We start from the raw sequence: 57,671 nt of genomic DNA, 5'->3' as shown, positions 1-57,671 counted from the left end.
GCGGCATGTTGCCGGCGTCCGGGTCGCCGTTGGGATTGCCCCGCGTCACCTCGAACAGGAGCACGAAGTCATAGCGATTGGCGAGAGCGGTCATTGGGCGGTCTCCTCGGAATGGGTGTCCTTGGTGGACTTGAAGAATTCACTGCGCTGATGGTGATAGCCGAGGCCGAACAGGGCCTGATCCTCGGCGGAAAAGGCGGTCGGAAAGGGATCCTCTCCAGGGTCCATTCGACCGAGGATGTCGCCGACAAGCTTCTCGTGGTTCACCTTCAGCCCCGGCTTCTGTTTGCCGAGTTTGGACAGGTGGTTGGCCGAGTTCTTTTCCAGAAGTCCGAACACCTTGCGTGGCTGGGCAGATGCCGAGCCGTAGAACTTGTCCTTGATGGTGGCGTTGACCTTGCCGCCGAGGGCGTCGGACTGGATGCGCTCATAGACGGCGAAAAGCCGTCCGAGCTGATAGCCTTTGCTGGGATAATCTGGCTTGAGGGCCACGGGCGTATCCTCCCTGTTCAGATTTCGAATGAGCAGCGCCTTCAGAATCCCCACACGCAGCCCGTTCACGTCCTTGTCGGCACGAAGGCGCATCAGCACTGTGGCGAGCAGGGTTTGTGGGTAGCGGCTACCGGTGAGGATGGCGCGCATCCACTCTCCGGCCAGATTGGGCGGCACATTCTCGCGTTTGCCGAGCACCGCCGTCTCGGCAAGATATTTCCACAGTGCCGGTCGGCCGCCGCGTGGTGGCGGCTCAATCCGCATGTCGGCCAGATAACGCTGGTAGTTCTCTGTGATCGCCCCGAAGTCATCCTCGAAATAGAAGCGTATGGAGAGCCGGGCCGCGTTGGGGGCCAGGCCGAGCACGAAGAAGCGCACCCCCTCTGCAAGCTCGGGCTCCACGTGTTTCAGGGGCACGCCCTCCCGGATCTGTTCGAGCTTGCCGCGGATCGCAGTTGTGTGGATACCATCGGAGGCGCCCGGTGCCGGCTCCGCCCCGCCCTCCTCGTCATCGTCCCAAAAGCCTGCGAACAGGCCTTCGGCGGCAGCAACTTTCTCCGCCTCGCTCGCATCCGCCCAGAACACCGTGGAGGCATCGCCGATCTGGATGCTGTGGCCGCTGTCGCGGCGCAGGAAGGTGTTCAGCGCGGTGGTGTAGGCCGCCGCCGCCATCTCCGACACGGGCGCATTGTCGCCCTGCTCGTGGCCGTAGGAGGTGAAGGCGTCGAGATTGAACGAGACGATGGAGGCGCCGGAGGATTGCGCGCCCCAGACGCCCTTGATCGCCGGATGCAATCGGGCCACCGGTCCCCGTTCGCCCGACACCAGACAGATGGCTTCCGTCTTGTCGCCGGCCGCCGAAAGCCGGGCCCAGAGCGCCTTGGCTGCGGGGCGGTCGTGCAGGCGGACGTTGCTTTTCCGCTCCGCTTCAAGACAGAAGACCACATTCTGGTCCTTCATCTCCTCCGGCCACTCCAACTCGGCAAATCGCTCCGGCGTCCATGCTGAAAGGAACTGAATGAGGACCTTGAGGCCGGAGTCGTCGACGGCGGCCAGATCTTCCATATGTCGCTTCACGAACGCGGCATGCTCATCGGCAGTACGCTTGCCCTCGCCTGCCGTAATCCCAAGGACATAGGACGTCTTGTCCCACAGGAAGTTGGGCGCGATACCCACCGTGCGCTTGATGGCCGCCGGCACGAACATCTGCACCGGCGTCCGTTTCTTATCCTCGGCGCGGAGGTCTGTCGGCTTGCCCGCCGGTGTCCCGTCCTCGTTGAGCGAGATCACAAAGCCGATTTTTTCCGACGAAAACCCGAACGGCGGTGCGTCGGGCAGCCGATCGTAGGCGCGCACGAGGGACGCGAGAATGCTCATCGCAGCACCTCCTTTGCCTCGGGATGCGGCACCGTCATCACCCCGTCCTTCAGCGCGGCGCGGAAGAACAGCGACGGGCGGCCGGGTGCGGCGTGATCGATGTCGAACAGCATGAAGCCGAGATCGCGCGGCTGGCCGAAGCCCAGACCGGGTGTCCGATCGCTCGGGGTCGCCATGGGCAGGGGCGCTTCGGGGGCGAGAAGCTCAAACCGCGCGTCGAACTCCCGTGTCCCCAGGCAAGGTTGGTGGAAGCACTGGCCGCGTTCGGCTCGCCGGTTGAATGTGTCGAGGTGCTTGCCCTCGTTATCCTCCGGCCCCGCCTTCGCGGTCATCTCGAAATGGGCGACGATGACATAGGCAACGTCCACCAGCACGGTGGCGGCGCGCTGCTGGCGGTCCTCATCGACCAGTATCTGAAGATCGCCGAGGTCGCCCCGGTTCATGGCCTGCTTGATCTTGCCGGCCGGCGCCTTATGGCCCACCTCGTTGCGGCGGATCGACTGGAAGCGGATCGGCTTCAACACATGGATCTCGTCGACGATCCAGCGGATCGCCGGCTTCCAGTGGATCGCCTCCAGAATGCCGCGTGCGGCCGACGGCGTCATCACGTCATAGGAGACGCGCTCCACCTTCATCTCGGGCCGGGTGAAACAGGCCCGCGCACCTGAAACCTGCAATCGGATGCCATAGGGCATGAAACGCCTCCATCCCAATCAAATAAAAGTCTGGTCCGCCGAGAGGCTCGGCCCGTCTTCCCAGATGAGCCCGGTTTCCGAGTGGTAAAGATCCCCGTTGACCAACACGGCAAACTGATCGCCGCGCTCCTTCTCGGCCTTCAGCACCACATGGCCGGCTGCCATCAGTTCGGCGCGCGCCTTGGGCGGCACCTGCACCACATAGGTCTGCAGCCGGCGGGCAAGAACACCCGAGGGAATGTCGGAATTGAACAGATCCTCCACAGCCTTCCGCGCCGTGTCGTCGCCTTGCACGATCACCGGCAGGAGGCCGCTTTCGATCATGCGAAAGGCTTCGCCCACCGTGCGATAGGCAAAGTCGCTCCGCCCCGTCGCCAGATCGAACTGCAGCTTGGGCAGAATTTTCTGGGCATCCAGCCCCTGCGTTCCTAGCCGCCAGAACACCTCGCTGAAATACTCCTCGATGGCCGCCGGCTGAAACAGATCGCTGTGCTTGCCGCGGATGCGCTCGAAATCGCCGATCAGTCCGGCGATTTCCCGCGGGGTCGTGTAGCCCTCCGGCTTGAACACGGTGACGAAACTGGTCTCAGCATCGCGCCGCCCCTCGCGGTTGCAGCGCCCCGCCGCCTGGGAGATCTGGTCCAGCCCGGCCTCGGCCCGGAATACGCGCGGAAAATCGACGTCGACCCCGGCCTCGACCAAGGATGTGGCCACAAGCCGGCAGGGTCGTCCGTCCTTCAGGCGCGCCCGAACGTCGTCCAGAATGCGCTTGCGGTCCGCCGCATATTGCCGCGTCGTCAGATGGATGACACCTTGAAGGTCCGCCTCGCGCGCGGCCTTGTAGAGATCCAGCGCATGGGCGCGGCTGTTGACGATCACGAGCGCCTGCTCCAGGGGCCGCAAGCTGTCGACCAGCGCTCCGTTGTCCATCGTGCCGGCGAAGTCGAGGCGGGTGCGCTTGAGCTCCGTCGCCAATCCGGCCGGGTCGGGCGCTAGTTCGCGGATCGGCCCTGGCAAGCCAGGGAAATTCTCGCGGGCCGCCACTGCCGGCTGTGTGGCAGTGCACAAAACCACCGTGCAGCAATAGTTGGCCGCCAGTTCCTCGATCGCCCGCAGAATCGGAATGAGCAGGCTGCGCGGCAGGGTCTGTGCTTCGTCGAGTATGATGACCGAGTTCGCGATATTGTGCAGCTTGCGGCAGCGCGACGGCCGTGCCGAGAACAGGCTCTCGAAGAGCTGCACCGTCGTCGTCACCACGATGGGCGCCGCCCAGTCCTCCATGGCCAGCTTCAGCTTGTCGCGGCTCGACCTGTTCCGGATTTTCTCATCGTCGATGGCCGAATGGTGTTCCAGCGCCACCTCTTCCCCGAAGAGATCCTTGAAGATGCCCGCCGTCTGGTCGATCACCGAGGTAAAGGGAATGGCGTAGATGATGCGCGTCTTGCCATGGGCGCGCGCGTGGTCGAGCGCGAAGGCGAGCGAGGTCAGTGTCTTGCCGCCACCGGTCGGTACCGTCAGGGTGAAGAGCCCGGACGCCTCGCCGGCTTGTCTGCGGACATGATCCAGCACGCGCTGACGCAGCCGGTTGACCGGGCCGTCGCCGCCCTCGGCCGCCTTGGCCGCAAGATCGCGATCGAGCACCGCGGTAAGCGCCGGGAGCAAATCGGTGAGCGACTTCCAGGCGCGATCGGCCACCTTGCCCTCGATCTTGTTGTAATAGGCTTCGGTGTCCTTGTAGTCCGCGTCGACGAGGCAGGAGAAGATCATGCGGCCGAGAAAGGCGAGCCGGAAGCCGAGATGCGCCTTGGCGCCCTTCATGGGGCCGGACTGGCCAATGTCGGCAAACTCGGGTCGCAGATCCTCCAGCCATTGGGGATCCAGCTTCGCAAGATCGCAGTTGACGACGCGTTCATCAAGCGAAGATGGATCGCCGGACCTGTCCGGCAATCCCGCATGATGCCCGGCGATGGCGTGCGCGATCAGCTCGGCAATCACCCTGTCGCGCGGCGCCAAGACCTTGAGCAGCACCAGCGTAGCGCCGGCAATCGAGTGCTCCACCTGCTCCTTCGAACCTTCCAAGCGCTTCTGAAACGCAGGATCGTATTTGCCGATATCGTGCAGCAGACCGGCCAGCCAACCGGCTGGCGACAGCCCCATCACCGAACCAAATCGCATCGCCAGCGACGCCACAGCAAGGCTATGGTCCTGCAGACTCTGCCAGTCCGATTTGTCGGGGTTCGATGAAGAATGAGCGTGGAGCATGTTTGCCTCCACAAGACATTCAATACGAGCGATAGGTCTCTGTCATTAACTTTAACGTGTTTTCCACATCTCAGGTTGCAAGTTTTAGATCCTTCTTTCCTGTGAAAATTGGATCCCAACGCGCCTGTTTTCAACAACTGTACCTGAGCAGCCGGGGGGGGCAGGTCAGGTGCTGCGCTCTTTCACCAGAGCGTCAGACGTCATGCTTTTCAAGAATGTCGCCAAGCCGATTACACGTGGTCCGTCTTCGCTCGAATCCTATCATGGGCCGAGGGGCGTGGACTGGTGACGGTCAACCCGTGTTCGAAGGCTGGACGCCTCTACAGGGCGGATCCAACGACCGTGTTTGGACGGACAACGATGAGGCCGCCTTCCTGAAGTCAGCGCGCCCCATTTGCACCTTCCGCTCATGCTGGCGCTTTGGACCGGACAGCGACAGGGCGACCTGCTCAAGCTCTCGCGGCTTGCCTACGACGGCGAGAAAATCCGCCTCAGGCAGAGCAAGACAGGTGTGCGCGTGGTCATCCCCGTTGCTGCAGCGCTCAAGGCGATGCTGGACCCGATCCGCGTACGCGCGCCCTCGCCTATCCTTGTGAACTCGTATGGCTAGCCATGGACCGAGGCCGGCTTCCGCGCCTCTTGGGCCAAGGCTTGCGACAAGGCGGGTATTGTCGGACTGACGTTTCACGATCTCAGAGGAACGGCAGTGACACAGCTCGCCAAAGCAGAATGCACCGAAGCGGAGATTGCAACACTAACCGGTCATTCGCTTCGCGATGTGCGCTCGATCCTCGATGCGCACTACCTCAGCCGTGATCCCGCTCTTGCTGAATCGGCCATCCGGAAGCTCGAAGCGAGAACAAAGTTTCCCGACCGATCCGCCCGACCGGCCCGAAATGTTCCACCACGAAAACGGAAAAAGCGTAGAGAAATGAAGTGGCTGGGGGACCTGGATTCGAACCAAGACGAACGGAGTCAGAGTCCGCTATTCTACCGTTAAATTATCCCCCAGCAGGATCCCGTCGGTATCGGGTGCTGCCGGTGAAGCGTTGCTTCGTCGGCTGCGGGTGTCTGGTACCCGATCGGGATTGGCCTGTCAACGCCCTTGCGTCATCGATCCCATTTTTTTGACCGTCCGGACATTTTCCACAGCGGGGTCCACGGGAGGTGACCGGCCAAGGCCTTGCGATCATTGTCGAGCCTCGCCATTTCTGACAGGTCGGTTAACGTATGCTTCACCGGTGCACGGCAGAAATCGCAAGCCGCCGCTGCAACTTACCAACCAGCGTGCCAATATGGCCGTCGATCGATCGCGCCAATAACCGGTTCCGAGCCTGCTCGACCGGCCCAAAACATCATTCGGCGATCCTGCACCGCAAAGCCAAAAAGCCAGAGCACGAAATGTCCGCGAAAGCCGCGGCGGAGGCCCTTCCGCCGCTCAGTCTGACTTGGTCCGCCACTGTGGATGGGCAGGTGATCCTGCGCCTCGTCCGGCTGCTGCTTGCCTCGGTTCAGGCGGCCGGACCGGACGGATTGCTGGTGACGCGCGATTCGGCGCTCATATCCCTGGCCGAACGGCTGGTGGGCGAAGCTGGCGATCCGTCGGGCTTCACCCGGTCCACCGCCATGGTGCTGCGCGACCTCGTCTGGCGAGTCGACATGGCCAAGGATGTCCTGGCCACGCGCCTCACACCGGAGGTCGTGCGCGAACTCAATGAACTGCTCGATACGCGCGACGTGCACGACTTCATCGGCGCGGACAGGCCGGCTGCGGCAGAATCCTGAAGAATTGCCCTCTTCCCGTCCGGCTGGAGGTTGACAAACGGCGGCGTTGTTGGTGGTTTGGCGCACTTTTTCGGGCGGCCCATCGAGACAGCAGCAAAATGAACGACGTGACCCTTCAGCCTTCAACTCCGGAAGCCCGGCTTGCCCATGAAATCGAGCGGCGGCGTACCTTCGCCATCATCTCCCACCCGGACGCCGGCAAGACCACGCTGACGGAAAAGCTGCTGCTGTTCGGCGGAGCCATCCAGCTTGCCGGTCAGGTACGTGCCCGCGGCGAAAACCGCCGCACCCGATCGGACTGGATGAAGATCGAACGCGATCGCGGCATTTCCGTCGTCACCTCGGTGATGACCTTCGAATATGGCGGCAATGTCTTCAACCTCCTGGACACGCCAGGCCACGAGGACTTCTCCGAAGACACCTATCGCACGCTGACCGCCGTCGACAGCGCCATCATGGTGATCGACGCGGCCAAGGGCATCGAGGACCGCACGCGCAAACTCTTCGAAGTCTGCCGCATGCGCGACATTCCCATCGTCACCTTCATCAACAAGCTGGACCGCGAATCGCGTGATCCCTTCGAGGTGCTCGACGAGATCGAGAAGACGCTGGCGCTCGACACCGCACCGATGACCTGGCCGGTCGGCTCCGGCAAGGACTTCATCGGCACCTATGATCTCAAGACGCGCATGACGCGGCTGATGAACGAGAAGTCGGACGACCATTCCGACGAGATCGACGACAGCGCGCTCGATGCCATGCTGGAGACCCGCTATCTCACCGACCTGCGCGAAGGCATCGAGCTGGCGGTCGATGGCACCAATCCCTTCGACCTTGCGTCCTTCCGCGAAGGCCATCTCACGCCGGTCTACTGGGGCTCGGCGCTACGCAACTTTGGCATCAAGGATCTGCTGGACGGCCTGGCAAAGTATGCCCCGCCGCCGCGCGACCAAGCTGCCAACGGCCGCGTGGTCAAGGCCGACGAATCGAAGATGAGCGCCTTCGTGTTCAAGATCCAGGCGAACATGGATCCCAACCACCGCGACCGCATCGCCTTCATCCGCCTGTGCTCGGGCAAGCTCACGCGCGGCATGAAGGTGCGCCATGTGCGCACCGCCAAGACCATGGGCCTGCATGCGCCGCAGTTCTTCTTTGCGCAGGAACGGCAGATCGCCGACGAAGCCTGGGCGGGCGACGTGGTGGGCATTCCCAACCACGGCACGCTGCGCATCGGCGACACGCTCACAGAGGGTGAGGATATCACCTTCGTCGGCGTACCGAGCTTCGCGCCGGAAATCCTGCGCCGCGTTCGCCTTGAAGATGCCATGAAGGCGAAGAAACTGAAGCAGGCCCTGCAGGAGCTGGCGGAAGAAGGCGTCGTTCAGGTGTTCCGCCCGGTCGATGGTTCGCCGGCGCTGGTGGGGTTTGTCGGCGCGCTGCAGCTCGACGTGCTGCAGAACCGGCTGGAACAGGAATACGGGCTCGACGTCGGCTTCGAGGCGAGCCAATACAACATGGCGCGCTGGCTCGGCGGCGAGAAGACCGATGTTGCCGAGTTCATCAACGGCAACCGAAGCTCACTCGCAGAAGATGTGGATGGCGATCCGGTCCTGCTTGCAACTTCGGGCTACGCCTTCAACTACATTCGCGACAAATGGACGAAGGTCCGCTTCACCGACGTCAAGGAAGTGCAGGCAAGTGCGGCGAATTCGGACCGTAAATAAGTTGATGCCGAACTTGCGGTTTTAATGCACCGACAACCGGTGACGGTACAGGCAGAGTTGCAGCGACATATTGCCCGATTGGGAAATCCGTGCGAGATGTCATGGCGATGCCCAGTTGGCATCATTGTGTATTGCTGATCAAAAGTGCCAGGATTTGCAGTGTTCGGTCGGTTCGTCTTTCGGGGGGCAGCGAACTAGAGATGTAGGCTCATCTCCGCCGAACAATCGATGAAGAGATAGAGGTTCGGATTTAATGTCGAGTGCGAAAGAAGCCATTGCGATTGTCGGATATTCCTGCCGATTGCCTCAGGCTGAAAACCCGGAGACGTTCTGGTCTGTTCTCGACGCGAGTCGTTGTGTGGTGTCCGAGGTTCAGGATAACCGCTGGGCCAAGAACCGGCTTGGCCATCCGGACCGCAAGATGGTTGGCAAGAGCTATACGTGGCGCGCCGGCCAGATCGACGATCCCTGGGGGTTCGACCCCATGTTCTTCGGCATTTCGCCGCGCGAAGCGCTGCAGATCGATCCGCAGCAGCGCATTCTGTTGCAGGTGGTCTGGGAAGCCTTTGAGCACGCCGGCATTCCTGCCTCGTCTCTCGCGGGTTCCGAAACCGGCGTCTACGTGGGTGCCGCCAGCGTCGACTATTCCAACCGCTTCATCACCGACCCCGCTTCGACCGACATCCAGTTGATGACCGGCAACACGCTGTCGATCGTCTCCAACCGCATTTCCTATGTCTTCGACCTGAAGGGCCCGAGCTTCACCGTCGACACCGCCTGTTCGTCGTCCATCGTCGCCCTGCATGAAGCGCTGGAGGCCATGCGCTCCGGCCGCATCGACACGGCCGTGGTCGGTGGCGTCAACATGCTGCTGTCGCCCTTTGCCTTTGTCGGTTTCTCGCGCGCTTCGATGCTGTCGCCGACCGGCCTCTGCCGTGCCTTTGACGCCGATGGTGACGGTTATGTGCGATCGGAAGGTGCCGTCGCCTTCGTGCTGAAGCGCCTCGATGCCGCCATTGCCGCCGGAGACCCCATCCGCGGCGTGATCGTCGGCTCCGGCATCAATTCCGACGGTCGCACCGTCGGCCTGTCGCTGCCCTCCAGTGAGCAGCAGGCTGCCCTGCTCCGTCATGTCTACGATCGCTTCGAGATCGATCCGCGCGCCCTCGCCTATGTGGAAGCGCATGGCACCGGCACGCGCGTCGGCGATCCGGCGGAAGCGCAGGCGCTGGGTACCATCCTTGGCCGCCAGCGTGCCGAGCGTCTGCCGATCGGCTCGGTCAAGACCAACATCGGCCATCTCGAGGCGGCCTCCGGCCTCGCCGGCATGCTCAAGGCGCAGCTGACGCTCGAAAAGCGCCGCATTCCCGCCTCGCTGCATTTCAACACGCCCAACCCGGACATCGACTTCGACGGCCTCAACATCGAAGTGGTCACCGAAGCCCGTGCGCTGCACGACATCGGTCGTCCGTTGCACGTGGGCATCAACTCCTTCGGCTTCGGCGGCGCCAATGCGCATGCGGTGATCCGCGAGCCGGCTCCGCACGAAGTGCCGCGCCCCAAGGCGCCGCAGAAGGTCGTGCCGCTCATCGTTTCGGCCCAGAGCCCGGAAGCGCTGCAGGTTGTGGCGCAGGACTTCAAGGGCAAGCTTGCCGCGGCCGATGTCGCCGAAGCTGCACGGCTGACCAACGCCGCCGCCCATCGCCGCGATCGCCTCGACCATCGCCTTGTGGCCCTCGGTTCGACGCCGGAAGAGCTGTCCGCTTCGCTGGAAGCCTTCCTGTCGAAGGCCAAGGCCGACAGTTTCGTCGCCGGTCGTGCCGCCGGGCGCAATGCCCAGGTGGCCTTCGTCTATTCGGGCAACGGCTCGCAGTGGGCCGGCATGGGCCAGGTCGCCTACAAGAGCGACGCCACCTTCCGCAGCAGCTTCGACAATGTCTCGCGGCTGTTCATGCGCATTTCCGGCTGGTCGCTGGCGACGCAGCTGTTCTCGCAGGATCTGCCGTCCGAGATCGACCGCACCGAGATCGCCCAGCCGCTCCTGTTCGCCATCCAGGTGGCGATCACCGACAGCCTGAAGGCGCGCGGTCTGTCGCCGGACATGGTCGCCGGTCACTCCGTTGGCGAAGTTGCAGCCGCCTGGGCCAGTGGCGCCCTGTCGCTGGAAGCGGCCGTCTTCCTCATCCACGTGCGTTCGACGCAGCAGGAGGTCACGCGCGACCTTGGCGGCATGGCCGCGCTGCAGGTGTCGGCGGCCGAGGTTGCCAAGGTCATCGACGAGCCGGACTTCAAGGGACTGGTGCTTGCGGCCGACAACAGCCCGCGCTCGGTCACCATGTCGGGCACCAACGAGGCGGTTGCCGACTTCGCGCGCGCCATGAAGAAGCGCCGCTGGGCGGCGCGCAAGCTCAATCTCGCCTACCCCTTCCATAGCGACCTGATCGAGCCGATCCACAAGAACCTGATCGACGCGCTGGCCACCTTGCGCCCGCGGACCACCGATCTTCCGTTCTACTCCACGGTCACGGGCCTTCGGGCCACCGGTGTGGATCTCAACGCCGAATACTGGTGGCTGAACGTTCGCAACCCTGTGCTGTTCCGTCAGGCTGTCGAAGCCATGGCCGACGCCGGTGCGCGCGTGTTCATCGAGATCGGCCCGAATGCCGTTCTCAAGAACTATGTGGTCGACAGCATCGCAGGCGTGAACCGCACCGGAGCCTGCCTCACCTCGCTCGAACAGAGCGACAGCGAGGGATCCGACCTGTTCGGCATGATCACCGCCCGCGCCATCGCCCATGGCGCGCATGTGGACGACGAGCGCTTCTTCGGCCAGCGGCTCAGCCTGCCCGACGGGCTGCCGCTCTACCCCTGGCAGAACCAGCCCTTCCGCATTGAGGAATCGCCCGAGTCGACCGACGTCTACGGTCTCGGCCCTGATCATCAGCTGCTCGGCTACCAGCGTTTGCACGGCACCGGCCCGTGGTTCTCCCATGTGGACGCGGTGATCGTGCCCTGGCTGGCCGATCACAAGGTCGAGCTGTCCACCGTGTTCCCGGCCGCCGGCTTCGTCGAGCTGCTGCTGAGCGCGGCGCGCAAGCGCCATACGCGTGGCCCGCTCGAACTGCGCGACCTCGACATCCTGCGCCCGCTGGTGCTCGAAGACGGCGAGATGGCCGAGATCCGTACGGAGCTCGACGCTGCCAGCGACATCATTGATGTGTCGAGCCGCACGCGCCTTGCCGCGGCGGCGTTCAATCTGCACGTCCGCGCCCGCGTCGGTGTTCCGCCGAGCCAGGACGTTCCGGTTGTCACCCTCCCCGCCCCCACCGGCGAGCCCATGGCGGCGAGCGCTCTCTACGAGCTGACCCGCAGCTTCGGCCTGCATTATGGCCCGGCCTTCCAGCGCGCGACCTCCGTTGTGCCGACCGGCGAGCGTTCGCTCCTCGTCCAGTTGTCGGCGGACCAGGCCGATGTGGTCGGCGACGCCAGGATGGTGCTGCATCCGACGTTGCTGGACGCCAGCTTCCACGGGCTGTTCCTGCTGATCACGCGCACGATGAATGCCGAACCGGGCACCGCCTTCCTGCCGATCCGCATCGACGAGTTGCGCGTCTTCGCCGACGGCGAGACCGCGGCCTTTGCGCTGGTCGATATCACCAAGGCGTCGCCGCGATCGGTGGAGGCCAGCTTCACGCTGACCGCCGCCGATGGCCGGGTCATCGCCCGGGCCGAGGGCGTCCGCTTCAAGGCGGTGCATCTCAGCCGCGCCGCCGATCCCGACGAGCTCACCTTCACCACCCGCACCATCCGTCTCGCCGAAGCCGGCGACGTGGTGGAGTTCCCGGCCGTCTGGTCGAAGGCCGTTGCGCATCTCACCGATCTGGGCGTTGGTGCCAGCGAGGCGCCCGATGCCGACGAAGCCAGCCTGCTGATCGACGCCGGCGCCCGCGCGGTGATCTTCGAGACCTTGCGCCGCATCGCCGACCCCGATGGTCGCCTGACCTTCGAAGCGGCCGTCAATGGCAAGCGTGTCGATCTGTCGGCCCTGCCGCTGTTCTATCGCGCAGTCGAAGCGCTTGAGGAAGACGGCGCCCTGACGCGTGACGACGAGGGGATCACCCTCGCCGAGGACGCGCCCTACCCGGCCGCCGATACCGTGATCGCCACGTTGGTGGCGACCCAGCCCGATCGCATCGCCGAAGCCATGTCGCTGGTGCGCCTCACCTCCGCGCTCGGCAAGCGCTTTGCCGAGGGGCTGCTGTCCGACAGCGACCATGTGCTGCCGGCCGCGCTTCAGGCCCATCTCGAAGGTGCCGCACCCTCTGCCGCGCCGCTGCATGACGCCGTTTCGCGCCTGGCCACCGATCTTGCGGAGCAATGGAGCTGCGACCGGCCGCTGCGCATGCTGATCGTTGGGGCCGAGGCCGTTGCCATCGCCCGCAAGGCGATCAAGCTGCCCACCGTCACCTCCGTCGTCATCGCCGACAGCGATCACAGCCGTCTTGATCTTGCCCGCATGGCGATCGCCGATCAGAACGGCCTCACCGTGTCGAGTTTCGACGAACTGGCGACGTCCGGCGACCGCAGCTTCGATGTGGCGCTGACCGTCGCGCTCGGCTCGCAGCCACGGGCCTCCGAGACGCTCGGGCGCCTCCGCCAGTTGCTGGCCGACGGTGGCCTGATGGTCGGTGTCGAGCCCGACGCCACGCTGCTCGCCGATCTGGTCTACGGCCAGTCCGTGTCCTGGTGGACCGGCAGCATCGCGCCTGAATACCCGGTCGGAACCCGCAAGGGTACCGAGGGGCATGTTGCCGCCCTCACCGCGGCCGGCTTTGAGGCTGTCGAGGCCACCTCGCTCAACTCCGACGCCGCGCGTGCCGCCATCCTCATCGCCAAGGCGCCGCAGCGTGCCGCCGCGCTGCCGGCCACTGCCGCCGATCCGGTGCTGATCCTCATCGACGGGGACCGTGGCAACCGCCGCACCGCCGACGCGCTTGCCGCCGTGCTCGCCCGCCGCAATCGCGCCGTGCGCGTTGCCAGTGTTCACCGCAACACCGCCGGCCGCATGCTGGTGGAGGCCATCGACGCCGGAACGGACGCCGATCTGGCCGCCCTCCTCAAGAGCGGCGACATCAAGGACGTGGTCTTCCAGCCGGCCGTCACCGCCCCCGAAGGCGGGAGCCCGCTGGAAGCCCTGCATGACCGCGTCATGGCCCTGCATGCCGTGTTCAACGGCGCCATGACGCCCCCGGCTCGCCTCTGGATCGTGGCGCCCGGCGGCTCCGGCGCCGACGGCTCCCGCACCATCCGTCCGGTCGAGACCGGCGTCTGGGGCCTTGGCCGCGTGGTGATCAACGAATATCCCGGCATTGAAACCCGCATGGTCGACCTCGCCGTCGCCTTCGAGCCCTCGGAAGGCGCGGAGCGCCTGGCCGATCTCCTCGACGCGCCGCCGGCCGAGCGGGAAATCATCGTCGACGCCCGTGGTCGCGCCGCGCTGCGTCACATGGTCGGCCCGTCGCTCATCGATCGCGCCATCGAATGTGGCACCGACGGTCCCACCTATCGCACGCTCCGCATCGAGCGGCAGGGGTCGCTCGACGGTCTGCGCTGGCACACGGTCGAAAGCCCGGCGCTCACCGGCGATCAGGTGGAGATCGAAGTGGCCGCCGCCGGCCTCAATTTCCGCGACGTCATGTGGGCGCTCGGCCTGCTGCCGGAAGAAGCGCTGGAAGACGGCTTCGCCGGCGCCACGCTCGGCATGGAATGCTCGGGCGTGATCACCCGCGTCGGCCCGGATGCCAAGCGCTTCGGCCCCGGCGACCGTGTCATCGCCTTCGCGCCCGCCTGCTTTGCCACCCATGTGACAGTGGCTGAAAAGGCGCTGGCGCCGCTGCCGGCCAATGTGGACATCGAGGCCGCTGCCACCATTCCGGTGACCTTCCTCACCGCCTATTACGCTCTCGTGGAGCTGGCGCGCCTCGATGAAGGCGAGACCATCCTGATCCACGGCGGTGCCGGCGGCGTCGGTCTTGCTGCCTTGCAGATCGCCCTGTCGCGCGGTGCGCGTGTCATCGCCACGGCCGGTTCGCCGGACAAGCGGGCTCTGCTCCGCATGCTCGGCGCCCATGACGTGCTCGACTCCCGTTCGCTGGTCTTCGCCGACAAGGTGATGGAGCTGACCGGCGGCCAGGGCGTCGATGTGGTGCTCAACTCGCTGTTCGGCGAGGCCATGGAGCGCTCGATCGAGTGCCTCAAGCCCTTCGGCCGCTTCGTCGAGCTGGGCAAGCGCGACTATTACGCCAACTCGCGCATCGCGCTCAGGCCCTTCCGCCAGAACCTCTCCTATTTCGGCGTCGACGCCGACCAGCTGCTGACCCACCGTCCGAAGCTGACCGAGCGCCTGTTCCGCGATCTGGTGGACGGTTTCGAGGGCGGCGTCTTCACGCCACTGCCCTTCCGCATGTTCGAGGCCGACCAGATCACCGACGCCTTCCGCCTGATGCAGGCGTCGGGCCACACCGGCAAGATCCTGGTCCGCCCGCCGTCCGTCGAGAACCGGGCCGGCGGCAAGCCGGTCACCGTCCACGCCGATGCCACCTATCTGGTGGCCGGCGGTCTGGGCGGCTTCGGCGCCGAGACGGCGCGCTTCCTCGTCGAGCGCGGCGCGCGTCATCTGGTGCTGGCCAGCCGCTCGGGCGCTGCCACGGAAGCCTCCGCGCCGGTCATCGAGGCCATGCGCGCGGCGGGTGCCGAGGTGGTGCTGTCGGCCACCGATCTCACCGACGAGAAGGCCGTCGCCGGCCTGTTGTCGACCATCCGTTCGACCATGCCGCCGCTCAAGGGCGTGCTGCATACGGCCATGGTGATCGACGACGCGCTGTTCATGAACCTCGACGACGAGCGCATCCGCAAGGTCATGGCACCCAAGGTCACGGGTGCCGAGATCCTCGACCGCCTGACCCGCGGCTTCGATCTCGACCTGTTCGTGCTCTATTCGTCGGCCACCACGCTGATCGGCAACCCCGGCCAGGCGTCCTATGTGGCGGCCAACGCCTATCTGGAAGGCCTTGCCCGCGCCCGTCGCGCGGCCGGTCTGCCGGCTGTCGCCGTTGCCTGGGGCGCGATCGCCGACGCCGGCTATCTTGCCCGCAACATGGCGGTCAACGCCGTGCTGTCGACGCGCATGGGCAAGCAGTCGCTCACTGCCAAGGCCGCGCTCGAGGGCCTCGGCCTGGTGCTCGACAGCGGGGCCGAACAGCCGGTCGTCGCCTATGCCCGCATCGACTGGGCGACGGCGCGCCGCGAATTGACGCTGCTCAACACGCCGCTCGCCTCCGAGGTGATCGGTCGCGCCGGCGACCATGGCAGCGAAGCCATGGAAGACGGTGAGCTTCTGCAGAAGATCAAGGAGCTGGAGCACGGCCCCGCAGTCAAGGTGGTCAGCGACCTCCTGGCCGGCGAAATCGCCCGCATCCTGCGCCTGCCGGCCGACGAGATCGATCCGGCGCGTCCGCTGGTCGATATCGGCATGGACTCGCTGATGGCGGTCGAACTCCGGATGGCGGCCGAACAGAAGCTGGGCGTCGAGATCCCGATCCTGTCGCTGGCCAACGGCGGCTCGCTCGCCGACATCGCCCGCCGCATCGTCGAAAAGGCGCATGGCAACGACAGCAGCTCGGCTTCGGAAGCCGGAGAGCTCGTCGCCGCCCGCCATCTTGACGGCGAGATGGACGAGGACGTGGCTGCGTTTGTAGGCACCATTGAAGAAAACGCCGACAATCTGAAAAGACTGCTCTGATGACCGATCAAAAGCGTGGCTATGGTGGTGTTTCCGGCGCGGCAAAGGATGCCCTGATCGCCGGTCTGCGGGAAGCGAGCAAGAACCGCAAGGCGCGGCCCGACGCGCCGCCGCCAGTGGCGGCGACGCGCGCCAAGGCTGTGACGTCTTTCGACTTCTCGCAGCTTGAGGAGTACAAGCAGCTGCGCATGCAGCGCGCTGCCGCGCAGATGATGGGGATCGACAACCCCTTCTTCCGCGCCCACGACGGTCTGGCCGGCGCCACCACATCCATCGACGGCCAGAGCTATCTCAACTTCGCGTCCTACAACTATCTCGGCCTCAACGGTGATCCGCGCGTGCAGCAGGCTGCCAAGGATGCTGTCGATCGCTACGGCACCTCCGTCTCAGCCAGTCGCCTTGTGGCCGGCGAGCGCGACATCCATCGCGCCTTCGAGCAGGCGCTCGCGGAAACCTATGGCACCGAGAGCGCGGTGGTCTTCGTCAGTGGCCACGCCACCAATGTCTCCACCATCGGCACGCTGCTCGGTCCCAAGGACCTTATCCTCATCGATGCCCTGATCCACAACTCCATCGCCGAAGGCGCGCGCCTGTCCGGTGCGGCACGTCTCACGTTCCCGCACAATGACTGGCAGGCGGTCGACGATCTCCTCACCAAGGTGCGCGGCCAGTATCGCCAGGTGCTGATCGCCGTCGAGGGCCTCTATTCGATGGATGGCGATTTCCCCGATCTGCCGCGCTTCATCGAGGTGAAGTCCAAGCATGACGCCTGGCTGATGGTCGACGAGGCCCATTCCCTCGGCGTGCTCGGCGACAGGGGCACCGGCATCGGCGAGCATTTCGCCGTCGATCCCAGCCATGTGGAAATCTGGATGGGCACGCTGTCCAAGACCCTGTCGGGCTGCGGTGGCTATATCTGCGGCAGCGCCGCACTGGTCGACTATCTCAAGGTCAAGGCTGGCGGCTTCGTCTATTCCGTCGGCCTGTCGGCGCCGCTCGCCGCCGCCGGTCTCGCCTCGCTGAAGATCCTGAAGGACGAGCCCTGGCGCGTCGCCAAGCTGCGCGAGAACGGCCAGCATTTCGTCGACACCGCGCGCGCCGCCGGGCTCGATACCGGCTTCTCACGCGGCTATGCCGTGGTGCCCGTGATCGTCGGCGACAGCCCGCAAGCCGCCGTCCTCGCCGATCGCGTCTTCAAGCGCGGCCTCAACGCCCTGCCGATCATCTACCCCGCCGTCCCCGAAAAAGCCGCCCGCCTGCGCTTCTTCATCACCTCGGACCACAGCTTCGCCCAGATCGACGAAGCCATCCGCATCACCAAGGAAGAGCTCGATAAGATCCGCGAGGCGGGGTCCGTGCTGAAGCAGCTGGTGACGCGGTGAGGTGACGGCACACCCCTTCTCCCCTTGGGGGAGAAGGTGTCCGGTGGTGCGGACAAGAGGCGTCGGCAATAGCGCTCCAAAGAGCGGGGTTGTCACCCTCGCCCCAAATACCACTTCGCCGATTGCGCGATCGACTCCGTGAGCCCCACCCTGTCCGCCATCCCGCTATCGGCCAGGATTCGCTCCGGGCTATGGCCGCAGGTCTTGCCGAACATGCGGACGATCAGCCGGTGCAGCAGCGGTTCGTGCCGCGGCGCGATCACCCGGTGCACCGCCTCGAAGCCGCGCGCTGCGGTCTCGGCGAGGCCGTAGGAGAGCGGCAGCACCATCCCCCTGCCCTTGATGGCGGCCTTGAACTGTCTCAGGAACTCGGCCCAGGTCATGTCCTCGGCATTGCGCACGTTGTAGGTCCTGCCGACGGCGACCGGCGCTTCCGCCGCCCAGAGCATCCGGTCTATGAGATTGCCCACGTGCAGCAGCCCGGCATGCGCGCGGCCGCCGCCGATGGTGATCATCAGGCCCGATTGCAGTTCCTTGCCGATCCGCTCGATGAATTGCGAGCCGGGGCCGATGATGTTGCAGGGCCTGAGGATCACCGTCGGAATGCCCGACGTCTCAGCCCACTGCCGCACCGCCGCCTCGCCGAGCCGCTTGCTCTCGCCATAGCCGAAGCCGGCGTTCGATAGCTCGCGGGTCTCGTCGGCCGGCGAGTCCGGATAGCCGTAGACGTCCACGGTCGACAGATGGACCAGACGCAGCAGATGTGGGGTCTCGGCGCTGATGGCTGCCAGCAGCTTTTCGGTTCCGGTGATGTTGACGTCGGCATAATCGGCCCAGACGCCCCAGGTCGCCACATTGGCGGCGCAGTGGAACACCACGTCGACACCTGCCACCGCGCGATTGAGGCTGCCGCGATCCATGAGATCGCCCGGCACCACCTGCGTCCGAAAGGCCAGGTCTTCGTCGAGACGACGGGCATCGCGCACCAGCAGCCGCACCGACCAGCCGTCGTCCAGAAGGCGGCGGGCCAGATGCCCTCCGACAAAGCCGGTGGCTCCCGTCACCAGCGCCCAGCGTCGCACGCTCATTTTTCTGCCTCGGCCTTGGCCACCGGAGCCTGAGGCGGGGCCTTCGGCTTGGGCGGCTTCTGCGGCGCGTTGGGGTCAACCGGCTTCTTCGGCGCGCCATTTTTCTTCGGGTTGGGATCGGCAACGCGGAACACGTCGCGCGGCTTCAGCTTCGGCGGTCGGTTCATCCACGGATAGACCTTGCCGACGAAACGGTTGATGGACGGCGACGGAGCCCGGAGCGCCAGCTTGATCGGGGTGATCTCGGCGCCCATGTCCAGCTTCACCTGATAGGTGGTCAGGCCCATTTCCAGCTTCTTGACGCCGAGCTTGATGGCCGTCTCGATCACCGCCTGGCCGACATAGATGTAGAGGCTGTCGTTGACCGCTTCCTCGCGCCCGAAATACAGCCAGCGCAGCATGTCGCCGTCGACCAGCAGCAGGGCGTGGCCCACCAGCCATTCGTCGCGATAGAACAGGATCACCTTGGACTTGTCGCCGAGCTTTTCGGAGAACTCGCGATAGAACTTCGGCGACAGCACCTCGCGCTGGAACTCGTCGGCCTGGTTGTGCACCACCATCCACTGGGCGCAGAGCGTATCGGCCAATACGGCGAAGTCGTCGACGACTTCGTGGCGCACCTTGGCCTCCTCGTTGCGCTTCATGTGCTTGACGACCTTGCTACGATAGTAGCTCTTCATCGCCTTCACATAGCCCTCGCGCGTCTTCCAGCGGATCGGCATGCACATGTTGGGCAGGCTGTCGACCAGATGGAAGCGGTTGCGCGCGAAATGCGGCTCGTAGTCAACGGCATTGGGCTCGAAGTCGCGCACCACGATGATGAAGTGCTTCTCCTTCTTGCCGATCTGCATCAGCAGGTTCACCACATTGTCGACCGCCGTGCCGATCTCAACGCCCTCGGCCGTCATCAGGGCCGGGCTGGTGAGCGTGATGGGCGTGCCGCATTCCAGCATCTTGGCCTTGAGGAACTCCGGCCAGAACTTGCGGATGCCGCTCAGCAACAGGCGCAGCGGCGCCGGCGCGAAGATCGCAATGTCCGTGGTGATGGAATAGAAGGCGACGGCCATCTGCGGCTCGTCGTGCGCATCGTAGAAGATGGCGTAGCGGTGGTCGAAGTCGTTGAGCTCCGCCAGTTCCACGATGGTCCAGAAATCATAGGTCTGGGTGATCGAAAGGCGGGACGCCAGCTTGTCCCACGCCTCCTTCGGCACCTCGGCAATCGAATTGTAAACGACGGACTTCATCCAACCTCACAATGTGCTTCGCAAACGTCCCAGCCCCCGTGTCTGGCCGTCGCCGCAACAGAATCAGTCAATATGTAGTATTCCCACCGCCCGGCGGTGGAGACGATCGGTGGCGGCTTGAACGGCCGCAGTCAACCCCGGCTCGCTGAAATATACGCCACGAATCTGTATCATTGCGGCGACAGCCCGCATGAAGGCGGCCACATCGCCCGCGGCGGCAGGTTCAGCCTCGGTCCAGAAGCGATCAAGATCTCCCTGATAGGTCAGGCCGTCGATGTCGAACAGCGCCCGGCCCAGCACCTTCAGCGGTTTGCCGAGCTCGAGCGCCCGCAGGCCGGAGGTGCTGTTCACCGTCACCATGCCGCGGCTGCCGCCGACCATGTCGTCGAGGCTGCCGCCGTCGATGTAGTGCACGCGCTCTCCGATGCCGAGCTCTGTCGCAATGCGGGCCGTCACGCGCCGCCAGTTGTTCAGCCCGGGGTCCCAGGGATGCGGCTTGACGATCAGATGCGTATCGACAGGCGCGTCCTGGGCGAAGGAGGTCAGCACTTCACGAATGGCGGGCTCGAGGCCGTCGAAATCGGAATAGGCGACGATCTGGAAGTCATGCTGCAGTTGCAGCGGAAACAGGTAATAGGGCACGCCCCGCGCCGCAAACCGGGCGAAATCGGCCGCCGCCTGTTGATTGCGGCGCCCTTCCCCCAGAAGCCGCAGCCCCATGGCGGGGAAATAGATGAAGGGATTGGCCCGCTTGTCCGGCCGGCGATAGCCCGGATAGAGCCAAGCCGCTGCCACATTGCCGAAGCTGTAGATCATGTCGCCGCGCGCCATGGTCCAGAAACTGTCGGTGTAGCGCCGCACGGCGTCCACCGGCCCGGCCATCGCGCCGAAGGCACGAATGGCGGCGATATCCCTTGGAAACAGCGAGTTGCCGCCCATGCCGTCGCGTTCGAGCGTGATCCAGTCGGGCCTCAAATAGCCGAAATCGGTCACGGTCACGCGCACGCCGCGCGCCTTGGCCTCGGTGATGGCCGCCTTGTGATAGGAGCGCTGCTCGCCCAGCAGAACGAGATCGGTCACCCCTTCCCGCGCGAACAGATTGCCGATGAACTCAGGCCAGCCGGCCTCCGAACCCCGGTAATTCACTGCCGGCCCGCCGCGCCAGAACCACCAGTCGCCGAAACAGAGATTGACGCCGGTCACGCGGCAGCCGCGCGCCGCCAACTCGCGGGCGATCCGGCTGAAAAAGGGCGACGGCATGCCCTGCAGGAACACGAAATGTTTGTCGGTCATCACCGGTCCAGAACGGCATGTTCACGCCTCACCTACGTGCCATGCCCTTCTCTTGAACCGCCTCAAGCCGGCAATTTCAAGTGCTATCTCTGCTTTATTCCCACAATGTCCAGATGCAGGCCCGCCCGTGTCCGGACGGGCCTGTTTTGCCTGATCAATGGCCGAAGGCAGCTGCCATCAGCTCGCGCGTATAGTCCATGGCCGGGGCGTCGAAGATCTGCTCCGTCGAGCCCTCTTCCACGATCTTTCCGCTCTTCATCACGATGATGTAGTCCGACAGGGCGCGGACCACGGACAGGTCGTGGCTGATGAACAGATAGCTCAGGCCATGGGCTCGCTGCAGGCTGCGCAGCAGTTCCACGATCTGCTTCTGCACGGAGCGATCGAGCGCCGACGTCGGCTCGTCCAGCACCACCACCTTGGGCTTGAGGATGATGGCGCGGGCAATGGCGATGCGCTGACGCTGGCCGCCCGAGAACTCGTGCGGATAGCGGTTGCGCATGTTGGGATCGAGGCCCACCTCTTCGAAGGCCTGCACGGCGCGCGCGTCGCGGTCAGCCTTGGTCAGCTGCGGCTCGTGCACCAGAAGACCTTCGGTGACGATCTCGCCAGCGGTCATGCGCGGGCTCAGCGAACCGAACGGGTCCTGGAACACCAGCTGCAAGTGCCGGCGGTGTTCGCGCATGGCCTCGCGGCTTGCCTGGGAGATGTCGGCATCCTCGAAGCGGATGCGTCCCGTGCCATGGTTGAGGCGCAGCAGCGCGCGGCCGAGGGTCGACTTGCCGGATCCCGACTCGCCCACGATGCCGATCGTCTGTCCCTCGCGCAGACGGATCTGCACCTGGTTGACGGCGTGGATTTCCGACGGCTTGCTGCCGAGGAAGCCGCCGCCCATGCGGAAGACGACGTTGACGTTCGAGCCCTCGAGCAGGATCGGCGCCGTGTCCGGCACCGGAGCCTTGCGGCCGGTGGGCTCGGAGGCCAGCAGCATCTGGGTATAGGGGTGCTGCGGGTTGTCGAACACCTCGCCCACCTTGCCCGTCTCCACCACTTCGCCGAGCCGCATCACTGCCACGCGGTCGGAGAAGCGGCGGACGATGTTGAGGTCGTGACTGATGAAGATGATGGCGAGGCCGATGCGCTTCTTGAGATCGGCGAGCAGTTCCAGGATCTGCGCCTGGATCGTCACGTCGAGCGCGGTGGTCGGTTCGTCGGCGATCAGCAGTTCCGGATCGTTGGCGAGCGCCATGGCGATCATCACGCGCTGGCGCTGGCCGCCCGACAGTTCGTAAGGGTAGGAATCCACCCGCCGCGTCGGATCGGGGATCTGCACCAGTTCCAGAAGCTCGATCGCCTTCTTGCGCGCTTCGGCCGCCGACAGGCCGCGATGATACATCATCGGTTCTGCCAGCTGCTTGCCGATCTTGTAGAGCGGATCGAGCGAGGTCATCGGCTCCTGGAAGATCATGGCGATCTTGTTGCCGCGCACCTGGTTCAGCGCCTTGAGCGGCAGGCCGACGAGTTCCTGCCCCTGGAAGCGGGCCGAACCCTCGACGCGACCATTGGACGCCAACAGGCCCATCATCGCCATCATGGTCTGGCTCTTGCCGGAACCGGACTCGCCGACGATCGCCAGGGTCTCGCCCTTGGCGACACTGAGCTCGATGCCCTTGACCGCGTGCACGTCGCCGATCGGGGTGCCGAAGCGGACGTGCAGGCCTTTGATTTCGAGAAGATTGTCCGTCATGTCAGCGATCCTTCGGGTCCAGGGCGTCACGCAAGCCGTCGCCGACGAAGTTGAGCGCGAACAGGGTCACCACAAAGAAGATGGACGGATAGATCAGCAGCCAGGGCACGAATTGCATGCCCGTGGTGCCCTCCGCGATCAGCGTACCCCAGGAGGTCATGGGCTCCTGCACGCCAAGGCCGAGGAAGGAGAGGAAGCTCTCCAGCAGGATCACCTGCGGCACCAGCACCGTCACGAACACCACAACGGGGCCGATCGTGTTGGGGATCACGTGGCGCTTGATGATCTGCCAGTTGGAGAGGCCCATGGCGTGGGCCGCCTCGACGAACTCGCGCCGCTTCAGCGACAGCGTCTGTCCGCGGACGATACGCGCCATGTCCAGCCACTGGATCGCGCCGATCGCCACGAAGATCAGCACGAAATGGCGTCCGAAGAACACTACCAGCATGATCACGAAGAACATGAAGGGCAGCGAGTAGAGGATCTCGACGAAGCGCATCATCACATTGTCGGTGCGTCCGCCGATATAGCCGGACACCGCGCCGTAGACCACGCCGATCACCAGTGACACCAGAGTCGCCAGGATGCCCACGGTGATCGACACCTGCCCGCCGACCATGATGCGAGGCATCAGATCGCGGCCGTTGCGGTCGGTTCCAAAGGGGAAATACTGGCGATTGACCGTGCCGGTGACGATGGCCGAGTTGCCGCCGTCCAGCGTCTCCTTGATGGCGGCGCCATCGAACTCGTCGGGCCGGTCGAGATAGCGCGTCACGCGCGGATCGATCGCCTTGTCCGAGGTCACCTTGGCCGTGTAGGTGCTGCCCGTCACCGAGAAATCTGCCAAGGACACGTGTCCGTGCTCGGCAGCGTCCTGCATCACCTGGTGCAGGGTGTCTTCCTTGGGATAGGGCTCCAGGGACGGCGGAATGGCCACGTAAGAGTCGAAGATCTGGTCATAGGCGTGCGGGTAAACCCAGGTACCGCCAAAGCTGAAGACCGCGACAGCGATCAGCACGAACAGGCTGAACATGGCGGCCTTGTTGCGCAGGAAACGCCTGCGGGCCATCATCCAGAGGCTGAGCCCCTGAACCGGCGCTTGCGTCACGGGGGACGACTTCTGCTCACTCATAACGAACCCTCGGATCAAGCACCGCGTAAAGAAGGTCGACGATGAGATTGAAAACAATGATGAAGATCGAGATCAGCACCACGGTGCCCATCACCAGCGTATAGTCGCGGTTGAGCGCGCCGAGCACGAAGTAGCGGCCGACGCCAGGCAGGCTGAACACGGTTTCCACCACCACCGAACCGGTGAGAACACCGGCGGCCGTCGGGCCGAGATAGCTGATCACCGGCATCAGTGCGGCGCGCAGGGCGTGGACGATCACGATGGTGCGCGACGGCAGGCCATAGGCACGGGCGGTGCGGATATGGTCGGCGCGCAACGTTTCGATCATCGAACCGCGGGTGATGCGGGCGAAGACGGCGAACTGCGGCAGCGCCAGCGAGATCACCGGCAGGACGAGATTGCGGAAGCCGCCGTCATCCCAGCCACCGGCCGGCAGCCAGCCGAGAACAACCGCGAAGACCAGCGACATCAGGGGCGCAAACACGAAGTTCGGCACGGTGATGCCGATGTTGGCAACACTCATCACCATGTAGTCGATCAGGCTGTTCTGCTTCAGCGCGGCGAGCGAACCGACGAACACGCCGCCGCCCACGCCGATCAGCAGCGCCCAGAACCCGAGGGTCATGGAGTAAGGCAGGCTGTTACCGATCAGTTCGGCGACCGTGAAGTCGCGATAGATGAAGCTCGGGCCGAAGTCGCCGTGCATCAGGTTCCACAGATAGTGGCCATATTGCACGATCAGCGGCTGATCGAGGAAGAAGGCGCGGTTGAGGTTTTCGAACACCTGCGGCGGCAGCGGGCGTTCCAGATGGAACGGGCCGCCGGGGGCGATCCGCATCATGAAGAAGGATAGCGTCACGACGATGAAAAGCGTCGGGACGGCGCTGAGAAAGCGCCTGAAGGCAAATCGGAACATCAGTGATCTCCGGGGCGACCGTCAATCGCGAGCAAGTTGCTTGCCACGAAGAGTCTCCTTGGCGCGCTGCATGTGCAGCAAGGCAACCCGCGTTGCGGTCTTGCCTCATCTTTCATCGATCCGGGGGAGAACTCTCTGATCAAGCTCAAGTTATCTCGAAAAAATGCAGGAATTTTTCGAAAATTGCAGAGCTCGAAGGCCCCTCGACCCCATGCGTCTATAAGCACACTCCCCGTGCCGCAGGGCACGAGGAGTGGCATTTTCGCAGGTGGTCGTCAGGACCTTGGGTCAGCCAGGATCAGTCCTTGCTGAGGAAGCGGGTCAGGTGCTGGTTGACCGCGTTGTCCGTCCAGCCCTTCACCTTGCTGGAGACCAGCCACAGGTTGGCGCTGCCCATGAACGGGGCAACCGGCTGCTCGGCGGACACGAAGGCCTCGGCGTCCGAGAGGATCTTCTGGCGCTTGGCAGCGTCGAATTCCTTGTAGGAAGCAGCCATCAGCTCGTCGAACTTCTCGTTCTTCCAGTGACCATAGTTGAACGAGGTGTTGGTGGAGACGAGCAGGTTCAGGAAGTTCTCGGCGTCGGCATAGTCGGCAACCCAGCCGGCGCGGGCGACGTCGAAGGAACCGCCTTCAGTCAGGTAGGCGTAGTGCGACTTCACGTCGAGGTTCTGGATGGTGACCTCGGCGCCCAGCGACTTCCACATGTCGGCCACAGCGGTGGCGACCTTCTTGTGGTTTTCGTTGGTGTTGAAGCGGATGTCGATCTTGAGCGGCTTGCCGCCTTCACCGTAACCGGCTTCCTTCAGCAGGGCCTTGGCTTCGTCCTCACGGTCGAGCTGGTCCTTGCCGGCGAAGTCCGGGAGCGAGGCGGTGTAGCCGACGATGCCCGGCGGCACCAGGCTGTAGGCCGGAAGCTGGGCCTTGGCGTAGATCTTGTCGGCGAGGAAGTCGCGATCGACGGCCATCGACAGGGCCTTGCGGACGCGCACGTCATCGAAGGGCGCATGGCGGGTGTCGAAGACGTAGTAATAGGTGGCCAGCGCCTGGTTGATGTGCACCTGGTCGGAGAACTTGCCCTTCAGGAAGTCCGTCTGGTCGGCCGGGAAGTTGTAGACCGTGTCGAGTTCACCGGCTTCGAACATGCGGATCGTGGTGGCCGCATCTTCGGACGGGTTGTAGACGACCTTGTCGATCTTAACGTTGGAGGCGTCCCAGTAGTACTTGTTCTTCTCGGACGTCAGGTGATCGTTGGCGACGTTCTCGGTGACCACATAGGCACCGTTGCCGACGATGTTGCCCGGCTTGACCCAGTCGGCGCCGAACTTGGTGACGGCGGCCTTGGAGACCGGCAGGGCGGTCTGGTGGGCCAGCAGCTGCAGGAAATAGGGGGTCGGACGTTCGAGGGTGATTTCCAGCGTCTTGGCATCGACGGCCTTGATGCCGAGCGTCGACGGGTCGGCCTTGCCGCCGTTGATGGCTTCGGCATTCTTGATCGGATAGAGGATCGTGGCGTATTCGGCCGCTTCCTTCGGGCTCTCGACGCGCTGGAACGAGAAGACGAAGTCGTCGGCAGTCACCGGCGAGCCGTCGGACCACTTGGCGGTTTCGCGGATCTTGAAGGTGTAGACGGTGCCGTCGGGCGAAATGGTCCAGCTCTCGGCGGCGCCGGGGATCAGCTTGCCGGTCGGATCATAGACGGTCAGACCTTCCAGGTAGTCCTTGAGGATGAACTCCTCGATGTCGATCGACGTGTGGGCAGGATCGAGCGACTTCGGCTCACCGCCGTTGCCACGATAGATCACGCTTTCGGCCATGGACGGCATGGCTGCCGCGGCCAGCATCGTTCCCGCCAGCATGGCGGCTGCCGAAGCACGAAGAACGAAATGGAAGGACATACTTTGTTTCTCCTTGTTATCGACCGGCGCCCAATGCGTTTCGCATCCCCTGGAACACCGCTCGTATTTCGATGGCTCAAGCTAGCGCGGAAATTATTCTTCGCAAGCTCAAAGTTTGTGATCTATCCGTTCAAGCAGGCTACATCCCCGGTTGCCTGCAGAACTATGCAATATTTTCAACTGTCATCTATACTTTGACTGGCTCAGTCTTCGGGGCGATGCTGCGACATCCAGTGCCAGGCAATGTCGATACGCCGGGGCGTCCACACCTTTTCATGCGACAGGACGTAATCCACAAAGCGCTGAAGCGCTGCCACGCGCCCCGGGCGCCCCACCAGGCGGCAATGCAGACCGACGTTCAGCATCTTGGGACTGCCGTTTCGGCCCTCTTCATAGAGAACATCGAAAGCGTCTTTCAGATAGGAAAAGAACTGATCGCCGGAATTGAACCCCTGCGGCGTGGCAAAGCGCATGTCATTGCTGTCGAGGGTATAGGGGATGATCAGATGCGGGCCGTTCGGCCCCTTGATCCAGTAGGGCAGATCGTCGGCATAGGAGTCCGAGGAATAGAGGAAGCCGCCCTCCTCCACCGCCAGTTCGGTCGAATACATGGAGGCGCGGCCGGTATACCAGCCGAGCGGACGCGAGCCGGTCACCTCTTCATGGATGCGGATCGCCTCCATCATGTGCGCCCGCTCGTCTTCCTTGGAATAGTCCTTGTACTCGATCCACTTGAGACCGTGACTGGCGATTTCCCAGTCGGCTTCCTTCATGGCCGCGACGACGTCCGGGTTCCGCGCCAGCGCGGTCGCCACGCCATAGACGGTCACCGGCACGTTGCGGCTGGTGAACAGGCGCCACAGACGCCAGAAGCCGGCGCGCGAGCCGTATTCGTAGATGCTTTCCATGTTCCAGTGGCGCTGCCCCGGCCAGGGCTGGGCACCGACGATTTCCGACAGGAAGGCTTCCGAAGCGGCGTCGCCGTGCAATATGTTGTTCTCGCCGCCCTCTTCATAATTCACCACGAACTGCACCGCGATGTTGGCCCCCTCGGGCCACACGGCGTCCGGCGGCGTCCGGCCATAGCCAATCATGTCGCGCGGATAGTTCTGATCTGCCATGTCGCTTCACCTCGAAAATGCATACCAGCCAGTGCCATGTTGAGCGCATTCGCGCCGCCAAGGCAAATGCAATCTGGCGGACGCCTGCGCGACCGCCACCCATTCCGTCGAGAACGACAATTGCAGTTAATACGAGGGGTATCAGGACTTGTCGGCCGGACCCGTTTCATCCTCGTCGGGCACCGTCACGTCGAGCGACAGCTCCTGTCCCAGATCGCCATGGGCGCGTGCCAGGCGATTCCAGGCCCGCCAACCGAAGGGGATGTAGGCGAGATAGGCCACGCTGATTGCCGCCAGCATCTCGAAGGGGAAGCTCGCCAGCAGCGCGAAGAACAGCACCACGGCCAGCATCAGCGGCAGCACATATTCGCGGCGGATGCGGCCGAGCTTCTTGCCGGAGAAGGTCGGCACCCTGCTGACCATCAGCGCGGCGATGACGATGACATAGACCACCACGAGCGGCGCCAGCTGCGGCGGCACGGTGATGCCGATCTGGTCCAGATAGATCGGCAGCAGCACCACCAGCGCGCCGGCGGGGATGGGCATGCCGACGAAGAAATTCGCCTGCCAGGACGGCTTTTCCTCGTTCAGCATCACGTTGAAGCGCGCCAGGCGCAGGGCACCGGCGATGGCGAAGACGATGACCGCCAGCCAGCCGAAGGACTTGATGGAGTGGAGGTTCCAGCCATAGAGCAGGATCGGCGGCGCGCAGCCGAAGCTCAGGAAGTCGCTGAGCGAATCCAGCTCGGCACCGAATTTCGAGGTGGAGCGCAGATAGCGCGCGATGCGTCCATCGAGGCTGTCGAGGATGGCCGCCGCGAAGATCGCGTAGATGGCGATCTCATAGCGCTCTTCGAAGGTCATGCGGATGGCGGTCAGGCCCGCGCATAGCGACAAGAGCGTCACCATGTTCGGGATGATCATCCGGAGCGGGATCGGGCGACGCTTGCCCTTGCGGTTGGGGTTTAGTCCTTGCTCCGGATCAACAGGAGGAAACAGGCTGGCCATGACCGTTCCGCCCTCACGACACGCGCACGAAGGGCGTCTTGGTCTCGCCGTCGATGTCGGCCAGCACGGTTTCGCCGGCGATCGCACGGGCACCCTCGGCGATCAGCGCCGTAGCGCCCTGCGGCAGGTAGACGTCGACGCGCGAACCGAAGCGGATCAGGCCGAAGCGGTCGCCGACCGTCAGGCTCTCGCCTTCGCGGGTGAAGGACAAGATGCGGCGGGCGATCAGGCCGGCGATCTGCACGACGCCGACGGTACGACCGTCCTGCCGCTCGATGACGATGCCGTTGCGCTCGTTGTCCTCACTGGCCTTGTCGAGTTCGGCATTGAGGAACTTGCCGGGCTTGTAGGCGATGCGGGTGATCTTGCCCGTCACCGGCACGCGGTTCACGTGCACGTCAAACACGTTCATGAAGACGCAGATCCTGAGGCGCGGTTCGTCGCCGAGGCCGAGTTCCTTGGGCGGCACGGCCTGCCCCACCGAGGAAATGCGACCGTCGGCCGGCGAGATCACCAGATTGGGCGTCACCGCCGTCACGCGCACCGGGTCGCGGAAGAACAGCGCGCACCACACGGTCAGGATCAGGCCGATCCAGAACAGAGGCGCGAACAGCCAGCCGAGGATCAGCGTTGCCGCGGCAAAAATCGCGATGAACTTGTGTCCCTCCGGATGAATCGGGGGGATGGCGTTCTGGATGGATTTGACGACCGACATGATCCTGAACCTATGCGCACTGCTGCCCGTTTAGGGCTTCTCGTGCGACATTTGGCACGATTGCCGTGTCATTGGAAGGGTCCGCCCCCAAATCGCACCACTCCGGACGTGGATATCCGGGGTGGAGACGAGAGCCTCAGTCGATCATGTTGAAACAACATGACCGAAAGGCAGCTGTTCAGGCTATCGAAGCTGGAGCGCTTTCCAGTCGACCTGATGATTCCGTCAGGTCGGAAAGCGCTCCAGCATTGGCGTTCACTCGGCGGCGGCAAGGCCGCTGTTGGCACTGCCGGTTTCCGCCTTCAGGAGGTAGAGCGAAGCACCGATGATCAGCGCAGCGCCCACCCACAGGAAACCGCCCGGCGCGTAGCCGAACACCAGGTAGCCGGCGACCACGCCCAGCGGCAGGCGCACGTGATCGAAGGGCTGCAGGTAGGACGCGTCGGCGCGCGAATAGGCCAGCGTCAGGAAATACTGCGCCGCCGCCGTCAGGGCCGCCAGCACCAGGATGCCATAGAGCGCCGGACCGGTCGGGATCACGAAGGCCGCGGTCGGCGAGAAGCCGGTGTCGGCCAGCAGGAACACGGCGTTGATCGGCGTCAGCAGCGCCAGCAGGTAGACCGTCACCGATTCCGGCCGCTCGATGGTGGCGAGCTGGCGGGTCTGGATCGACGATCCCGCCCACATCAGCGCGGCGCCGAGCGGCAGCAGGCTGTAGACCGAGAAGGCGTCGGACCAGGGGGCCAGGATCAGCATGCCGCCGACGAAGCCAACGGCGGTAGCAACCGCACGGTTGAAGCCGATGTGCTCACCCAGGAACAGACGCGCGCCCAGGATCACCATGAAGGGCGAGGTCATGTCGATGGCGATCACCTGCCAGATGGGCACGCCATGGGTCAGGGCCGCCACGAAGAACTGTACGCCGAGCGTGGCCAGCACCACGCGGACCACATGCAGGATCGGATGCGACGTCTTGAAGGCGCCGGCACCGAGCTTGATCAGGGAGGGAACGAAGAAGACCAGCGACAGGCCATATTGCCAGAAGGCAAGCGCAGTCGAGGAGACGCTGTAGCTCTGCGCGACCCACTGGGTCAGCACATTGATCACGGCAAAGGCAAGACCGGCCGATACCATGAAACCCGCTCCAACCAAGGGAGACATGCGGGTGTTCGGGCTCTGATTCATGTTTCTGTTCCTTGCAAAAAGGAGCCAAACGGAATCAGGGCGATCGGGAAAAAGACGACAACCGTCTCCACAAGGTCATCCCTCGCGTCGACGGCCAAAAGCCTCAAAACCCGTTCTCTTCCATCCGGACTATACCGTCGGCTTCGGATTGTCACCGAATCTGCTGACCCTTCAGGACAGTGCCCTGAAGGCGCTCGCGGGCTCATGCGGACGAACCGCCATCACCGCCGGTGGGGAATTGCACCCCGCCCCGAGAACTTGTGTTCCGGCGTCATTGCCGAAACACTGGATACCCTACCGGTTTGATGGACAAATGGCAATGATACTGTCGTTTCATTTCGCCAAGTGGTGAACAGTCATGCGTGCCACGCAATCTTGAACTTCGCTCACGAAAACACGATCGCGCGGCACAGCCTTGCCACAGTCAAAACCAAGTTTGGCCGCAACTGCCGGGCATTCGAGATTTCACAGAGCATTCAATACCTTCGAGCTATCGTTCGAAGTCAGCTCGCCTCCACCTTGCCTTCAGGAAGTATCCCCTATGTCAGGTTTGATCGGTTCATCTTGCACCACCGCCGCCCTCGCGCTTTCCGCTGGCCTGGTCTGTTTCGCGACAAGTTCACCTGCCGCCGCCCAGACAGCGCCGACCTGCTCGGCGGAACAAACGGCAGAACTCCTGGCTCAAGCCACCGCTGACAGTCCGAGTGTGCAGGTTACATGCTCTCCGGTCTTGAAGCGTGACGACGTAATCACCAAGCAACTTCGCTTCGAGGGAGCTGCTGCCAGCGGCATAGATTTTAAGTGCAATGGAGCGACAATCGACGGCACTGCGACCGACGTAAACAAGAACAAGACAATGATCACCATCCAGGCAATCGGCAAGGATTGGATGGAGATGTCGCAGAATCGCCCATCCAAGATCACCATCCGGGATTGCCGTCTTTTGGGTTCGGCGCGCGTATCCGGCTTGGGAGCGAACGGCCAGGGCGAGTTGCTCAAAGCGTCCTCGCGGGAGCCTGGACACACAGAACGCACCCAAGCCGCGGCGCCTTCACAAATTCAGTTCGTCCACATTGATTTTCAGGCGACCGGGCACATTCCACTTTATCTATCGCCTGGCGCCACGCAGGTCAGCGTAACCCAGTCCCGATTTGGCGGCATGTCAAACAGCACGATGATCTACCTTGATGCGGAGACAGCTCACAACCGCATCCTCGACAACGAGTTCAATGGCCGTACCACTCGCGAGTATATCGCCGTCGATGCCTCGGCCAAGAACGAGATCAGCGACAACAGCTTTGTCGACCCGAAGAAGGGGGGCATCTTCGTCTACCGCAATTGTGGAGAAGGTGGCGTCATTCGCCAGCAAGCTCCGCAGAACAACGCGTTCAATGGCAATACCTTCCTCTATAAGTCGCCTATGACCCCCGACAAGCCCGGTATCTGGCTCGGCTCGCGTACGGGCTACAACTTTGGCTTCCGCAGCTATTGTATATCGACCGGTTCCGTCCTCACAGCCGCCCTCCCCCCCGACGACGACGCTCATAAAAACTCCGTGACCGGTAATGTTTTCGTTGGCGCTTCGCCGACGGAGGCAATACGCGATTACGGGGCCGACAACACCGTCGCCGACAATGTCGGACGGCAGTAGCTCGCTCTGCCTCGCTTGCCTCTCAGAACCCCATTCCCGCCATCATGCTCATTCCCCTCATCGTCGCCTGCGCCCTGTTCATGGAGAACCTCGACAGTTCGGTCGTCTCGACCTCGCTGCCGGAAATCGCCCGTGATCTGGCGGTGGATCCGATCTCGCTGAAGCTGGCCTTCACCAGCTATCTCATCTCGATCGCGGTGTTCACGCCGATCTCCGGCTGGGTGGCCGATCGCTTCGGCTCGCGCACGGTGTTCCGGCTGGCCATTGTGGTATTCGTCGGCGGGTCCATCCTGTGCGGTCTGTCGTCGACGCTCGAGGGGTTCGTCGCCGCCCGCATCATCCAGGGCGCGGGCGGCGCCATGATGGTGCCGGTCGGCCGGCTGGTCCTCCTGCGCTCCATCGTCAAGTCGGACTATCTGCGCGCCCTCTCCTGGCTCACGGTGCCCGGCCTGATCGGCCCGGTGCTGGGGCCGCCGGTGGGCGGCTTCATCACCACCTATTTCCAGTGGCGCTGGATCTTCTGGATCAACGTTCCCATCAGCATCCTCGGGTTGGTGCTGGTCAGCATCTTCATCACCAACTATCGCGAAGAGAATCTGCGCCCGCTCGATACGGTCGGCTTCATGCTGTCCAGCGTCGGCCTCGCCGGCTTCGTCTTCGGCATCGCGGCCAGCGGCATCGGCCTGTTGCCGCACTGGCTGATCCTCACCATGATCTTCGGCGGCTTTGCCTCGCTGATCGGCTATGTGGTGCATGCCCGCAAGGTCGAGGGGCCGCTCATCGACCTGCGCCTGTTCGAGATCGACACCTTCCGCATCTCGGTCTTTGCCGGCATCCTGTTCCGCATCGGCGTCGGCGCCATTCCCTTCCTGCTGCCGCTGCTGCTGCAGATCGGCTTCGGCATGACGCCGTTCCAGAGCGGCATGCTGACCTTCTCGGCCGCTGCAGGCGCCATGACCATGAAGTTCACCGCACCGCGCATCCTCAAGGCCTTCGGCTTCCGCAGCGTACTGATCTTCAACACGATCATCACCACCACCTTCATGCTGATGATCCTGACCTTCACCAAGGAGACCCTGCCACTGGTGATGTTCGGCATCCTGCTGGTCGGCGGCTTCTTCCGCTCGCTGCAGTTCACCGCGCTCAACGGTCTCGCCTATGCCGATCTGGACCAGAAGCGCATGAGCCAGGGCACCAGCCTCACCTCGGTGATCCAGCAGATCTCGGTCGCCCTTGGCGTGGCGGTCGCGGCCGGCGCTCTCGAATGGACCCGCAGCCAACGCGCCGACCCGACCCTGGTCGCCTCCGACTTCCTGCCGGCTTTCGCCGTGCTCGCCGTCATCGGCCTGATGTCGATCCCGCTCTACACCCGGCTCGACCGGAATGCGGGCGCCGAAGTGTCCGGGCGTCATGTGGAAGAGGAAGCGTCAGCCGCCTAACCGGTTGCGGCTCGTCATGTGCCGACCAGTCCACCTGGCTCCCCTCCAGGGGCGCCACCAGCGATAGGCCGGATCGAGCTGGTCGCGCACGGGATCGAAGCCCGAGCTGCCCCAGGGATTGCATCGCAAGATTCGGGCGAGCCCCATCCAGCCGCCGGCCCAGAAGCCGAAGCGCTGGATGGCCGTGTCGGTATACTCCGAGCAGGTCGGCAGATAGCGGCATTGGCGGCCGATGAACGGGGATAATGTGAGTTGATAACCGCGGATCAGCAGGTGTGCGACATATCGCACCGACAGGCGACGTAACCGCGACATTGGCGCCGCCCTGAACGAGGGCTTGGGCGACATTTTCGTGACATTCAAGCCAAGGCCGCAGTGGATGCACATGGCGCGTTTTATCCCCTGCCCTCTGGCCTGCCCTTGCCCGGTTTCAGCCGGCCTGGCGGGCTTCGATCTGGTTGAGACAGTCGACAACGGCGTCAAACGTCAGCATGGTCGAGGCGTGACGCGCCTTGTAATCCTTGACGGGCTGAAGATATTTCATGTCTTCGAAGCGTCCAGTCGGCGGCTCTCCGCCTTCCTTCAGCATCTTCAGCATGATCTCGCGAACTTCTCGAAGTTCTTCTGCCGTCGCGCCCACGACACATCTTGCCATGACTGAGGCTGACGCCTGCCCGAGCGCGCAAGCCTTCACGTCATGAGCAAAATCAACGACACGATTACCTTCCACCTTGAGGTCGACGATGATCGTCGATCCGCACAGGCGGGAATGGGCCTTGGCCGTGGCATCGGGTTCGGCAAGTCGCCCGATCCGCGAAATGTTGCCGGCGAACTCGAGAATTTTGGCGTTGTAGATTTCGTCGATCATGACTTCGCCGCGCATATGTGAAGCTGTTGTCGCAACTGGCGGATTTCCCTGCTGTCAGCTTTGACCTCCGCCGGAAGCGAGTATATAGGCGAGGTTCCAAACAATCGCCATAGGCGTTGCGTCGGACTGCAAGACCGACCGAATTGCTGGGAAGGACACCAAATGACCGACGTTCCGGCCTCTTCCGCCCCGACAGGTGTCGACCAGCCGCTCACCACAGTCCACCGCCCCAGCCGCGAGGAAGCGGAAGCAGCGGTGCGGACCCTGATCGCCTATGCCGGCGACGACCCGTCCCGCGAGGGTTTGCTGGACACCCCAAAGCGCGTCGCCAAGGCTTATGGCGAGCTGTTCTCCGGCTATAAAGACACGGCAGAACAAGTGCTTGAGCGCATCTTCACCGATGTCGCCGGCTATGAAGAGTTCATCCTCGTGCGGGAAATTCCATTTTACTCCCACTGCGAGCACCACATGGTACCTTTCATCGGCAATGCGCATATCGCGTATTATCCGACGGAGGGTGTGGTTGGACTTTCGAAGCTGGCGCGGATCGTCGAAATGTATGCTCGACGTCTGCAGACGCAGGAAGCAATGACGGCACAGATCTCGAATGCGATCGAGAAAGTGCTGAAGCCGCGCGGTGTGGCGGTGCTGATCGAGGCGGAGCACATGTGCATGACCATGCGCGGCGTGCAGAAGCCGGGTGTCTCCACGGTCACCGCGCGCTTCACCGGTTGCTTCCAGGAAGATCCTTCGGAACAGGCGCGGTTCATGATGCTGATCCGCGGTCAGAAGTGAGCAAGAGTGATGTGTGAGTCCAAGGTGTTGTTCCCTAAGGCAGGTGGAAAGTCGGAACTTGAGGCCGGCGCCGTGTTGACGCCGCGTTTTGGCGCCGACGGCAACATCACTTGTGTCACTCTGGACGCCGACACCGGCGAAGTGCTGATGGTCGGCCACATGAATGCGGAGAGCCTCGCGCTCACCATCAAGACTGGCGAAGGCTGGTATTGGAGCCGGTCGCGATCCGAGCTGTGGCACAAGGGGGCGACCTCGGGGAACGTGCAGAAGGTCGTCGAGCTCCTGACCGATTGCGATCAGGACGCGGTCGTCATGCGCGTGCGTGTCGAAGGTCACGGCGCCACCTGCCACACCGGCCGCCTATCCTGCTTCTACCGGCGCATTCCGTTGGGACAGGATGCAGCGTCCGGGGACGTTCGCGTTGAGGATGTCGGTGGAGACAGGCTGTTTGACCCGAAGGACGTCTACGGAAAATAGCATTATTTTACAATAACTTAAAAGGAAACCACTTCTCAGGTCAACAGTTCGCGTAAAGGAAGCTGACGCCAGCCTCGTGCTGACGGAGCCAGACGATCATGCCCGTCAGAACCATCTGCTGGTCGGGAATGTTCACCTGGACACGATCGCCGACCCCGAGACCATTTGTGCCGATGCGGATCTTGCAGCCGCCGACACTGATGTTCTCGACGCAGCATTTGATGGCGGTGGTCTGACGATTGAGCGTTGCCGGCCAACGGCAATCCGCTCTCTGGTGCTTCCGCCCGTCTTCAACCCGCAAATGCGGATGTTTGAGTTGGCGGATGATATCATTCATGTCTGCGCAGTTGCTGGAATTGGGCATTCAAGACCCTCCATGCAGTTTGCGCTATGTTATCCTTGCATTATTAACATCGTGTTGTAACAAAGATGAAACACGACAGTTTTTGCAAATTTTGCAAAATCGTCCTTTTCCTCATCTTTTCAAATAGCTTGCTTCGCTATAGCCGAACTGGATTCCGGCTTCCCCGTGCCGCTTCCAGACAATCATCCCGTCCAGCACCATCTGCTGCGATGGAATGTCAACGGTCACCGATTCCCCAACATCCACCCGGTTTGATGACACCCGGATGCGGCAGCCACCAACGCTGATGTCTTCCACCACACAGGCAAGATTCTGCGCCATCCTGTGCAGGATGGCCGGCCATTTGCACGGCCTGCGAACATTGGCGCGACCATCTCCAACTGTAAGAGTCGGGTTTCGAAGCTGCGCAAGCAGTTGCCGCATCTCTTCGTCACCTTGGGTGCTCCGCCTTACCAAGCCTGCCTCCGATCCCAACTCCCGGATGAAAAAACATTAGTGAAATTCCGTTAAAAATGAATGTGTTGGTTGTTGTCGCAATTGAAGCCAACCAAATATCACAATGCCATGATTGTCTTGCATGCCAAGCAAACTCACTTAGGCTGGGACAGGGCTTCATGGGAGTCTCCCGCGCGATGACAGAATCCTACAGGCTACAGACGGTCGATGGCATCGGTCGGGTGCCCAAACACATTTGGGACAGCCTCGCAAATCCCGGTTGGCAAGTGGCTGACCACGGGCGGATTTCGCCCAAGGAAGGCACGGACGTCGCGGCCTTCAATCCCTTCACAAGCCACGATTTTCTCCGGGTCTGCGAGAGCTCGGGCTGCGTCTCGTCCAAGGCCGGCTGGCTGCCGCATCATCTCGTGCTTGAGGACGGAACGGGCGCGACCGCCGGTGTCGTCCCGGCCTATCTCAAGGGGCACAGCTTCGGTGAATATGTTTTCGACCACAGCTGGGCGGACGCCTATGAGCGCATGGGCGGCAGCTACTATCCCAAGCTCCAGGTCTCGGTTCCCTTCACGCCGGCGACAGGCCCTCGCCTCCTGACCGCGGACGGCGAGGCGCGCGCTGCGCTTGGTCGCGGGATCGCCATGGTCGCCGACCACCTGTCGCTGTCTTCGGCGCATGTCACCTTCGCCAATGAGACCGACGTCGACACCTTGCAAACGGAAGGCTTCCTGCTGCGGCTGGACCAGCAATTCCATTTCGAAAACAAGGGCTACGACAGTTACGACCAATTTCTCGGCGAGCTGGCATCGCGCAAGCGCAAGGCCCTGAAACGGGAGCGGCGCGATGCCCTTGCCCCCGGCATCGAGATCGAGTGGGTCACCGGCTCGGATCTCACCGAGGCCCACTGGGACGCCTTCTTTGCCTTCTACATGGACACCGGCAGCCGCAAATGGGGGCGCCCCTATCTCAATCGCACCTTCTTCTCGCAAGTCTCGGACGCGATGTCGGAGCGCATCCTTCTGGTGATGGCCAAGCGCGAGGGACGCTACATCGCCGGCGCTCTCAACTTCATCGGCTCGGATCGCCTCTATGGCCGCAACTGGGGCTGCATCGAGGACCATCCCTTCCTGCATTTCGAGGTCTGCTACCACCAGGCCATCGATTTCGCCATTCACCGCAAGCTGGCCATCGTCGAGGCCGGCGCGCAGGGCGAACACAAGCTGGCGCGCGGCTATCTGCCGGTCACCACTCGGTCGGCGCACTACCTGCCCGACGCCAAGTTCCGCCGCGCGGTGGCCCATTATCTCGAGCAGGAGCGACTGGCCGTCCTTGAGACAGCGGATGCCTTTGCGGCCCAGGGGCCGTTCCGGCGCGGCGATCTCCTTCAGGACGATTGACCTCTATGGTCGGCTTGCGGCAGTTTGCGCGCAGTTCCTTTCGTCTGGAGTCGCGCCATGACCGCCGCCTATGATCCCAACAACATCTTCGCCAAGATCCTGCGCGGCGAGATTCCGAGTCACAAGGTCTACGAGGACGACAAGATCCTGGCGTTCATGGATGTGATGCCGCAATCAAACGGGCATTGCCTTGTTGTCCCCAAGACGCCGGCACGCAATCTGCTCGACGCCAGCGTCGAGCAACTCACCGACCTTATGCCCGTCGTCCAGAAGATCGCCAAGGCGGCGGTGAAAGCCTTCGAGGCCGATGGTGCCGTCATCATGCAGTTCAACGAAGCGCCGGCGGGGCAGACGGTGTTCCATCTGCATTTCCATGTGGTGCCGCGCTACGAGGGCGTGCCCATGCGGCCGCATGAGGGCGGCATGGCGGACGGCGCGATCCTTGCGGCCAATGCCGCCAAGCTCCGCGTCGCCCTCGCCTGATCGTCGTGTCCGTCAGGCTTCGGGGTCGAAGCCTTCGAAAATCATCTGGTCCGCGTGTTCCGCCACGCGGGCCCGATCTTCCGGGGTCCGGACAGTCCAGCTGATCAGCGGCAGCTTCCAGTCCTCACGCACCCGGCGACTGATCTCGTTGGGAAGCAGTTTCACCCAATAGCTGACAAACTGCAGCTTGCTGTGATGGATCCCGCTCAGGCCAGCCAGGCTCGCCTGATCCAGATGGCTGAAGCCGTGATAATCGGCGGGATTGGCCGCGTCGTCGGCGACAATGCCACGAGGGATCGAAGGCGCAATCTCGGCCAGATCCTCGATCATCCGGGTGTCAAAGGACTTCACGACCACCGGCCCCTTGTAGTCGTGGAGCGCCGTCGCCACCTTGCGGACGATCTCGGTTTCCCGCTCTGCGAAGTTGCTCTTGATTTCAATGACGATGCCGGTTCGCCCGGCAACCATGTCCAGAACGTCTTGCAGCGGGCAGATGCGGTCCGTCGTGTTCTTGAACGGCACCGCCTGCAGCTGCTTCAACGTCATTTCGGCCACATTGCCCTGGCCGTGGTTGAGCCGCCCGAGCTCATGATCATGGTGCACCACCACATGCCCGTCAGCCGACAGGTGAACATCCAGCTCGAAGTTGAATCGTCGTTCGGTCGCAAGTGCAAAGGCGCTCATGGTGTTTTCGACGCGCCCGGCGGCGATATCGTGGAAGCCCCGGTGGGCAATGGGGCGGGCAGTCAACCAGGCAAGGTCACTCATCTCGTTCAGGCCACTTCAATGATCGCATCGATTTCCACGGCGACACCCAAAGGCAGTCCGGCCACGCCAACCGAGGTGCGCGTGTGCTTGCCCTTGTCGCCCAGCACGTTGCCGAACAGGTTGGAGGCGCCGTTGACCACCATGGGGTGATCGACAAACTCTAGCGTCGAGTTGATGAAGGCGTTGAGACGCACCACGCGCTGGATGCGGGCGAAATCGCCGAGGGCGGCCTTGGCCTGCGCCAGGATGTTGAGGGCGCAGAGTTCGGCGGCCTTCTGGCCGGCGGCCACGTCGAGATCGGCGCCGAGCTTGCCCAACACCTGTTCGCCGCTTGCCAGCTTGGAGATCTGCCCGGAGACGAAGAGCAGGTTGCCGGTCATTACGGTCGGCACATAATTTGCGACGGGAGCGTTAGCCTCCGGCAGGGACAGACCGAGGTTGGCGAGCTTGTCTTCGACGGTACCGTGCATTCGGGAACTCCTGAACCCAAGAAAATCGGCTCCACTTGTGACCCATCCCGGCACCTTGTGCAATAATGTGGTCGCCTTTGTCCCTGCTGTCTGACGCAAAGCGTCCAAGGATTGCTTTCGCGAGCGCCGGCAACGTGATAGGCGGTTATTTCGCCGCAATTGTCCGTTAACGAAGCTTGGGCAATGGTGTGCCGCCGGGAGGATGTTCGCTTCATGTCTTCGATAGTCAGAGCTGCTGCCATATCCATGCTTCTGACAGCCGCGGCTGGCCAGCAGGCCTATGCCATCACGCTGGCACCGCACCGCGCGGTCTATGACCTTGCCCTCGACACCGACAAGCAGATTGCCGATGGCGCCGTGAACATGAAGGGCCGCATGGTCTACGAGTTCACCGGGTCGACTTGCGAAGGCTATACGGTCAACTTCCGCTTCGTCATCGAGACGCAAGACGCCTCCAATGGTTCGACCATCACGGATCTGCGCACCTCCAATCACGAGAGCACCGACGACAAGGATTTCCAGTTCCTGTCGCAGACTTACACGAATCAAGTACTGACCGAAGACGTCAAAGGCTCGGCCGAGCGGCAGGACGACACGGTGGCAGTGTCGCTCAACCTGCCGGAAAAGCAGGATCTGAAGATCGTCAAGGAAGCCACCTTCCCGACGGCGCATCTCCTCAAGATCATCGATGCCGCGGAAAAGGGCGAGAAGGTGCTCAACCTCGAAGTCTATGACGGCTCGGACGGCGGCACCCATGTCTACAAGACGTCCACCATCATAGGCGACGAGCGCAAGACGCCGCCCGACCCGAATGAAGCCCCCATCGGCAACATGCGCCGCTGGCCGGTGACCGTCTCCTATTTCAACTCCACAGAAACCGGCGACCTGACGCCCGACTACTCGATTTCCTTCGATCTGTGGGAGAATGGCGTCTCCACCAAGATGAAGCTCGACTATGGTGATTTCGTCCTCAAGGGCGATATCGGCCAGTTCGAGGCCCTGCCGGTGACGGCCTGCACGCAATAAGGTCGCGGGCCTCGGAGCCGTCGATCAATCCTCGAAGGAAATTGACTGCAGCAAGGTCTGCCGGGCCGAATTCATATGAGTCTGGCAAGCCTCGGCGACACGCTTGAGGTCGTGGCTCTTTAGCGCCTCGATATAGGCGAGATGCTCTTCGAGTGCGCGCCGATTGCGGCTGTCGGTCTCGGTCTTGTTCCAGCGATAGTGGTAGTGGAAGATCACGGCGATCACGTCGTAGAAGTCGCGGATGAAGCGATTTCCGGCGGCGGCCTGGATCAGCAGGTGGAAGTTCTCGTCGAGTGCAGAGAAGCGCTCCGGATGGCCTCTTTCGTCGGCCAGCATGGATCGGTGTTCGGCCTCGAACTGCGCCAGTTTCTGCCAGGCCGGATCATCCTTCGGCAGGTTGGCGAAGGCGGCGGCGGAGCGCAGCTCGAACATTTCGCGCACATCCATGACCTCGAGCGCAAACTGACGGGTGAAGCCGCGCAGCACCCAGTGACTGTTTCGGCGCTTCTCGATCAGGCCAAAGCGGCTGAAGCGGATCAGAAATTCGCGAACGCTGGTCGTGCCGGTACCGACTTCTCGCGCCAGTTCCAACTCGTTGATCTGCATGCCCGGCTGCGCGTCCTGCTGAACGATCCGGCGCATGAAGGCCTGTTCGATGACGTCGGAGAGGTCTTCCGTCTCGTCATCCGGGAACTGGTCATCCGGCGTCGGTGCCCGAAGAACTTCCTTGGTCCGCTTGTCCCAGGAAATGATCCCGACGTCGGCCATTCGCGACAAGACGGCGCGCACCGTGGTTCGGCTCACGCCGAGGTGCTGGCAGAGTTCTGGTTCCGACGCAAGGTGTTCCCCCGGGACGGCCAGCGCGAGCGCCCGGTTGTAGGCTTGCTTGAACACATTGCTCTGCCTGGCCATCCAGTTGACTCCACGAGATAATTGCCGCCATTCCCGCGCCCTGGTCTAGCAGGGAGGCGAGGCGCGGACACCCTCATCATCACTTTTTGCACCGAAATGCAAAATAAACCCATTGACGGGCATTTGTCTATTGTCGATAAAAGACAGGAGGAATGCGGACGGTAAGTCCACGGGGATGGAAGGCAAAGATGAGTGAGCGGCGGGTGATCCGGCTTTCGCCAAACGACAATGTGGCGGTTGCCGTCAGCAAGATCGAGCCCGGCTACGAGCTGCCCGGTGGCGCCGTGGCTGTCGGGGTTGTGGACCCCGGGCACAAGGTCGCGCTGGTCAACATTGCCAAGGACGATCCCGTGGTGAAATACGGCCAGGTGATCGGCGCGGCCAGCGTCGCCATCGCCGCCGGTGAACACGTCCACTCGCATAATCTGGTGTTCGAAAACGGCCGCCTGTCCGCCGAAGCCACCATGCGCCCCCTGCTCCCGGCAGCTAGCGACATCGGTCGTACGTTCGACGGCTATCGCCGAGCCGACGGTCGTGCCGCGACGCGCAATTATGTCGGTGTCATCGCCTCTGTGAACTGCTCGACGACGGTATGCCGGGCGATTGCCGATGCGGCCAATCGCGAACTGCTGCCGAAGTTCCCGGGCATCGACGGCTTCGTGCCGATCGTGCACGACCAGGGCTGCGGCATGAGCTCGACCGGCGACGGCATGAAGTATCTGCACCGCACGATCGCCGGCTACGCCAGGCATGCCAACTTCGGCGGCGTACTGATGGTGGGCCTTGGCTGCGAAGTGAATCAGCTTACCCTCTACGGTCAGTCGGGCGCTTCCGATACCAAGCGGCACTTCAACATTCAGGACGCTGGCGGCTCCCGCAAGGCGGTTGAGCGCGCCCTCGGCGTGCTGGCTGAGATCGCGACAGAAGTTGGCAAGGCCAAGCGCGAGCCGATCTCCATCAGTGAAATCATGGTGGGCCTGCAATGCGGTGGTTCCGACGGCTTCTCGGGCATCACGGCCAACCCGGCGCTGGGCGCCGCAGTCGACCTGCTCGCCGGTGTCGGCGCGACGGGCATCCTGTCGGAGACCTCGGAAATCTATGGCGCCGAGCATCTGCTGATGAGCCGGGCCAAGTCGCCGGACGTGGCCGCGCGTCTCGACGATCTGATCAAGTGGTGGGAAAGCTATACGGCGATGCATGGCGCCTCGCTCGATAACAACCCCTCGCCGGGCAACAAGCGCGGCGGCCTGACGACGATCCTCGAGAAGTCGCTTGGCGCTGCGGCCAAAGGCGGCCAGACGCCGCTGAACGCGGTCTACGGCTACTCTGAGCGAGTGACCGAGCGCGGCTTCGTGTTCATGGATACCCCCGGCTATGACCCTGTGTCGGCGACCGGTCAGGTCGCCGGTGGCGCCAATGTGATCGCTTTCACCACCGGACGCGGTTCCTGCTTCGGCTGCCGACCGGTGCCGTCGCTGAAACTGACCAGCAACTCGGCGCTTTATGCGTCGATGCCTGAGGACATGGATCTGGACTGCGGCGTGATTGCCACCGGCGGCGCGACCATCGAGGAAATGGGGCGCACGATCTTCGAACTGATCATCGCCACGGCGTCGGGCAAGAAGAGCAAGAGCGAAGAATTCGGCTACGGCGACAATGAGTTTGTGCCGTGGCACCTGGGGGCGGTCCTCTGAGGAAAGGGACCGACTGACATCGGGTGGACGAGCAGACAGTAGATGACCGGCGATGGACGGATGCCGGAGCGTGTGACCTGGGAGGGACGGGACTGTGATCAAGCGCAAGATCGGCAAGACGGATCTGGCGGTCAGCGAGTACAGCTTCGGCTGTGCATCCATCGGCGGCCTCTATGAGGCCTGCTCGTATGAAGATGCCATGTCGGTGATGGACTCCGCCTGGGACCACGGCATCCGCTTTTTCGATACGGCTCCCTTCTACGGCTTTGGGCTGGCGGAACGACGGCTGGGCGACTTCCTGCGTCAACAGGAGCCCGATGCCTGGGTCATCTCCACCAAGGTCGGTCGCATCCTGAACCCCGTTCCGCATGACAAGGTGCCGGATCACTCCTTCGTCGATCCCCTGCCCTTTGGCGTCACCCACGACTATTCCTACGATGGCATCATGCGTTCGGTGGAGGCGAGCTACAATCGCCTCGGCCTCAACCGCATCGACATCGTCTATGTGCATGACATCGGCACCTTTACCCATGGCGTGGAAGGCAATGCCGTCCACTTCAAGGCGCTGATGGACAGTGGCCTCAAGGCGCTGGAACAGTTGAAGTCGGAGGGCACCATCAGTGCCTACGGTCTCGGCGTCAACGAAGTGCAAGTCTGCGTGGACGTCATGAAGCGTGCACCGATTGACTGCATCCTGCTGGCAGGGCGCTACTCGCTGCTCGACCGCTCGGCAGAGGCGGAACTGCTGCCTCTCTGCGAGGAGCAACAGACTTCGCTGGTGATCGGCGGCGTGTTCAACTCCGGCATCCTGGCAACTGGCGCCGTACCCGGCGCGCACTTCAATTACGAGCCGGCAAGTCCGGAAGTGATGTGGAAGGTGTCCGGCATGGAAGCGGTCGCTCGCAGTGTCGGATTGACCCTCGCTCACCCGGCAATTCAGTTCCCGCTGCACCACCCAGCAGTCGCTTCAGTACTGATCGGCACGGCAAAAGTGTCCAGCCTCACAAGAAACCTAGATCTCGCAAAAATTCCCATTTCTTCTCATATTTTCTCATTATTCGACCCATACGTGATTAAACGTGATAAGTACTGATCCGTTTTGAAAATTTTACTCTTGCGTTTGTGTAAATTGAGCGGTTACCTAGGATCTGTCGAACTACTCGCCTACCCAAGTTTCGCGTGGCAGTACAAAATCGTAGAGGTGTTAGCACTGGCTCGTATTGACTCTCCCAGGAAATAATTCATCTTGAATTCAATAATGGGAGAGGCCGCGGAAACCGCGGTTTTGGAGGAAAGCGGAGACTTCTCCGCCGAGGAGACATCGGCAAGTTCAGGCAGGCGCTGACGCGCTTGCGGAGGCAATTGGCCTGAACTGTTTTCGCCGCTGGCACTGACGTTCTTGTGGGACTTGAAAGCGCCGGCACGCCAATCTGGCTGTCGAGTTGAGAAGACAAGCATATGAGCAGCGGCTTGGGAGGGCTGCGGCATGAACCAAATCGTTGAAATGATCGGAATCGATAAGCGTTTTCCGGGCATCCACGCCTTGAAGAACGTGAGTTTCGATCTGCGCGCTGGCGAAGTGCACGCCCTCATGGGGGAAAATGGCGCCGGCAAGTCGACCTTGATGAAGGTTCTGTCGGGCATCTATCACCCCGATGGCGGCGAGGTCAAAATCTTCGGCAAATCGGTGAAGCTCGACGGACCGCGTTCCGCTCAGGCTCTGGGTATCGGCATCATCCATCAGGAACTGATGCTGATGAACCACCTGACCGCTGCCCAGAACATCTTCATCGGTCGCGAGCCTCGGCTCAAGTTAGGTCGCATTGACGAAAAGCAGCTCAACAAGCAGGCTGCCGAGATCTTTGCATCGATGAACCTTTCGCTCGATCCGAAGACGGTCGTCGGTACGCTGACGATCGCCAAGCAGCAGATGGTGGAGATCGCCAAGGCGCTATCCTTCCATTCACGCATCCTCATCATGGATGAGCCGACCGCCGCCTTGAACGACACCGAGATCGCCGAACTCTTCACGATCATCCGGCAGCTGAAGGCGGACGGCGTCGGCATCATCTACATCAGTCACAAGATGGATGAGCTGAAGCGCATTGCCGACCGCGTCACCGTGATGCGCGACGGTGAGTATGTGGACACCGTGCCGGCCGCCGAAACGCCTGTCAGCCGCATCATCGCCATGATGGTCGGCCGCGAAGTGAACGAAAAGCCGCTCGACGTTCCCGACACTTCGGCCAATGAAGTGGCTCTGGAGGTCACCGGCCTCAAGCGCGGTCGCGAAATCCGCGACGTGAGCTTCTCGGTCCGCAAGGGCGAGATCCTCGGCTTTGCCGGCTTGATGGGGGCAGGACGCACGGAAGTGGCACGCGCCATCTTCGGGGCGGATCCGATCGAAGCGGGCGAGATCCGCGTCTTCGGCAAGGTTCGCAACATCCGATCCCCAAAGGACGCGGTGGAGGCGGGCATCGGCTATCTGTCGGAAGACCGCAAGCAATACGGCCTGGCGACAGGCATGACTGTCCGCGCAAACGTGGCCATGGCAACGCTCAAGAAGTTCACCAGCAAGTTCGGTGTGCTGAACGAGCCGGCCATGGAGACGGTTGCCAAGGATTACATCAGCCAGCTCGGCATTCGCACGCCCTCGGACGTACAGACCGTGCGCCTGCTGTCGGGTGGCAATCAGCAGAAGGTGGTCATCGCCAAATGGCTGCTGCGCAACTGCGATGTGCTGATCTTCGACGAGCCGACCCGCGGCATCGACGTGGGTGCCAAGTCTGAAATCTACAAGCTTCTCGAGGATCTGACCGCACTCGGTCACGCGGTCATCCTCATCTCGTCCGAACTTCCCGAGGTCATGCGGCTGAGCCATCGCATCGCCGTCATGTGCGAAGGACGCCTCACCGGCATTCTGCCTGGCGGCGCCAGCACAACTCAGGAAGAAATCATGAAACTCGCTACGCAGCGTGAATCTGCAATGCATGTATCGGGAGCACACTCGTGAACGCCGCGACCCAAGCTTCGTCCCAACCGAGCCTCATGAGCCGTCTTGCGGCGTCCGGGGCTCACCAGCGACTGCTCGCCTTCGCCAGCTTGATCGTCCTGTTGGTGGTCTTCTCGGTGGCTTCGCCGAACTTCATGCAGATGTCGAACATGATCGCCATTCTGCAGGCGACTTCGGTGAACGGCGTGCTCGCCGTCGCGGCCACGATCGTGATCATCACCGGCGGCATCGACCTGTCGGTGGGTACCATGATGACCTTCACGGCTGTGATCGCCGGCGTGATCCTGACCTATGGCGGCATGCCGCTGCCGCTCGGCGTGCTCGGTGCCATCGCCACCGGTGCGCTTTGCGGCTTCTGCTCGGGATCGTTCATTGCCCGCATGAAGATCCCGCCCTTCATCGCCACACTCGGCATGATGCTGATCCTCAAGGGTCTGTCGCTGGTCATCTCCGGTACCAAGCCCATCTATTTCAACGGCACCCCCGGGTTTGACCAGATCTCGCGCGGTTCGCTGATCGGTAATATCCTGCCCTTCCTGCCGATCCCGAATGGTGTGTTGATCCTGTTCATCGTCGCCGGTGCCGCTTCCTATGTTCTTGGTCGTACGGTGCTCGGTCGCTATACCTTCGCGCTCGGCTCCAACGAAGAAGCCGTGCGTCTGTCCGGTGTGAACACGGGAAGCTGGAAGGTCGCGATCTATACGGTGTCGGGCGCCATTTGCGGCATCGCCGGCATCCTCATCGCATCTCGTCTGAACTCCGCCCAGCCGGCTCTCGGCCAGGGCTACGAACTCGAGGCTATCGCTGCTGTGGTTATCGGCGGCACGTCGCTTTCGGGAGGCCGGGGTACCATCATCGGCACCCTGATTGGCGCTCTCATCATGGCGGTTCTGACCAACGGATTGCGCGTCCTTTCGGTTGCGCAGGAATGGCAGACCGTCGTGACCGGCGCCATCATCATCATGGCCGTGTATGCGGACATGGTTCGCAAGAAGGAAGTCTGATCCCGGGAGGACCGGACGTCCAAGAGGAATGGGAAGAGTTACAAGTTCTCGTACAACATGAATGGAGGAATAGAATGTTGTCACGTCGTACGCTGCTGGGTGCTGTTGCCGCCACGGCCATGGTTGCCCTTGCTCCGCTCGCTCATGCTGAAGATCAGCTCTATATTCCGCTGATCTCCAAGGGCTTCCAGCACCAGTTCTGGCAGGCCGTCAAGGCCGGCGCCGAGCAGGCTGCCAAGGACTTCAACGTCAAGATCACGTTCGAAGGCCCTGACAACGAGACCATGGTCGACAAGCAGATCGACATGCTCGCTGCCGCTCTCGCCAACAAGCCGGCCGCCATCGGCTTCGCCGCTCTGGACAGCCAGGCCGCCATCCCGCTGCTGCAGCAGGCCGCCGACGCCAAGATCCCCGTGATCGCCTTCGACTCCGGCGTCGACAGCGACATCCCGCTCGCCACCGCGACGACCGACAACGTCGCCGCTGCCGGCCTCGCCGCCGACAAGATGGCCGAGCTGATCGGTGATGCCGGCAAGGTCGCCGTGGTTGCCCACGACCAGACCTCGCGCACCGGTGTTGACCGTCGCGACGGCTTCCTGAACCGCATCAAGGAAAAGCACCCGAACATCGAAGTCGTGACCGTTCAGTACGGCGACGGCGACCAGCTGAAGTCGACGGAAGTCGCCAAGGCGATCCTGACCGCCAATCCGGACATCAAGGGCATCTTCGCGACCAACGAAGGCTCGATCATCGGCACGATCAACGCCGTGACCGAACTCGGCGTCAAGGGCGTGACGATCATCGGCTACGACTCCGGCAAGGTGCAGAAGGAAGCCATCCGCAATGGTGTCGAAGCTGGCGCCATCACGCAGAACCCGGTTGGCATCGGCTACGAGACCGTCAAGGCCGCCGTTGGCGCGCTGAAGGGCGAGAAGCTGCCGAAGATCATCGACACCGGCTTCTACTGGTACGACAAGACCAACATCGACGATCCGAAGATCGCCGCCGTTCTCTACGATTGATCGTAGAACGACTATTGTCGAGGAGATGGCCGGGGCAACCCGGCCATTTTCTTTTGGTTGCCATGCTGTACAGAGCTCCGACACAGGAAAAACGTTGGTTTCGAAGCTGTCTTGGCCAACAAATGCGCCCTGCCCCCTTGTCCTCGGGCCTTACCTGCCTTAACGGAACCGCTTGATCCTTCTGGCCCACTCCGGAAAGAGAGTCCCCATGACAAAGCCCGCCCACGATAGCCTCCTGATCATCGATTTCGGCAGTCAGGTCACGCAGCTCATTGCCCGTCGCGTCCGCGAGACAGGTGTCTACTGCGAGATCCACCCCTACCAGTCGGCGGCGGTGGCCTTCGAGAAGCTGCAGCCCAAGGGCATCATCTTCTCCGGCGGTCCGGACTCGGTCACGCGCGAGGGCAGCCCCCGTGCCCCGCAGGCGGCATTTGACAGCGGCGTGCCCATCCTCGCCATCTGCTACGGCCAGCAGACGCTGTCGGTGCAGCTTGGCGGAACGGTGGAAGGTGGCCATGCCGCCGAGTTCGGTCGCGCCGACGTAGAGATCCTGAAGGCCTCGCCACTGTTCGAGGGCATCTGGGAAGTCGGCCAGCGCTATCCGGTGTGGATGAGCCATGGCGATCGCGTCACGCAGGCGCCCGAAGGCTTCGAGGTGATTGGCGTTTCCGAAAATGCGCCCTTCGCCATCTGCGTCAACGAACAGAAGCGCTATTACACCACCATGTTCCACCCGGAAGTGGTGCACACGCCCGACGGCGGCAAGCTGATTGCCAATTTCGTGCACAAGATCGTCGGCCTCAAGTCCGACTGGACCATGGCGGCCTACCGCCAGGAAATGATCGCCAAGATCCGCGAGCAGGTCGGCAAGGAGCGCGTTCTCTGCGCCCTGTCGGGCGGCGTCGACTCTTCGGTAGCAGCCGTGTTGATCCACGAGGCGATCGGCGACCAGCTCACCTGTGTCTATGTGGATCATGGCCTGATGCGCCAGGGCGAGAGCGAGCAGGTGGTCGGGATGTTCCGCGATCACTTCAACATTCCGCTGGTTCACGTTGATGCGTCTGATCTTTTCATCAGTCAGCTCGAGGGCGAAGCCGATCCGGAAAAGAAGCGCAAGACCATCGGTCGTCTGTTCATCGAGGTGTTCGAGGCCGAAGCCAAGAAGATTGCCGCCGATGGCAAGGGCGCGCCGACCTTCCTCGCCCAGGGTACGCTCTACCCGGACGTGATCGAGAGCGTCAGCTTCTCGGGTGGCCCGTCGGTCACCATCAAGAGCCATCACAATGTGGGCGGTCTGCCTGATCGCATGAACATGAAGCTGGTGGAGCCCCTGCGCGAACTCTTCAAGGACGAAGTGCGCGCGCTCGGTCGCGAACTCGGCCTGCCCGACAGCTTCATCGGTCGCCATCCCTTCCCCGGCCCCGGCCTTGCCATCCGTCTGCCGGGCTGCGTGACCCGCGAGAAGCTCGACATCCTGCGCAAGGCCGACGCCATCTATCTCGACGAGATCCGCAAGGCGGGCCTCTATGATCAGATCTGGCAGGCCTTCTCGGTGCTGCTCCCCGTCCAGACCGTTGGTGTGATGGGCGACGGCCGCACCTATGACCGCGTGCTGGCCCTGCGTGCCGTCACGTCGGTGGACGGCATGACCGCCGACTTCTTCCCCTTCGACATGAACTTCCTCGGCCGCGCGGCCACGCGCATCATCAACGAGGTAAAGGGCGTCAACCGCGTGGTCTACGACGTGACGTCGAAGCCGCCGGGAACCATCGAGTGGGAATGAAATGATGTGGTTCGCGGCGTTTCGCGAACTATCGCCACATCGTCATAACTAGCTGAAATCAAACAAAAAGTCAATCGATCACTATCAGAGCCTATCGCCTTGAAGCGATGGGCTCTGACGGTGCGCACGACGGTATGCGTTTTTCGCCGTCGGCCGGATTTCTGCCCTACCGTCAGGCCGAAAACGGAAGCAGCCCACGGAAATGCAAGTTAAAATGCTGTTTTATAACGATTATTCGCGTTGATTGACGGTATCGGATTTGACGGTAAAATTGAGGCTCGAAAAGGCGTTTTCGATCGTCAACGAGGCCGTCCAAATGCTTACAGACATGGCCATCAAGAGGCTGAAACCAAAGGATAAATTATACAAGGTAGCCGACCGTGACGGTATGTACGTTTCCGTCGCCACGACAGGCCAAATCACCTTCCGATACGACTACCGTCTGAACGGTCGCCGGGAGACGCTGACGATCGGCCGCTATGGCGCCGATGGCCTCACGCTCGCCGAGGCTCGCGAGCGCTGCATCACTGCCCGCAAGCTGGTGGCGGAGGGACTTTCTCCGGCCCACGAGAAACAGCGCGACAAGCGACGCAAGGCCATGGAGCGCAGCTTCGGTGCGGTGAGCGCCTTATGGATCAAGGAAGCGCGCATGGCGGAAAGCACCCGCTCGATGCGCAAGGCCATCCTCGATCGCGACATTCTCCCAGCCTGGAAGAACCGCCTTCTGACCGAGGTGACGCCGGATGATCTGCGCCAACTCTGCGCCAAGGTGAAGGAGCGCGGCGCCCCCGCGACCGCCATCCACGCCCGCGACATCGTCAAACAGATCTTCGCCTTCGCCATCCTGCATGGGGAGAAGGTGCCGAACCCGGCTGACGAGGTCGGGCCGGCCTCGATCGCCACCTTCCAACCGAAGGACCGGGCGCTGTCGCCGGCCGAGCTCAAGATCATGCTGCAGCAGATCGAGCACGTGCCGACCCTGCCGACGATCCGTCTTGGCTTGCGTCTGATCCTGCTCACCATGGTGCGCAAGAGTGAACTGCAGGACGCCATCTGGGACGAAGTCGATTTCGAGAACGCCGTCTGGACCATTCCGAAGGAGCGCATGAAGCGGTCGAAGGCGCACAACGTCTACCTGTCGCAACAATCGCTCGACATCCTGATTGCGCTCAAGACCTGCGCCGGCAACTCGCGCTACCTGCTGCCGTCCCGCTACGACGCCGACGCCCCCATGTCGCGCGCCACCTTCAATCGTGTGACCACAGCCGTCGCAGGGCGAGCGAAGAAGGAGGGACTGCCGCTGGAGCCGTTCACGGTCCACGATCTGCGCCGGACGGGCTCAACGCTCTTGAACGAGATGGGCTTCAACAGCGACTGGATCGAGAAATGCCTCGCCCACGAGGACGGGCGCTCGTCACGCGGCGTCTACAACAAGGCCGAATACGAACTGCAGCGCCGGCATATGCTCCAGGAATGGGCCGACATGGTCGATGCCTGGGTGAACGGAGTGAAGCGAGTGCCGACGCTGTTGCCACCGTCGATGGTGTTTATGGGAGGCAATTGAGAATCGGGCAAAGCTCGAAGCGCCGGACTTTTTTGGCATTTCCTCAGCTAGACTGGTACGTCCGGGAAGAGGCCAGTTTGCGGATTGGCAGCTTTTGGATCGCCGATGGATAAAGCGGACATAAGCGTTTTGGTTTTTCAGGGCGACGGTAGGTGGGGCGATAGGCCCATTAGGGAATGCCGAGTTGTGAAGTGATCATACCCAGGGTCAGGCCATAGTTCCCGGTCCAGTGAAACATGAAACCGCTCAGTTCCTGGTGGCCACGAGCCTCACCTATCCGCGCGACGGCTAGCAGGCACCAGAGAAGGGCCTCCCGGCACAGCGTCTCGTCCTCGAACATCGCCTGGCGGTTCTCGACTAGACCCATAATGTTGACCGGTACCTGTCCGGCGATGGTCAGCGCTGACGGGGTCCAGCGGGGATGCATGATCTCGTGTCGCAATTGGGAGAGCTCGAAGATCCTCTTGACAAGCGCTTCCTGATCGACGAGCGGGCCGTCCGGCGTCATCGCGACTAGGTCGGATATCTTCCGCGAGAGCGAACCGTGGGTCTTCGCGATTCGTGCGATCATCTCCTCGCTCCCTAGCTCCTGCGCGCGTAGTTGGAAGAATGTATTAGTGAACGCCTCTAGTCCCGTGAGGCCCATCAGGAACGACTGCAGACCGGCACACCGCCTGGCGTTACACTCCTGGAGCGACGCCATCCGCGCGAGATGCTCGGATGCGAGCCGGAAGTAGATTGTAACGATCGAGTATAGCTGCTCCAGATGCACCGATTGGTCGTGCGGCTGGTCGTCCTTTAGGATTCGGACGATGTTGCCACCATCATCGGATTCGAAAACGTAATGCGGCACGGTTGTCGCCTCTCCGGAACACTACGACTCTCGAATACCCTGTCAGGGCCGGCGGATCACGCGCTATGACGCTACGGAATGCATTCTGTCCAAGCGGAAGCGCATCCCGGCTCAAGCACTGCTGCGGCGCGTTGGGCCACGAAAGCGGCGATCACATGGGGTTAACGGATGCAGATCTGTTTAGTCCAGCTGTGGATGGGGAGCGGGCCGCCCACAGGCGATCTTTACCGTTTTTCCGCAGCGCGTAGCGCCAAAAGGACATCTGGGTCATTGGCGAGCGTCTGCGCAACGGCAAGGCCATCGCGAATATCGGTCGGGCCACCGCTCGGATGTCGCCCATCCTGCATGCCACGGACCTCGGCGAACACCGCGTGCAAGTTCAGCTTGGGGTGTGCCCAGTCAATGTCAGGGCCGAGATCAATCCATTGCGGACGGTCGTCGCCGAATATCGCCATGTCCACGTAGAATGCGGGACCAGGAAGCTTGCCCTTCGTCCCGGTTTGCTCGGCGACATAGGCTTTTGTGAAGGCGAAGTTCGCTTGCAGTTGAGGGACGATATCAAAGCGCGGCCGCATCGATGCCGCCTCGCGTACCGCTTGCTCGGCGCCGATATCGCCCCTCTGCAACCGATCGACGATTGATTTGAAGTGGTCGCGAGACGCGTCCAGGCCGGCACGCCGTCCCAGCATGCGAAACCCGCAGGCCAAGACCATCCGCGGTCCTGGATGGCCACTCTTCATGTCCTCGTTCCGGACCGCCTCGAACATCTTCCACGCCCGCACGAGAAAATCGTGAGTAGGTGAGCGCGCTCGCAGGGAGAGATCACGATAGGCGACCGCCCCATCATTCATCACCAATGTAGGAAAGTATCTCGCGCTGTGCTCGGCGACGATACGATGAAAAGTCCTGATGCGAGCGAGGGCATCGCGCGCTTCGGCGTGCAGTGGATTGAACCCGGAGGCGGAAATCATCTCGCCATAGCCGAGCAGGTCAACCCAACAGGAAACAGCAACCTGGAAGGGAAACCTGGTGCTCTTGCTGACCATGGGGGATGGATTCTTCATGTGCCTTTTCCTCCCCGAGTGCTCCGCCTTCTGTGGTTCGAAAGGTAGTCGATCCACGACTTCTGGATCTTGTCCGCCGCGACCGCGGATACCACCTCCTGATTGCGCGCATGCCGGAGAGCGTCGAAATGGCGGAGGAGCGCCTGCTCCATGCGAAAAGCATCCATGGCAGTATCCCACAGTTCGTGAAGGATCGTGCGATATCGAACGCCACCGAGCTCGGGCATGGCTACCTGGTTGAAATCGCGCTCCCGCTGCCTCCAGTCAAACGCCCAGCCAATCTTGAACGAAGGGGGTGAAGCGCCTTCGATCATCATGGCGTAGGTGAAGGCTGGTGCCCTCCGCATATGCATGATGCCGGTGCGCGTGGTCGTTGGTGGCGGTGCGCCTCGCCTGCGAGCTGCCTCTAGTCCAGCGATCCGCGCCTCGGTCCGAGCGGGCCGGAGCAGCGCGACTGGCTCTCTGGGCAAGAGCAGGATAGCCTCGGCCTCATCTGCGAGCAGCGGTACGATTCCCTGGGCGGAATCCATGCTGAAGCGCCGTGACGAGATCGCAGACAAGGAGGTCCGTGGCTCGAGGAACCGCCAGGCACGCAGGAGCTCCAGCCCGAATGGCCAGCGGTAGTTGCCAGCATCATCGAAATCGCGTGGACCACGGGCGAGGTCGTAATCGAGCGAACTGACGATCGTCGTGGTCGGCTCCATGAGACCGAGGATCATGCCCCGCTCGTCGTCATGGGTTTCATCACCCATCGTGCCGACGATCACCACGAGGTCGTCTGGCCGGAGGAGGCCTCGGGCCCGGTCCCGCCACCCGCGCTGGCTGAATTGAAGTGGCCCGGATGGCGATCCAAATCCCCACGTCTTCGTCATATAGACGGTCATGCGGTGCACCTAGTCAGCCGCTCATGTTCCGCCATGAGAAATGTTAGGTAGCTCCGGATGAGATTGCAGTAGAGACGCGCCTCTTCAATTCCGAGGGCGAGGCCTTCCTTGAGGTCGACGCCATGGCGCACGCCGCCGCCGGTGGGGGAGGACAGGTATCCATGCAATGTCATCATCCATTGCAGGATTTGTTCCTGATGCCCGCGACCGCGCAAGCGCAACTCACCGATGATTTTGTTGAAGTAGCGTCCCTGAATGGTGCCGTCCAACACCTCAGGACTGCGAAATGCAGTGGAGATGGTTTCTAGGAGCCACAAGACTTCCTGGACGGCCTGTCGGCCGCTCCCCTCGGCCAGGGCACGTTCTGAGACCTGCAGCGCCTGCTCGATGATCGAACGAGCCTGCACATCCAGTGATGGGGGCGGGGTCGGAACCGAGATGGGGATATGCACACGGGTGGCAATCAGCATGGGCGGATCGAGCTGATAGCCAGCGTTTGTGTCGGTTAGGATGCGATTGATCCGGCCCGCGTCGGGTAACACCATTTCGGGATGACGGAGCCGGAGTTCCTCACAGCCGAGCCAGAACGCTTCGATGAATAAAGGCGCGTTCATCGCTGCTTCGGACATGGCGGTAGCGAGATCCTCGGCCGCGAACCGCTCGTTGCTACTCGGCCAGTATTGGATGTTGGCCGCAGCAGCGAACCGTGATTTGAAATGCTCGAGCACGGATTTCCGCGATGCTTGGCCGGCAATCCGATTGACGAGGGCAAGAAAAGCATCCTCGACGCCGGGTTCTATCGGACCTGGACTGTCATATCGCCAACGACCGTCGAACTGGAGCATGGGAGGTTACCGCTAAGACGCCGACCGGCGACGTGTCACGCCGCGCGTGGATATTTCCGGATGGACGCCGGCATCGCCGAGGGTATGCAGTCGGAGCGTCGGCCGCGAGAGATATTTCACGGGCAATTTAGGCGGTTCTCGCCCTCCCTTGACGTAGTATAGCATTATCGACAGATAGGTTCGGTCATTCTTGTTTGCACCGGCCGAATCTATACCGCCCCGGGAATTAGTTGTCGCTCACGCGACTTGCGCTCGGAGTGTATTGTAGAAGCGCCCCGTTAGGAACCCCTCAGCCAAGGTCGAAACCATCAGTGCCGAAAAGCCCAACTGAACAAGGCCTGGACCAAACCGTTCCGGGAAGTGGAGTCGCTAAGCCGACAAAGGCGGATAGAATCCACAATTCGGCTGTCCAGTCGAACGGCAGCTTTCGGGATAGCCGGCGATGTGTTCAAACGACCAATATGGGGCGCAAAGCCAAACGTCCGCTATCAAAGTGCCGACCAAGGCCCATTCTGGCGCCAGCTGAACGTCGATCTGGCTGACCACTCCTTTCGAATGACCGGCAGGAAAATGTAGTTCCGTTCATCCAAGCTAAATTTGGGGCTTGACCGGTCGGGTGCGGCGTTGACGAACATCCGGCGCCGGTGCTTTGCGCAACGAGTCTGTCTCCGATGCGTGGCGCCGTTCGTCGAGCCAGATCTCGACCTCGGCCAAATCCCACACTACGCAGCGTGGCGTCAGAAAGAAGCGCTTTGGGAACTCGCCGCGCTGTTCCATCTCGTAGATCGTCGTGTCGGCGAGCGGCACAATCTTGCGAAGCTCCGGGCGGCGGATCACACGCTTGAACAGATCGGCGGGCGGATGAAACCGCCTGGGGCTGCTCTCGACGAGCTCGACGGCGGATGGCTGCGCAGTGTCGGAGGCCAAGGTCCGGTCTTCTTGAGAAATCGTATGTTCGCGTTTCATGTCGATCGCCCTCGATCGCCGTGGAATGACTACGGCCAAGGTGACGCGTACTGCCTGCGTATTGAAGATCCCAGATGTGGGCATGCGGAAATCGGCGGCCATCGCGAAAGAAACGGAAGGTGAGCGCGGGCGAATCCACGACTCTCGCTACCGGAGGTCCGGGTTTGTCGTTTCTTCGAGTGTCCGCTGCCTGTGGCCTTCGATCTTCCCCTCTCGACAAGCTTCGGTAACGCTGGCCGCCGCCGCGACGCGGTCAAGCCCGGCCCGCACCAGACCGTGTAGGGTCTGACCGCGCCGCTCGATTGCGCCGGCCGAACGCCTCCTCGCCCTCGATCGGAGGGTGACATCGAAGGGAGGCCAACATGGCCGCAGCGCTCATCACCGACGAACTCTATGCCCGTCTTCTCGCCAATGGCGCCCGTAGCGCCGCCGGCGAGGACATCGATCCGCGTCCCGTCGTCAAGTTCTTCACACCGGACGCCGGCGCCACCTGGCTTCTCACCGAAGCCGATCCCGAAGACCCCGACCGTCTGTTCGGCCTCTGCGATCTCGGCCTTGGCGAACCCGAGCTCGGCTATGTCAGCCTTGCCGAAATCCGCACGGTTCGCGGACGGCTTCGGCTTCCGGTCGAGCGTGACCTCCACTTCAGGGCTAAGCATCCCCTGAGCTGGTACACTCAGCGCGCCCGCCAATCCGGCAGGATCGTCACCGACTGACGATCGCAACCGCGCCCCGCCGTCGGGCGGGGCGCTTCGTCGTGTTCATGAGGAAAGACGGCGATCAGGATGCTCGGCTTTCAGGTTCTACGGCTTTGTACATCCTGATCCGGTCATCCTTCCCGGCGCTCGCTTTCGCTCGTGCCGGGCGGGTTGCTTGGGGGCGCTGCCCCCTGGCGCGGTGCAAGGGATCGCTGACGCTCGGCCGGGACGGTTTCCCCGGCCTTCCGCGCGGATGCGTGTTTCAGATCCTCGCCCATAGGTTCGATCCGCTTGTGCAGGCCGGGTGATCCCCCTCC

General features: G+C 62.6%; 47 protein-coding genes, 1 tRNA gene and 1 riboswitch (1 of these 49 running past the window's edge). Of the genes, 20 read left to right on the top strand and 28 right to left on the bottom strand.

Features of this window, described 5'->3' with window-relative positions:
- The 4 genes in view from cas7c to cas3 are tightly spaced (at most 18 nt apart) and all read right to left on the bottom strand, a layout consistent with a single transcriptional unit that may run on beyond the window.
- On the bottom strand, positions 1-94 hold the start of the coding sequence (gene cas7c / locus L2I41_RS18865) for a type I-C CRISPR-associated protein Cas7/Csd2 (RefSeq protein WP_237155132.1). Its footprint begins 860 nt before the window's first position; 94 of the gene's 954 nt are visible here — the first part of the coding sequence; it begins with the start codon at positions 92-94; the stop codon falls past the left edge of the window.
- On the bottom strand, positions 91-1,869 hold the full coding sequence (gene cas8c / locus L2I41_RS18860; protein ID WP_237155131.1) for a type I-C CRISPR-associated protein Cas8c/Csd1: 1,779 nt from the start codon (positions 1,867-1,869) through the stop codon (positions 91-93). Before cas8c ends, cas7c begins: the two co-directional genes overlap by 4 nt.
- Positions 1,866-2,564, bottom strand: a complete 699-nt coding sequence (gene cas5c / locus L2I41_RS18855; protein ID WP_237155130.1) for a type I-C CRISPR-associated protein Cas5c — start codon at positions 2,562-2,564, stop codon at positions 1,866-1,868. The genes cas8c and cas5c overlap by 4 nt, the downstream gene beginning before the upstream one ends.
- Positions 2,565-2,582: 18 nt before the next feature.
- On the bottom strand, positions 2,583-4,826 hold the full coding sequence (cas3, locus tag L2I41_RS18850) for a CRISPR-associated helicase Cas3' (RefSeq protein ID WP_237155129.1): 2,244 nt from the start codon (positions 4,824-4,826) through the stop codon (positions 2,583-2,585).
- Between the two features lie 394 nt (positions 4,827-5,220).
- Here cas3 and L2I41_RS18845 point away from each other — a divergent pair, with 394 nt between their 5' ends.
- Positions 5,221-5,436 carry a site-specific integrase gene (locus L2I41_RS18845; protein WP_237155128.1) on the top strand — a complete coding sequence of 72 codons (216 nt, stop codon included), beginning with the start codon at positions 5,221-5,223 and terminating at the stop codon, positions 5,434-5,436.
- A gap of 327 nt (positions 5,437-5,763) precedes the next feature.
- Here the strand turns inward: L2I41_RS18845 and L2I41_RS18840 are convergent.
- Positions 5,764-5,837: transfer RNA gene (locus tag L2I41_RS18840), tRNA-Gln, on the bottom strand.
- A gap of 390 nt (positions 5,838-6,227) precedes the next feature.
- Between L2I41_RS18840 and L2I41_RS18835 the strand changes: the two genes are divergently transcribed.
- The 4 genes from L2I41_RS18835 (at position 6,228) to L2I41_RS18820 (ending at position 17,518) form a co-directional block, all read left to right on the top strand.
- Positions 6,228-6,611 (top strand): hypothetical protein, encoded by a 384-nt coding sequence (locus L2I41_RS18835; RefSeq protein ID WP_237155127.1) that lies wholly within the window; start codon positions 6,228-6,230, stop codon positions 6,609-6,611.
- Between the two features lie 98 nt (positions 6,612-6,709).
- Complete coding sequence (locus L2I41_RS18830) at positions 6,710-8,335, top strand: peptide chain release factor 3 (RefSeq protein ID WP_237155126.1); 1,626 nt, start codon at positions 6,710-6,712, stop codon at positions 8,333-8,335.
- Between the two features lie 253 nt (positions 8,336-8,588).
- On the top strand, positions 8,589-16,136 hold the full coding sequence (locus tag L2I41_RS18825; RefSeq protein ID WP_237155125.1) for a type I polyketide synthase: 7,548 nt from the start codon (positions 8,589-8,591) through the stop codon (positions 16,134-16,136).
- Positions 16,136-17,518 (top strand): aminotransferase class I/II-fold pyridoxal phosphate-dependent enzyme, encoded by a 1,383-nt coding sequence (locus L2I41_RS18820; protein ID WP_237155124.1) that lies wholly within the window; start codon positions 16,136-16,138, stop codon positions 17,516-17,518. Before L2I41_RS18825 ends, L2I41_RS18820 begins: the two co-directional genes overlap by 1 nt.
- A 92-nt stretch (positions 17,519-17,610) precedes the next feature.
- On the opposite strand, the gene L2I41_RS18815 is transcribed toward L2I41_RS18820, so the two are convergent.
- From L2I41_RS18815 to L2I41_RS18765, 11 genes are all read right to left on the bottom strand, one after another.
- A complete protein-coding gene (locus L2I41_RS18815; protein WP_237155123.1) occupies positions 17,611-18,606 on the bottom strand; it encodes an NAD-dependent epimerase/dehydratase family protein in 996 nt (331 codons plus the stop codon).
- The gene (locus L2I41_RS18810) at positions 18,603-19,850 is read right to left on the bottom strand and encodes a GNAT family N-acetyltransferase (RefSeq protein WP_237155122.1); all 1,248 of its coding nucleotides are present in this window, start codon (positions 19,848-19,850) and stop codon (positions 18,603-18,605) included. Before L2I41_RS18810 ends, L2I41_RS18815 begins: the two co-directional genes overlap by 4 nt.
- A gap of 63 nt (positions 19,851-19,913) precedes the next feature.
- A complete protein-coding gene (locus tag L2I41_RS18805; protein WP_237155121.1) occupies positions 19,914-21,143 on the bottom strand; it encodes a capsule polysaccharide biogenesis protein in 1,230 nt (409 codons plus the stop codon).
- A 154-nt stretch (positions 21,144-21,297) separates the two neighbouring features.
- The gene (locus L2I41_RS18800; RefSeq protein WP_237155120.1) at positions 21,298-22,890 is read right to left on the bottom strand and encodes an ABC transporter ATP-binding protein; all 1,593 of its coding nucleotides are present in this window, start codon (positions 22,888-22,890) and stop codon (positions 21,298-21,300) included.
- A 1-nt stretch (position 22,891) separates the two neighbouring features.
- Positions 22,892-24,022 carry an ABC transporter permease subunit gene (locus tag L2I41_RS18795; RefSeq protein ID WP_237155119.1) on the bottom strand — a complete coding sequence of 377 codons (1,131 nt, stop codon included), beginning with the start codon at positions 24,020-24,022 and terminating at the stop codon, positions 22,892-22,894.
- Positions 24,015-24,938 (bottom strand): oligopeptide ABC transporter permease OppB, encoded by a 924-nt coding sequence (gene oppB, locus L2I41_RS18790; RefSeq protein WP_237155118.1) that lies wholly within the window; start codon positions 24,936-24,938, stop codon positions 24,015-24,017. Before oppB ends, L2I41_RS18795 begins: the two co-directional genes overlap by 8 nt.
- 298 nt (positions 24,939-25,236) lie before the next feature.
- A complete protein-coding gene (locus tag L2I41_RS18785) occupies positions 25,237-26,835 on the bottom strand; it encodes a peptide ABC transporter substrate-binding protein (RefSeq protein WP_237155117.1) in 1,599 nt (532 codons plus the stop codon).
- 203 nt (positions 26,836-27,038) lie between these two features.
- On the bottom strand, positions 27,039-27,956 hold the full coding sequence (puuE, locus tag L2I41_RS18780) for an allantoinase PuuE (protein ID WP_237155116.1): 918 nt from the start codon (positions 27,954-27,956) through the stop codon (positions 27,039-27,041).
- Between the two features lie 141 nt (positions 27,957-28,097).
- On the bottom strand, positions 28,098-28,964 hold the full coding sequence (gene pssA, locus L2I41_RS18775) for a CDP-diacylglycerol--serine O-phosphatidyltransferase (protein WP_237155115.1): 867 nt from the start codon (positions 28,962-28,964) through the stop codon (positions 28,098-28,100).
- A 13-nt stretch (positions 28,965-28,977) separates the two neighbouring features.
- Positions 28,978-29,679, bottom strand: a complete 702-nt coding sequence (locus tag L2I41_RS18770) for a phosphatidylserine decarboxylase (protein WP_237155114.1) — start codon at positions 29,677-29,679, stop codon at positions 28,978-28,980.
- A 255-nt stretch (positions 29,680-29,934) separates the two neighbouring features.
- Positions 29,935-30,813, bottom strand: a complete 879-nt coding sequence (locus tag L2I41_RS18765; RefSeq protein WP_237155113.1) for a DMT family transporter — start codon at positions 30,811-30,813, stop codon at positions 29,935-29,937.
- Positions 30,814-30,972: 159 nt separating this feature from the next.
- Positions 30,973-31,126, bottom strand: a riboswitch (FMN riboswitch).
- A gap of 279 nt (positions 31,127-31,405) precedes the next feature.
- Here L2I41_RS18765 and L2I41_RS18760 point away from each other — a divergent pair.
- Both L2I41_RS18760 and L2I41_RS18755 read left to right on the top strand, forming a co-directional pair.
- Positions 31,406-32,515 (top strand): right-handed parallel beta-helix repeat-containing protein, encoded by a 1,110-nt coding sequence (locus L2I41_RS18760; protein ID WP_237155112.1) that lies wholly within the window; start codon positions 31,406-31,408, stop codon positions 32,513-32,515.
- 44 nt (positions 32,516-32,559) lie between these two features.
- Positions 32,560-33,954 (top strand): DHA2 family efflux MFS transporter permease subunit, encoded by a 1,395-nt coding sequence (locus L2I41_RS18755; RefSeq protein ID WP_237155111.1) that lies wholly within the window; start codon positions 32,560-32,562, stop codon positions 33,952-33,954.
- Here the strand turns inward: L2I41_RS18755 and yidD are convergent.
- Positions 33,943-34,269 carry a membrane protein insertion efficiency factor YidD gene (yidD, locus tag L2I41_RS18750; protein ID WP_237155110.1) on the bottom strand — a complete coding sequence of 109 codons (327 nt, stop codon included), beginning with the start codon at positions 34,267-34,269 and terminating at the stop codon, positions 33,943-33,945. The genes L2I41_RS18755 and yidD overlap by 12 nt on opposite strands.
- A 115-nt stretch (positions 34,270-34,384) precedes the next feature.
- Entirely contained in the window at positions 34,385-34,822 is a 438-nt protein-coding gene (locus L2I41_RS18745) for an iron-sulfur cluster assembly scaffold protein (protein ID WP_237155109.1), read from the bottom strand.
- A gap of 162 nt (positions 34,823-34,984) precedes the next feature.
- Between L2I41_RS18745 and folE the strand changes: the two genes are divergently transcribed.
- Together folE and hisI are read left to right on the top strand one after the other, a co-directional pair.
- A complete protein-coding gene (gene folE, locus L2I41_RS18740) occupies positions 34,985-35,617 on the top strand; it encodes a GTP cyclohydrolase I FolE (protein WP_237155108.1) in 633 nt (210 codons plus the stop codon).
- Between the two features lie 9 nt (positions 35,618-35,626).
- A complete protein-coding gene (gene hisI / locus L2I41_RS18735) occupies positions 35,627-36,094 on the top strand; it encodes a phosphoribosyl-AMP cyclohydrolase (RefSeq protein ID WP_237155107.1) in 468 nt (155 codons plus the stop codon).
- Positions 36,095-36,134: 40 nt separating this feature from the next.
- Here hisI and L2I41_RS18730 read toward each other — a convergent pair whose 3' ends face one another.
- Complete coding sequence (locus L2I41_RS18730) at positions 36,135-36,458, bottom strand: PilZ domain-containing protein (RefSeq protein WP_237155106.1); 324 nt, start codon at positions 36,456-36,458, stop codon at positions 36,135-36,137.
- Positions 36,459-36,569: 111 nt separating this feature from the next.
- Positions 36,570-36,881, bottom strand: coding sequence for a PilZ domain-containing protein (locus L2I41_RS18725; RefSeq protein WP_237155105.1), 312 nt, complete (start codon positions 36,879-36,881; stop codon positions 36,570-36,572).
- 209 nt (positions 36,882-37,090) lie between these two features.
- On the opposite strand from L2I41_RS18725, the gene L2I41_RS18720 reads away from it, so the two are divergent.
- Both L2I41_RS18720 and L2I41_RS18715 read left to right on the top strand, forming a co-directional pair.
- Positions 37,091-38,305, top strand: a complete 1,215-nt coding sequence (locus tag L2I41_RS18720) for a GNAT family N-acetyltransferase (RefSeq protein WP_237155104.1) — start codon at positions 37,091-37,093, stop codon at positions 38,303-38,305.
- 57 nt (positions 38,306-38,362) lie between these two features.
- A complete protein-coding gene (locus L2I41_RS18715; protein WP_237155103.1) occupies positions 38,363-38,788 on the top strand; it encodes an HIT family protein in 426 nt (141 codons plus the stop codon).
- A 12-nt stretch (positions 38,789-38,800) separates the two neighbouring features.
- On the opposite strand, the gene L2I41_RS18710 is transcribed toward L2I41_RS18715, so the two are convergent.
- Positions 38,801-39,556 carry a glycerophosphodiester phosphodiesterase family protein gene (locus L2I41_RS18710; protein ID WP_237155102.1) on the bottom strand — a complete coding sequence of 252 codons (756 nt, stop codon included), beginning with the start codon at positions 39,554-39,556 and terminating at the stop codon, positions 38,801-38,803.
- 5 nt (positions 39,557-39,561) lie between these two features.
- Positions 39,562-40,026 (bottom strand): RidA family protein, encoded by a 465-nt coding sequence (locus L2I41_RS18705; protein WP_237155101.1) that lies wholly within the window; start codon positions 40,024-40,026, stop codon positions 39,562-39,564.
- 213 nt (positions 40,027-40,239) lie between these two features.
- On the opposite strand from L2I41_RS18705, the gene L2I41_RS18700 reads away from it, so the two are divergent.
- Positions 40,240-41,052 carry a cell envelope integrity EipB family protein gene (locus tag L2I41_RS18700; RefSeq protein WP_237155100.1) on the top strand — a complete coding sequence of 271 codons (813 nt, stop codon included), beginning with the start codon at positions 40,240-40,242 and terminating at the stop codon, positions 41,050-41,052.
- Between the two features lie 24 nt (positions 41,053-41,076).
- On the opposite strand, the gene L2I41_RS18695 is transcribed toward L2I41_RS18700, so the two are convergent.
- Positions 41,077-41,964 (bottom strand): GntR family transcriptional regulator, encoded by an 888-nt coding sequence (locus L2I41_RS18695; protein ID WP_237155099.1) that lies wholly within the window; start codon positions 41,962-41,964, stop codon positions 41,077-41,079.
- 188 nt (positions 41,965-42,152) lie between these two features.
- Between L2I41_RS18695 and L2I41_RS18690 the strand changes: the two genes are divergently transcribed.
- From L2I41_RS18690 to L2I41_RS18660, 7 genes are all read left to right on the top strand, one after another.
- Positions 42,153-43,658, top strand: a complete 1,506-nt coding sequence (locus tag L2I41_RS18690; RefSeq protein ID WP_237155098.1) for a UxaA family hydrolase — start codon at positions 42,153-42,155, stop codon at positions 43,656-43,658.
- 94 nt (positions 43,659-43,752) lie between these two features.
- A complete protein-coding gene (locus L2I41_RS18685) occupies positions 43,753-44,751 on the top strand; it encodes an aldo/keto reductase (protein WP_237155097.1) in 999 nt (332 codons plus the stop codon).
- A 393-nt stretch (positions 44,752-45,144) separates the two neighbouring features.
- A complete protein-coding gene (locus L2I41_RS18680; RefSeq protein ID WP_237155096.1) occupies positions 45,145-46,671 on the top strand; it encodes a sugar ABC transporter ATP-binding protein in 1,527 nt (508 codons plus the stop codon).
- 35 nt (positions 46,672-46,706) lie between these two features.
- Entirely contained in the window at positions 46,707-47,675 is a 969-nt protein-coding gene (locus L2I41_RS18675; RefSeq protein WP_237155137.1) for an ABC transporter permease, read from the top strand.
- Positions 47,676-47,749: 74 nt separating this feature from the next.
- On the top strand, positions 47,750-48,697 hold the full coding sequence (locus L2I41_RS18670; protein WP_237155095.1) for an ABC transporter substrate-binding protein: 948 nt from the start codon (positions 47,750-47,752) through the stop codon (positions 48,695-48,697).
- Between the two features lie 208 nt (positions 48,698-48,905).
- Complete coding sequence (gene guaA, locus L2I41_RS18665) at positions 48,906-50,480, top strand: glutamine-hydrolyzing GMP synthase (RefSeq protein ID WP_237155094.1); 1,575 nt, start codon at positions 48,906-48,908, stop codon at positions 50,478-50,480.
- Between the two features lie 316 nt (positions 50,481-50,796).
- Complete coding sequence (locus L2I41_RS18660; RefSeq protein ID WP_237155093.1) at positions 50,797-52,044, top strand: tyrosine-type recombinase/integrase; 1,248 nt, start codon at positions 50,797-50,799, stop codon at positions 52,042-52,044.
- Positions 52,045-52,213: 169 nt separating this feature from the next.
- On the opposite strand, the gene L2I41_RS18655 is transcribed toward L2I41_RS18660, so the two are convergent.
- From L2I41_RS18655 to L2I41_RS18635, 5 genes are all read right to left on the bottom strand, one after another.
- Positions 52,214-52,897, bottom strand: coding sequence for a hypothetical protein (locus tag L2I41_RS18655; protein ID WP_237155092.1), 684 nt, complete (start codon positions 52,895-52,897; stop codon positions 52,214-52,216).
- A 224-nt stretch (positions 52,898-53,121) separates the two neighbouring features.
- Positions 53,122-53,961, bottom strand: coding sequence for a hypothetical protein (locus L2I41_RS18650; protein ID WP_237155091.1), 840 nt, complete (start codon positions 53,959-53,961; stop codon positions 53,122-53,124).
- Complete coding sequence (locus tag L2I41_RS18645) at positions 53,958-54,731, bottom strand: hypothetical protein (protein WP_237155090.1); 774 nt, start codon at positions 54,729-54,731, stop codon at positions 53,958-53,960. Before L2I41_RS18645 ends, L2I41_RS18650 begins: the two co-directional genes overlap by 4 nt.
- Before the next feature lie 110 nt (positions 54,732-54,841).
- Positions 54,842-55,690: a hypothetical protein gene (locus L2I41_RS18640; protein ID WP_237155089.1), complete on the bottom strand. Its 849-nt coding sequence runs from the start codon at positions 55,688-55,690 to the stop codon at positions 54,842-54,844.
- A gap of 591 nt (positions 55,691-56,281) precedes the next feature.
- Complete coding sequence (locus L2I41_RS18635) at positions 56,282-56,656, bottom strand: helix-turn-helix transcriptional regulator (RefSeq protein ID WP_444875210.1); 375 nt, start codon at positions 56,654-56,656, stop codon at positions 56,282-56,284.
- Between the two features lie 362 nt (positions 56,657-57,018).
- Between L2I41_RS18635 and L2I41_RS18630 the strand changes: the two genes are divergently transcribed.
- A complete protein-coding gene (locus tag L2I41_RS18630; protein WP_237155088.1) occupies positions 57,019-57,372 on the top strand; it encodes a DUF2958 domain-containing protein in 354 nt (117 codons plus the stop codon).
- Positions 57,373-57,671 lie beyond the last annotated feature (299 nt).

The sequence above is a fragment of the Oryzibacter oryziterrae genome, assembly GCF_021864535.1.
Classification (GTDB): domain Bacteria; phylum Pseudomonadota; class Alphaproteobacteria; order Rhizobiales; family Pleomorphomonadaceae; genus Pleomorphomonas; species Pleomorphomonas oryziterrae.
This window is presented reverse-complemented; position numbering and strand designations above follow the sequence as displayed.

Bases quoted from the DNA above. Each gene is read 5' to 3' on its own strand.
- cas8c (WP_237155131.1), bottom strand. From the start codon at position 1,869: ATGAGCATTCTCGCGTCCCTCGTGCGCGCCTACGATCGGCTGCCCGAC.
- cas5c (WP_237155130.1), bottom strand. From the start codon at position 2,564: ATGCCCTATGGCATCCGATTGCAGGTTTCAGGTGCGCGGGCCTGTTTC.
- cas3 (WP_237155129.1), bottom strand. From the start codon at position 4,826: ATGCTCCACGCTCATTCTTCATCGAACCCCGACAAATCGGACTGGCAG.
- L2I41_RS18835 (WP_237155127.1), top strand. From the start codon at position 6,228: ATGTCCGCGAAAGCCGCGGCGGAGGCCCTTCCGCCGCTCAGTCTGACT.
- L2I41_RS18830 (WP_237155126.1), top strand. From the start codon at position 6,710: ATGAACGACGTGACCCTTCAGCCTTCAACTCCGGAAGCCCGGCTTGCC.
- L2I41_RS18825 (WP_237155125.1), top strand. From the start codon at position 8,589: ATGTCGAGTGCGAAAGAAGCCATTGCGATTGTCGGATATTCCTGCCGA.
- L2I41_RS18820 (WP_237155124.1), top strand. From the start codon at position 16,136: ATGACCGATCAAAAGCGTGGCTATGGTGGTGTTTCCGGCGCGGCAAAG.
- L2I41_RS18815 (WP_237155123.1), bottom strand. From the start codon at position 18,606: ATGAGCGTGCGACGCTGGGCGCTGGTGACGGGAGCCACCGGCTTTGTC.
- L2I41_RS18810 (WP_237155122.1), bottom strand. From the start codon at position 19,850: ATGAAGTCCGTCGTTTACAATTCGATTGCCGAGGTGCCGAAGGAGGCG.
- L2I41_RS18805 (WP_237155121.1), bottom strand. From the start codon at position 21,143: ATGACCGACAAACATTTCGTGTTCCTGCAGGGCATGCCGTCGCCCTTT.
- L2I41_RS18800 (WP_237155120.1), bottom strand. From the start codon at position 22,890: ATGACGGACAATCTTCTCGAAATCAAAGGCCTGCACGTCCGCTTCGGC.
- L2I41_RS18795 (WP_237155119.1), bottom strand. From the start codon at position 24,022: ATGAGTGAGCAGAAGTCGTCCCCCGTGACGCAAGCGCCGGTTCAGGGG.
- oppB (WP_237155118.1), bottom strand. From the start codon at position 24,938: ATGTTCCGATTTGCCTTCAGGCGCTTTCTCAGCGCCGTCCCGACGCTT.
- L2I41_RS18785 (WP_237155117.1), bottom strand. From the start codon at position 26,835: ATGTCCTTCCATTTCGTTCTTCGTGCTTCGGCAGCCGCCATGCTGGCG.
- puuE (WP_237155116.1), bottom strand. From the start codon at position 27,956: ATGGCAGATCAGAACTATCCGCGCGACATGATTGGCTATGGCCGGACG.
- pssA (WP_237155115.1), bottom strand. From the start codon at position 28,964: ATGGCCAGCCTGTTTCCTCCTGTTGATCCGGAGCAAGGACTAAACCCC.
- L2I41_RS18770 (WP_237155114.1), bottom strand. From the start codon at position 29,679: ATGTCGGTCGTCAAATCCATCCAGAACGCCATCCCCCCGATTCATCCG.
- L2I41_RS18765 (WP_237155113.1), bottom strand. From the start codon at position 30,813: ATGGTATCGGCCGGTCTTGCCTTTGCCGTGATCAATGTGCTGACCCAG.
- L2I41_RS18760 (WP_237155112.1), top strand. From the start codon at position 31,406: ATGTCAGGTTTGATCGGTTCATCTTGCACCACCGCCGCCCTCGCGCTT.
- L2I41_RS18755 (WP_237155111.1), top strand. From the start codon at position 32,560: ATGCTCATTCCCCTCATCGTCGCCTGCGCCCTGTTCATGGAGAACCTC.
- yidD (WP_237155110.1), bottom strand. From the start codon at position 34,269: ATGTCGCGGTTACGTCGCCTGTCGGTGCGATATGTCGCACACCTGCTG.
- L2I41_RS18745 (WP_237155109.1), bottom strand. From the start codon at position 34,822: ATGATCGACGAAATCTACAACGCCAAAATTCTCGAGTTCGCCGGCAAC.
- folE (WP_237155108.1), top strand. From the start codon at position 34,985: ATGACCGACGTTCCGGCCTCTTCCGCCCCGACAGGTGTCGACCAGCCG.
- hisI (WP_237155107.1), top strand. From the start codon at position 35,627: ATGTGTGAGTCCAAGGTGTTGTTCCCTAAGGCAGGTGGAAAGTCGGAA.
- L2I41_RS18730 (WP_237155106.1), bottom strand. From the start codon at position 36,458: ATGCCCAATTCCAGCAACTGCGCAGACATGAATGATATCATCCGCCAA.
- L2I41_RS18725 (WP_237155105.1), bottom strand. From the start codon at position 36,881: ATGCGGCAACTGCTTGCGCAGCTTCGAAACCCGACTCTTACAGTTGGA.
- L2I41_RS18720 (WP_237155104.1), top strand. From the start codon at position 37,091: ATGACAGAATCCTACAGGCTACAGACGGTCGATGGCATCGGTCGGGTG.
- L2I41_RS18715 (WP_237155103.1), top strand. From the start codon at position 38,363: ATGACCGCCGCCTATGATCCCAACAACATCTTCGCCAAGATCCTGCGC.
- L2I41_RS18710 (WP_237155102.1), bottom strand. From the start codon at position 39,556: ATGAGTGACCTTGCCTGGTTGACTGCCCGCCCCATTGCCCACCGGGGC.
- L2I41_RS18705 (WP_237155101.1), bottom strand. From the start codon at position 40,026: ATGCACGGTACCGTCGAAGACAAGCTCGCCAACCTCGGTCTGTCCCTG.
- L2I41_RS18700 (WP_237155100.1), top strand. From the start codon at position 40,240: ATGTCTTCGATAGTCAGAGCTGCTGCCATATCCATGCTTCTGACAGCC.
- L2I41_RS18695 (WP_237155099.1), bottom strand. From the start codon at position 41,964: ATGGCCAGGCAGAGCAATGTGTTCAAGCAAGCCTACAACCGGGCGCTC.
- L2I41_RS18690 (WP_237155098.1), top strand. From the start codon at position 42,153: ATGAGTGAGCGGCGGGTGATCCGGCTTTCGCCAAACGACAATGTGGCG.
- L2I41_RS18680 (WP_237155096.1), top strand. From the start codon at position 45,145: ATGAACCAAATCGTTGAAATGATCGGAATCGATAAGCGTTTTCCGGGC.
- L2I41_RS18675 (WP_237155137.1), top strand. From the start codon at position 46,707: ATGAGCCGTCTTGCGGCGTCCGGGGCTCACCAGCGACTGCTCGCCTTC.
- L2I41_RS18670 (WP_237155095.1), top strand. From the start codon at position 47,750: ATGTTGTCACGTCGTACGCTGCTGGGTGCTGTTGCCGCCACGGCCATG.
- guaA (WP_237155094.1), top strand. From the start codon at position 48,906: ATGACAAAGCCCGCCCACGATAGCCTCCTGATCATCGATTTCGGCAGT.
- L2I41_RS18660 (WP_237155093.1), top strand. From the start codon at position 50,797: ATGCTTACAGACATGGCCATCAAGAGGCTGAAACCAAAGGATAAATTA.
- L2I41_RS18650 (WP_237155091.1), bottom strand. From the start codon at position 53,961: ATGAAGAATCCATCCCCCATGGTCAGCAAGAGCACCAGGTTTCCCTTC.
- L2I41_RS18640 (WP_237155089.1), bottom strand. From the start codon at position 55,690: ATGCTCCAGTTCGACGGTCGTTGGCGATATGACAGTCCAGGTCCGATA.
- L2I41_RS18635 (WP_444875210.1), bottom strand. From the start codon at position 56,656: ATGAAACGCGAACATACGATTTCTCAAGAAGACCGGACCTTGGCCTCC.
- L2I41_RS18630 (WP_237155088.1), top strand. From the start codon at position 57,019: ATGGCCGCAGCGCTCATCACCGACGAACTCTATGCCCGTCTTCTCGCC.